Source organism: Rhodoblastus sp. (assembly GCF_019449565.1).
Lineage (GTDB): Bacteria > Pseudomonadota > Alphaproteobacteria > Rhizobiales > Beijerinckiaceae > Rhodoblastus.
In genome coordinates this window covers 1-44,391 of record NZ_JAGRPM010000049.1, presented here as the reverse complement: position 1 = coordinate 44,391, position 44,391 = coordinate 1, and the positions used below count along the sequence as shown (strand labels likewise).

Below are 44,391 nucleotides of genomic sequence, written 5' to 3'. Positions count from 1 at the left end.
GCCCCACCGTCTGGCCGGTACCGCCCGTGGTCTGCACGTCGTCGACCAGCTCAAGGTCCGAACTGGCGGCATAGATGGAGCCGGACGCCATCTGCTCCACATCGTCAAGCGACGCCGCAATCCTCGTCTCGAAAATGGTCGGGTCTGCCATGGCGATTCCTCTCATCAACTTCTGCTGATCGAAAGCGCGCGACAGAGATACTGTCATCGGACCGGGAGCCGCGCCCCGCATGCAAATCTTTGACGATGCATCCCAAACCGCGATCATCTCGCGTTAAGGCATGCCCTCGTGCCTGCCTGATGTTTGGCTTGAACGATCCGCTTGCGATGAGAGGATAATTTTGAATCGCGCCGGGCCGAAATACTCCAATGCGCCGCCGGCTACCGCTTTTGGTTAACGCCAACGACCATCAGGACGAATGCCGCGACCTTCCAGCAGAAGGCCGCTCGGTCTCAATTTCGGAAAATGCAAAGCGCCTTGCTCAAATAAGTCCGCGCCGCGCCGGGCGGGAAGTTCGCGATTTGGCCTGCGACGACAAAGCCATTGGCGCGATAGAAGTCCAGCGCACGCGGGCTGAACGTGTCGAGATAGATCCCGACGCAACCATTTTCGCGCGCAAGGCTTTCCGCCTCCGCGAGCAGGGCGCGGCCCAGACCCTTTCCGCGCCAGTCCGATGCGACGACAAACTGGGCGACATAGAGCCAGCGCCAATGGATCAAGCCATTGATCCCGCCAATCCAGCCGCCCGACGCATCGCGCGCCGCCAGAACGAAGGCGCTTTCCTCGCGCGGGCCGAATTCCGAAGCGACCTCCGCCGCCAGAGCCTCCCGCGTCATTTGGCCGGAATCGGGCGCGGCCTCGCGTCGAATGGAAAAATTCTTGGGTTGCGGCGAATTTTCGGTCATTTGTCTCGGATATGAGAAAAGTTCTCGCTCTGGCTCTCGCACTCTGGCCCCTGACTTTCGCAGGCGCAAGCGCCGCCGATTGCGCCGCACCCTTCGTTGTGGCGGCCCCGCTCGACGGATCGCTGCAGCCGATGAGCCGGGTCGAAAATCTCCAAATCATCTTGCAGAGCTGCCGCCGCGATGGAGGCGAAGAGGTTCTGGCCGCGCGAAGCCTGCGCTTCGGCGGCGAAGAGCTTTTCCTTGCGGTCGATCCCGAAAAGCTCACGACGAGGCTGGAGCGGGCGGCCTGCTGGACCTGCAAGCCGACGACCGCCGAAGCCCAGGCGCACACGCGCTTTATCGCGTCGGTCGACCGCTTCGCGCGGGAGCCCGGCAAGCCGCTCGCTCCCGGCGCGACCTGGCTGGACAACGCCGGTCTCAAGAGCGGACGCGGCGGCGGCGCCTTTCTGACCGGGGATCTCTGCCCCTCGCATCGGCCGCTGGACCGCGCCTTCCTGAAATCGCTGGAGCAGGATGGCCCGGCCACGCCCATCGCGCTCTCCATCACGGGCCGGTGGATGGAGCAGCATGTCGCGGATTTTCTCTGGCTGCGGCGCGAAAAGGCGGAAGGGCGACTGGCGATCAGTTTCGTCAACCATTCCTTCCATCACCCCTATCGTCCCGGCGTTGCGGATGCGCAGAACTTCCTGCTCGTTCCCGGCGTGGACATGACCAGCGAAATTCTGGACGTCGAGCGGCTTCTGATCGCCAATGGCGAGGTCCCGAGCGTCTTTTTCCGCTTTCCGGGCCTGATTTCAGACCGCGCCCTGATGGAGAAGGTCCGTGAGGCGCATTTGGTCCCGCTGGGCGCCGACGCCTGGCTGGCGCTTGGGGCCGCCGCCCGTCCCGGAAGCGTCATCCTCGTCCATCCCAATGGCAATGAGCCGTTCGGGCTCAGCGCCTTTGCGCGCTTGCGTGGAGCTGGCGCGCTGCCGCACCCCTTCCGGCCGCTCCCTGAGGCACCTTAGGGACGGAGCAAAAAAAAGACCCGCTGTTCGCGGGTCTTTAGCAGCGCATTCCCCGGCCAGGCCTTGCCCCCTCCCCGAAGGACATCAGCCGCACACGACGACCTTCCGCTTTTTGCCATTCTTGTCCGTGCTGCGGTCGTCGCGATAGTCACGCGGGTTCAGCGAACATTGGTCGACGCGCGCTCCCGATTCGATCGCGATCGGCGGCGTGCTTTCATATGCCGCCACGATCATTACCGGAGCAGGCTTTTCCCGTGCAACGACCTTCGGCTTCTGCGGCTGCGCGGCTACCGCCGCCAAGCCGGCGCCGAGCGCCAGAACGAGAACGAAACGAAACAGCTGCCGATCCAAACCCCGCATGGCCAAACCCTCCGCACTGGCCTCCTGACTTCGCTTGAACGCGGGGGCGCGGAAAAAGTTCAAAAAAAATTTTGACGTATCTAAAATGCAACGCTTTCTTAATCCTATCCCGGCAAAGCGAATCACGGCCGGCCGCGCGAGACTGCGCGCGAAGGAGCTTTTCATGGCAAATAGCGGCAGTGAGGATTCGCAGGCGACGACGCCAAAGGCCGGGGCGATCCAGCCGCGCGGCTGGGCGATCGTCTGCGACGCCCAGGCGGCGCGTATGGTCGGACATTCCGCCAATCTCGCCGGTCTGCTTCCGCCAGCGAAAGGCGTCTTCATTGGCGCGGCTCTGCGCGACCTCGTCGGTTCGGAAACCTCACACGCCCTGCGCAACGCCCTTTCGCGCGCAAGCGCCGCGCCACGCCCGTCGCTGCTGCCGTTCCGCCCCATCGCGGGCTGCGAGGGCGCCTTTGATTTCTCGGTTCATGGCGCCGGCGAGCAGACGATCATCGAGATCGAACGTTCGGCCCAGCCCGACCTGGACGCACTCGATCGCGCGCGCGCCCTGATCGACCGGCTGTCCCGCTCCGACAGCCTCGACAAGCTGGCTCTGATGGCGGCGCGGCTGGTCTTTTCAGTGTTGCAATGGGACTGCGTCACGATATTGCGCCTCACGCCGGAGGGAGCGGCCCACGCGCTCGCCCAGCACAAGCACCCGGACTGGCCCGACGCGGCGCAATTTGCGGCCCTTTCGGCGGATTTTTCCGCCGAGTCGCGCGATTTTTATCTGGGCGCGCGGCTGCGTTTTCTGTCCGATTGCGGGGCGGCGCCGGTTGATCTGATCGGCGCACCCGCGCCCGATCTCGCCCTGGCCCATTTGCGCGCCGCAACCGCCGACGAAGCCGGCCGCGCCGCAAAAGCGGGCTTCGCCGCGCTTTTGTCCATGCCGATCCGGGTCGAGGGCGCGCTTTGGGGGCTGCTGCTGGCGCATGATCGACAACCCCGCAGCCTGAACATGAACGAGCGCGCGGTGTTCGAATTATTCGGCGATTTCCTGTCGCTATCCGTGCAGTCCGCGCTCTGGCGGCAGGAAGCGGCCCGGACGCGGAGCCCGAGCGCGCTTTAACGGCAAGCCCTCAGGCGGCCGCCCCACAGCACTTCTTGTATTTCTTGCCAGATCCGCAGGGACAGGGATCGTTGCGGCCGGGCTGCGCCCCGAGCACAACCGTCTCGCCCTTCATGGGCAGTTCCTGAGCGAAGCGCCACCGCCCCTCGCCGTCGCGGCGAAACAGCGAGCGCTCCTTATGGGTCAGCTTCTTGCCGTCGCGATTGAAATGGGCGGCGAAGCTCACCACGCCGGTCTGGTCGCTTTCCTGGCCCTGTTCCGTGGCGAGGATGTCGAGGCCCAGCCATTCCGATTTCTTCGCCCAGTCGCTCGTCGCGGCGCGGTCGAAATCCGTGCGCTGGTCGTCCGCAAGCGTATCGAACAGATAATCGACATCGCCTTGGGCGAAGGCGCTGTAGCGCGAACGCATCAGGGCTTCCGCCGTCGGCGGGAATTTCGTCCGGGCGAGATAGGGGCCGCAGCAATCGGCGAAGGCTTGCTTGTCTTGCGACAGGGCGCGGCAGGGGCAGGTTTGTTCGGTCATGGCGCGGGTTTTAGCCGATTTCGCGAGTCATGCAACGACAACGATTATTTCTGCCAAACTCATTTCGCTTTGGCGAATTCCTCGAGCACCAATTCGCCATAAGGCGACGGCTTCGGCGCCGAATCGGCGGCGGCAGGCTGGACAGTGGCGGGCTCCGGTTCGGAAGGCGCCGCAGCGGCGTCGGCCGGACTTTCCTCGGCGGGCGTCTCAGGCTCCGCCTTGTCCGCCGGCTTGTTCTGGGCAGGAATTGGGCCGTGATAGAACCCGAGCTTGGCGGCTTCCGCCTTGTCCACGCAGCTCTTTTTCGACTTCCAGAAAATCTGGCCGCGCGGGCATTGCTCCGCCCCCGCCGGCGAAGCGGCGAGGCCAATGGCGAAGCAGGCGCCCGCCAGCGTCAGGCCGGCGGCGCGTAGCGATAAATGGAAGGCGAAAACCTTTTTCATTCCGTCCTGTCTGCGTGAAACGGCTTTTTCGCAACCTCCCGTGACGGAAATATGGCCAGCGCGCAAGGCCTTATGCACGGCCCGTCCGCACAAGTTGGGCTTGCCTTTTCGCCACGCGGGCCGCATACGGCGCGACAATTCCTCAATTCCAACCGGCGAGCGTTCCCATGGGTTTCAAATGCGGCATTGTCGGCTTGCCCAATGTCGGCAAATCGACCCTTTTCAACGCGCTGACGCAGACGGCGGCGGCCCAGGCGGCCAATTATCCGTTCTGCACCATCGAGCCAAACGTCGGCGACGTCGCCGTGCCGGACCCGCGTCTTGAGATGCTGACCAAGATCGCGGGCTCGAAGGAAATCATCCCTACCCGACTGACCTTTGTGGACATTGCCGGCCTGGTGCGCGGCGCCTCGAAAGGCGAGGGCCTCGGCAACCAGTTCCTGGCCAATATCCGCGAATGCGACGCCATCGCCCATGTCGTGCGCTGCTTCGTCGATGGCGACATCACCCATGTCGACGGCGAGGTCGATCCCATCCGCGACATCGAGACCATTGAGACCGAGCTGATGCTGGCCGATCTCGAATCGCTCGAAAAGCGCATCGTCGCGCTCGAAAAAAAGGCCAAGGGCGGCGACAAGGACGCCAAGGAAATCGTCGATCTGATGAACCGCAGCCTCGTGCTGCTGCGCGAGGGCCAGCCCGCGCGCCTGGCGAAGATCGAGCCGGAAGAGCGCAAGCTGTTCGCCCAGCTCGGGCTGCTGTCGTCCAAGCCGGTGCTTTACGTCTGCAATGTCGAGGAAGCCTCCGCCGACAAGGGCAATGAATTTTCTGAACGGGTGCTGGCCCGCGCCGCCGAGGAAGGCGCCGTGGCCGTGGTGGTCTCGGCGCAGATCGAGAGCGAGATCGCCGTCATGCCCGCCGCTGAGCAAAAGGACTTTCTCGAAGCCGTCGGGTTGGAGGAGCCGGGCCTCAACCGCGTGATTCGCGCGGGCTATGGCCTGTTGCATCTCATCACCTATTTCACCGTCGGCCCCAAGGAGGCCCGCGCCTGGACCATCGAAAAGGGCGTCAAGGCCCCGGCGGCGGCGGGTGTGATCCATACCGATTTCGAAAAGGGCTTCATCCGCGCCGAAACCATCGCCTATGACGATTATGTCGCCTGCAAGGGCGAGGCGGGCGCGCGCGAAGCCGGCAAGTTCCGCCTCGAAGGCAAGGAATATGTCGTCGCCGACGGCGATGTCCTGCATTTCCGCTTCGCCAATTGATCGGCTAAAATCGGGTTCATAACGCCGGACGGTTTATTTCGCCCTTGATCCATCCGGCGCGGCGCGGTCTATCCTTGTCGCGGCAAAGGCGGGAGCGATGAACGGCGAAACAGGCGGCCAAGATCACGTAGATCACGATCACAAGCATCACGGGCATGATCATAAGGATCACGCCCAACATGATCACGCGCCTCACGATCACGGCTCTCACGACCATTCCGGCGGGTGTTCGGGCCATAGCCATAGCCACAGCCACGGCCATGTTCACGCGCCGGCCAGTTTTGGCCTCGCCTTCGCCATCGGCATCGGGCTGAACGTCGCCTTCGTCGTGATCGAAGCCGTCTATGGCTTTCTCAGCAATTCCATGGCCCTGCTCGCCGACGCCGGACACAATCTCTCCGACGTGCTCGGCCTCGCAGTCGCCTGGCTCGCCAGCGAATTGGTGAAACGCACGCCGACGCCGCGCTTCTCCTATGGCCTGCGCAGCTCCTCGATCCTCGCCGCTCTTTTCAACGCGGTGTTCCTGCTCATCACCGTCGGCGCGATTTCGCTGGAGGCGATCCAGCGCCTCGGCGCGCCCGAACCGGTCGCCGGGCGGACGGTGATGATCGTCGCGGCCATTGGCATCGCGATCAACGGCTTCACCGCGTGGCTGTTCGCCTCAGGCGGCAAGACCGACATTAATTTGCGCGGCGCCTTCCTGCACATGGCGGCCGATGCGCTGGTCTCGGCGGGCGTGGTGCTGGTCGGCCTTTTGATCCTGCTCACCGGCTGGCTCTGGCTCGACCCCGTCGTCAGCCTGGCCATCAACGCCGTGATCGTCTGGGGCACATGGGGCCTGCTGCGCGAATCCCTGTCCATGTCCATGGCGGCGGCGCCAACCCATATAGACCCGGACAAGGTTCGCGCCTTTCTCGGCAAGCGCGCAGGCGTCTCCGCCCTGCACGATCTGCACATCTGGCCGATCAGCACCACCGAGATCGCATTAACCTGCCATCTGGTGATGCCCGGCGGCCATCCCGGCGATTCCTTCCTGCACGATCTCGCGGCGGATCTGGCGCGGACATTCAAGATCAATCACGCCACGTTCCAGATCGAGATCCATCCAGAACTCGCCTGCGCGCTCGCGCCGGAAGACGTGGTCTGAGCTTTATTTCCTGTCGCAGCTGTTGAAGCCCAGCAGCGTATAGGCCGGGCAGAAACGCAGGAGTCCGGTGAGCAGCGGGATCAGTCCTACCCAGCCCCACGGGGTCCGCGGGCCGACGAAGACGCAGGCGATGAGGACGAGGCCGACGGCGATGCGCAACATGCGATCGAGGCTTCCAACATTTGGGGTCATGGGGTTCTCCTTTTTTCGAGCCTCCTGAGGCTTAGGAGATCCGGGCCGAAAAGTCGGTGATTTATGTCACCAAGCCAGATCGGCCGAAGCGAGGTCAGCCAGCGCCTTGCGGTCGGCCAGGCCGATCCGCCCGCGCCCGAGCCGCAACAGTCCGGCGCGCTGGAACTCGGCGAGCTGGCGGCTCACCACTTCGCGCGCCGCGCCAATGTCCTCGGCAAGGTCTTGATGGGTCGCGCTCAACTCGCCTTCCCCGTCGGCGCGGGCAAGCAAAGCCGCGGCGAGGCGGGCGTCCACCCGCAGAAAAGCGATGGTCTCGATCAGCCGGGTCATTTCCGCAAGCCGCGCCCCGAAGCGCTCGAAGACAAAACGCGCGAAATCCGGCGATTCGCGCAACAACCGCTCGAACAAGGCCGGCGGGACCCAAACCAATCGCAAATCCGTCTCGGCCGCCCCTTCGGCGGAATAGTCCAGTCCGCCCATCAGGCAGAGCGTGGTCTGGACGCAGGTTTCGCCCCGCGCGACGCGATAGAGCAGCAGGCGGCGGCCATTCGCCGCCGCGACGCTGACTCGGGCGACGCCTTCGAGCAGCAGTACGAAGCCCTGGCATGACGAGCCGGGCGCGAACAGAGTTTTGCCGCGCGGAATGGTCAGCACCGGCAGATGCGCCAACGCTTCTCGCGCCGGCGCCGCGAGGCGGCCGAAGGGCGCGAAGGCGTCAAGCCAGGGGGCTTCGCGTTCGGGCGTCAGTCGCTCGCCTCCTTGTCGATTACGCCTTTGGCCTCGATAGCTGCGCTAAAGCAGCCGTCTGACGAACCGCCCGCCTGGACAGGCGGACAGGGCGTGTCGCCATAGGAACAGAAGACGCAGCAGTCGCCGGGCTTCGGCTTCAGGACGACGCCGCAGGACTTGCACTCGTAAAAAAACTGGCAAGCATCTGTAGGCATGGTTTCGCGCGAGCGGTGGCCGCAGTTTGGGCAGGTCAGTATTGAGGTTGGAATCATGGAGCCTCCGTCGCCGCTCAGTGCCGCCCCTCAGTGCCGCCACATGGGCGCATTGGCGACGAGGAAATCGCGGAAGGCCTGGACGCGCGCCACCGTCTTCATTTCCTCGGGATATGCGAGCCAGCAATCGAAGGTCGGCATTTCCGCGCCGAGATCGAGCCGCGTCAGGGGCGAATTTTCATTCACGACATAATCAGGCAGCACGCCGACGCCCGCACCCTGCTCGATGGCCCCCATCATCGCGAACAGATTATTGATCGAAAGCACCGAATCGCGCGGGTTCTTGGCGTCGCGTCCCAGCGTCAGCAAGAGGTTGAGGTTGCGCAGATAGGGCGCGCCGGTCACGCCGAAGGCGACGATGCGATGGGCGTCGAGGTCGTTCGCGTCGCGCGGAGAGCCGAAGCGTTGTAAATAGGACCGCGAGGCATAGGCCGAATAATGCACCGTGAACAGGCGGCGGCGGATCAGGTCGCCCTGGGTCGGCTCCCACAGCCGCAGTGCAACGTCGGCCTCGCGCATCGAAAGATCCAGCTCGTCGTCGGTGAGAATCACCACGACTTCGATGTCGGGATAAAGCTCGCGGAAATCGGCCAGGCGCGGCGCGAGCCAGGCGGCGCCGATGCCGGTATTGGCTGTGACCTTGAGCAGGCCGTGCGGCTTGTCGCGCGCATCCGACAAGCGCACCCGCGCGCTTTCCAGCTTGCTCAGCACCTCCTGAACGGTGCGAAACAGGATTTCGCCCTGTTCGGTCAGCAACAGCCCGCGCGCATGGCGATGAAACAGCGGCGTCTTGAGATCATATTCCAGCGCAGCGACCTGCCGGCTGACGGCCGACTGGCTCAGGCGCAACGCTTCGCCGGCATGTGTGAATGAGCCAGCCGAGGCGACGGCGTGAAACACCCGCAACTTGTCCCAGTCCATGCCGTCCCCGTTCTCTTGCCCGTTTTCTTGCCACGTTTTTTGCGGCGCATTTTATTGCGGCGCTTATAGCGTTAAAAATTGCGGGAGGCCTCGTCAATTCGCACCTGCATCCCCAAATCTGGAAAAACCCGAATTCTGGCAAAACCTGAGGGCGTCATGTTCTTCACGCGCAAGAAACTGCAACTCCCCACAGCCGCCGAAGCCCTGCCGGGCCGGGCGGAGCCGATCCCGACCGCGGAGAAACATTGCGTCAATGGCCGCGATCTCGCCCCGCCTTTTCCAGAAGGAACGGAGTGCATCCTGTTCGGCATGGGCTGCTTCTGGGGCGCCGAGCGCCGGTTCTGGCAGGCGGGCGAGGGCGTCTATGTCACCGCCGTCGGCTATAGCGGCGGCGCGACGCCCAATCCGACTTATGAGGAGACCTGCTCGGGCCTGACCGGGCATGCGGAAGTGGTTCTGGTCGTCTATGACCCGAAAAAGATCGAACTCTCACGCCTGCTCGCGCTGTTTTGGGAATCGCATGATCCGACCCAGGGCATGCGCCAAGGCAATGATGTCGGCACGCAATATCGATCCGCGATCTATACGACCAGTGAAGAGCAACTGAAGGCGGTGGAAAAATCGAAAGAGCTTTATCAACAGGCTCTTTCCGCTCATGGCCTCGGCGCGATCACCACGGAAATACGCCCGGCAGGCGAATTTTACTTTGCTGAATCCTATCATCAGCAATATCTTGCCAAGAATCCGGCGGGCTATTGCGGCCTCTCCGGCAGCGGCGTCGCATGCCCCGTCGGCGTAGGCCTGTGATCCCTGACAACGGGGCGCGAGAGTTCGCGCATGGGTTTTGGCAAGAGAATTGAACTGATCATCCAGACCGTGCTGTTCGCCAGCCGCTGGCTGCTGGCGCCTTTCTACGTCGCCCTCGCCTTCAGCATGGTCATCCTGATGATCAAGGCCGGGCAGCATGTCGTCCATCTCGCCCATGATTCATTTTCGGCCGACGAATCGACCGTCGTGCTCGACACGCTCGGTCTGATCGATCTGACGCTCACCTGCTCGCTGGTCGTGCTGGTGATTTTTTCCGGCTTCGAAAATTTCGTCTCCCACGTCGCGCCCGATGGCGAGACCAGCCGCCCGGCCTGGCTGACAAAGATCGATTTTGGCGGCCTCAAGCTGAAATTAATGTCCTCGATCGTCGCCATTTCGGCGATCCAGACCTTGCGCGTCTTCATGGACCTGTCCAACACCAGCGACCGGACCTTGGCCTGGAATGTCGGGATCCATCTCTCCTTCGTGCTTTCGGCTGTGTTACTGGCGCTCAGCGACCGCATTTCCGGGCATGGCGCCGCCACTCCCGAGGATAGCGGACACTAGCGCGCGCGTGTATTGAGACGCATCGCAAGAAAGAACGGCGAAAGGACCGATAATGCCTTCTCTGAAAAGACTGAAGCCCGGCAAGCGCATGAGCCAGGCCGTGATCCGCGGCAACGCCGTCTATCTGGCGGGCCAGGTGGCGGAAACAGCGGCCGGCGCCTCGGTCGCCGCACAGACCGCCGAAGTGCTCGCCCAGATCGACGCCCTGCTCGCCGAAGCCGGCACAGACAAGACCAAAATCATGATGGCGACGATCTATCTCGCCGACATTTCGACCTTCGGCGAGATGAACTCGGTCTGGGACACCTGGGTCGTCGAAGGCGCAACGCCGGCCCGCGCCACGGTCGAAGCCAAGCTGGTCGCGCCGGAATATAAGGTTGAAATCGCCGTTGTGGCGACGATTTGACGACAGGCCCGCGTCTCCCTTCTCCCCCATAGGGCGTTCGATAGAACGCCCGTCTATCGACGGGCTATGGCGGGAGAAGGTGGATCGCGGCTTAGCCGCGAGACGGATGAGGGGCGTTGCGGCCGTTAAGCGGATTGTCCTCGTCCCAGCCATAGGACAGCGTTTCGAAGCGCATGGCGGCGAGGTCGAACAGGGCCAGCCGCCCGACCATGGATTGGCCGAAACCGACGATTTCCCGCACCACTTCCAGCGCCATCAGCGCGCCAACCATGCCAGTCAGAGCGCCGAGCACGCCGGCCTCCGCGCAGGTTGGCAGGCTGCCGGGCGGCGGCTTGTGCGGAAACAAGCAGCGATAGGTCGGGTTGGGCACACCGTCCGGCCCGGTTTCGAAGGGCCGCAAGGTGGTCAGCGAGCCGTCGAATTGCCCGACCGCCGCCGTGACCAGCGGCTTCTTCGCGTAAAAACAGGCGTCGGAGACCATATAGCGCGTGTCGAAATTATCCGAACCGTCAGCGACGATATCGCAGCCCTCGATCAGGCCTCGAACGTTGCTCTCCGTCAGCCGCGCCTGGTGGCCGATGACCCGCACATGCGGGTTGAGCCGCCGCAGGGCGTCCGCCGCCGCCTCGACCTTGGGCCGGCCCAGGTCCGCCTCTCCGAAAAGAACCTGACGCTGGAGATTGGAGGCGGAGACGATGTCGTCGTCGACGACATGAATTTCGCCCACGCCGGCCGCTGCGAGATAGAGCAGCAGCGGCGCGCCAAGGCCGCCCGCGCCCACGACGCAGACTTTCGCCGCCTTCAGCTTGCGCTGTCCCGCGCCGCCAATGTCGCGCAGCACGATGTGACGGGCGTAGCGCTCGATCTCCGCGCTCGTCAGCTCCGGCAGAATTGTCATGATCAACCCTTGTGGCGCGCCCAGTCGAGCGCCTGTTCGAACCGGTCGTCGCCCCAGAACAATTCGCCGTCCCGGGCGACGAAGGCGGGCGCGCCGAAAATTCCCGCGCGTTTCGCGGCTTCGGAATTTTCGCGCAAGGCCGTCTTCACGTCCTCCGATCTCGCGCGCGCGAAAATCTCGTCTGCGGGCAGATCCAGAGCGGCGAGACTATCGCGCAGAACCTGTTCGTCGGCAATGTCGCGGCCTTCCTCGAATTCAGCGCGGAAAATGGCGCGGCTGAATGCGGCGCGACTTTGCTCCGGGAGGGCAAGAGCGAGCCGGGCGGCGCGCAGGCTGTTCTGTGGGAACGGGTCGGGCTGGCGCAGGGCCAGGCCGCGAAGAATGCAGAGGCGCTCAATGTCGCGCCACATATAACGCCCCTTGGCCGGATAGAGATTGAACGGCGAAGTCGTCCAGCCCTGCGCCGCAAAGATCGGCCCGAGCAGAAAGGGGCGCCAGTTTAGCCGCACGCCCGCGGCGCCCGCCAGAGCCTCGGCGCGCATCGCCGCGAGATAGGAATAGGTGCTGGCGAATTCGTACCAGAAATCGAGTTCGGGCATGGCCGCCTTCCGTTGCCGCATGGCCCCGAAAAGTGGAAACCGGGTTTTCGGACAAGGCCATGCTCATTCCAAACGTCCGGCGCACTTGAGCCGAGGAAAGGATTCAGTCTAGAGCAGGGGCGGTTGAAAGCTCAAGGACCACCGTGACGCGCAACATCCTGATCGCACTCCTCATCGGCACGGTCTATTGCTTCGCGATCTTCGCGCTCTGGCCCGGGCTTGATCTCGGAGTCGCGTCGCTTTTTTACAAGTCGGGCCAATTCATCGGACGCGGCGAGGCGGGCGAGCATTTTCGTCGCATCTTCTATGACGCGCCTTTTTTCCTGCTCGGCGCGCTGCTGCTCGCGGCGATCGCCAAATGGACCGGCCGGGCCGAGCGCGGGCCGAGCGGGCGCGCCATCGCCTTTCTGCTGGTCACGCTGGCGCTCGGCCCCGGCCTGCTGGTCAATGGCGTGCTGAAGGAAGTTTCGCATCGCCCCCGTCCGGAGCAAACGCAGGATTTCGGCGGCCCGTGGCGCTTCCAGCCCTATGACAGCTTCGCCGGCCAATGCCGCCGCAACTGCTCCTTCGTCTCCGGCGAGGCGGCGACCGCCGCCTGGACGCTCGCCCCCGCCCTGCTGGTTCCGCCGCAGGGGCGGCCCCTCGCCGTCGTGGCGGCGCTGCTGTTCACACTGGCCACCGGCGGGCTGCGGATGGCCTTCGGCGGCCATTATTTCTCCGACGTGACCTTCGCCGCGCTTTTCACCTTTATCATCGTGCTGGGCTTTTATTGCTGGTATCGTCGAGGCGAAAAATTGAAGGATTAGAGGCGCATGGACTTTTTCGCCGTCGCTGTGGACGATGCCGCTTTCCTCCTGCGCTGGGCGCATGTCCTCGCCGCCGTTCTCATGGTCGGCTCCGCCTTCGCCCTCCTGAAGCTCGATTTCGCCATGAAGCCGCGCGCGGAGGATCCGACGCCGCAAAGCCTCCTGCTTCACGCCGGCGCCGGTTTCCGCTTTTTACGCGCGCGCGACGCAGATGCGGCGGAGCGGGCGCTCAGCTTCAAATGGGAGTTTTACGCCACCTGGGCGAGCGGCTTCGCTTTGCTCTGCCTGGTGTTCTGCGCCGCGCCGCGACTCTATCTGATCGATCCGCAGCTCTGGAACGCCTCGCCCTGGGCGGCGGTCGCGGCCGCGCTGATCCCGCTGGCGCTGACCTGGCTGGCCTATGATTGGCTGTGCAAGAAGGGCGGCCTGAGCGGCGACGCCCTGCTCGTCGCGCTCTTTCTGTTTGCCGCCCTGCTCGCCCTCGCGTTGACGCAGGTTTTCTCCGGGCGCGCGGCCTATGTCCTGATCGGCGCCCATCTCGGCACGCTGATGGTCGCCAATATCGCCCATGTCGTCGCGCCCGTGCAGAAAAGGCGGCTCGCCAGCCTGCGCGCCGGACTGCCCGCTGACGAAGCCGACGCCAAGGCCGCAGGCGCCCGCGCTCTGCACAACCAATATCTCGCGCTGCCGACCTTGTTTTTCATGCTGTCAGGCCATGCGCCGCTGCTCTTCGCCGGTCCTCGCAATGGGTTGGCGGCTGTCCTTTTCATCGCCGGGCTCTTCCTGACCCGCCGCCTCTGGCTGAAATTTTCGCGCGGGCTGGGCGTGGACCGGCGCCTCGGCGGCGCCGCGGCGGCCTGTCTCACGCTCGGCTTCTGCCTTTCGGCGCCGGGCGGTCCCAAGGCGGGCGGCGAGGCGCTCAACGCCAGCCAGGCCATTGCGCTGGCGGTACGGCCCGACGCGTCCGAGGCGCAGAAGATCATCGACGGCCATTGCGTCGCCTGCCACGCCGCTCGGCCCCAGGTGGAAGGCCTCGTGACTGCGGCGGGCGGTCTGGACTTCTCGACGCCGGGCTCGATCGCCCTGCATCGCGGCGCCATTTTACGCGCGGCGGTCTATTCGCGCGCCATGCCGCCGCCCGGCATGGCGCCCGCGCTTGGCGATCATGAAAAAAATCTGCTGATCCGCTGGGCGCAAATCGAACACTGAAACGAAAACGACCGCCCGGAGGCGGTCGTTCTCAAAATTGCTGCCGGCTTTCGCCACGCCGACGTCGTCAGAAGGCGGTCCAGGCGTAGACCAGGAAGGTGTTGTTGTCGCTGGCGTTACGGCAGTTCCAGCAACCCATCGGATCGATATTGCTCGCGCCGCCGTCGAATTTGGTGAACATCGTGTAAGACATGCCAAGACGCGTGTTGAACCACGGCCAGATCTGAGGCCCGCCCTTCGAGAAGGGCAGATAGGCGATGTCGAAAATAAAACCAGCCGAGTTGGGCGAGGTGTTCACATTGGAGCCGAAGATGATCGCGTCCGGGCTACCACTGATGTTGAAATAGGTCCCGGTAACAGCATAGGTGTGATCATAGACATATTCGGCCGATAGCTTCAGAGTTTTCAGATAATTATTGGGGTTGGCGCTGTTGCCCTGCGCATAGGTCGAATTCAGGCCCTGGTTTTCATAAATGAAATTGCCGCGCAGAGTGACGGCGTTCTGGTCGCTGATCCATTGATATTGCGCATCAATGCCGGTGTCATAGAAATGATCGACGCCAAAACCCCAAATATTGTTTGGGATAATGCTGGCGCTCATGCCATAGGCGCCGACCATGAGCGAATGATCGCCCCAGTTACGTTCCATTGCGACCCGGTAATAGGGCGCGACGCCGTCGATGGTGAAGCCAAGTTGCGGCGGCGAAACGCCAAGAGAATTCTGGATGCGCGACGACAGCGAGCCATAGCCGCTGATTTCGGCGTAAAACATGTCGTTGACGAAGACATAGCCGCCGGCGCCCAGAACCTGGCTCGGAGTCCAGCTTTCGATCATCGTCGCGGCGACCGGCGAAAGCGCGAAGCTCGACTGGATGAAGGGGTTGCCCCAGACCGGGGTCGTGTTCCAGGGATCCTGAACCGTGGGATTATTGTTGACGGTCAGGCCGTAGAGCACCTCGACGCCGTTCATTTTCACCGTGTCGGCGTAACGGATGTCGGTGTTGTCCAGCGCGAAGGCGCGGCCGTAATCATTGCTATAGGTCGCCTGGACGAAGGCGCCGAGATTGCCCCACACCTTGCCGCCATAGAACACGCTCGATTGCTGGGCGAGATCTGTGAAATTATTGGAGTTGGGGAAGCCGCCGTCGGGATCCGGAACCGCATAGGTCGTGCCGGGCGGCCCATTGAGACCCATGTTGTAATGGGTGAAGGTCGACTGGATCATGAAGGAGACGGCCGGCAAATTCCTGGTGTCGCCGCCTTCGAGCGTGTATCCGCCCAGTTTGAAGCGGCGGCCAAAGGGCGTCAGCTGCGGAAAGGCCGTGTGACAGGCCGAACAGGTCTGGCCGGTCTGGCGCGCGAAGCTCGGCAGCGCGGAGGCCGGATCAATGGCGGCGCCATAGAGGGCGGCGGAAAGCGCGAAGGCGACGCTCGCGGCGCGCCCGAAAAAGGCGCGCGCAAGTAACGCATGGCCACTGGCTTTGCTTCTTCTTGCTTTGAAATAGCTGAATAATTCGGTCATTCTCTCCCCCATCGCCGCACCGCGACATCACACAAGTCGTTGAAAATTTTCTTGCTTCTGCCACGACTCACGTTATTCCTAATTATCACGATATCGTCATGAGATGAGCCGTGCGGATTTGATTCGGATCAATGGCGGCGCATATTTGGCGGCGATGTTGCAAAAATGGCGCAAAATCATAGTAAGAATAGAACGATTCCAAGTATAATGCACCGCATATATTGTTTTGCGGCGCAGCATTGCGCTGATGTTTGAACGATGATTTCTTATTTTCCTCAGAAATTGTTTAGTATTTAACTGCGTCACGATTGACGTGGATCATGACCGCCCGGTCGCGGACCCGCTGCTATGGGCCGTGGGCGGCTGGGATCAGGGCGCGGCCCATTCTGGCCACAATGGAGAAACGACAATGAAAAAAGAAGCCAGCAAGCCCGAAATCCAAATGTCCCGCCGGACCCTGCTTCAGAACGCGGCGCTCGCGGGAGCTGCCGCCGTTCCCGTGATCCTTGCGGGCGCGCGTTCGGCCGGCGCGAAAATGTCGCCGTCCGCCGTCGCCTATCAGGACAGCCCCAAGGGCTCGCAGAAATGCAGCAATTGCAAGCTGTTCGAACCGCCGTCGGCCTGCAAGTCCGTCTCCGGGGTCATTTCCCCCAATGGCTGGTGCAAGATCTGGGTGAAGGCCTGAAGTCAGGGCGGCGACGTCCGCCACCTCCAGACGCGACAAAAGAAAAGAGCGATTTTCCGGGAGGACGGAAAATCGCTCTTTTCATTTACACGACCCGCGAGTGCGGAGCGAACTCTCAGAACTCGACGTCGAGCTCTTCCATTTCATCCGGCTCGACCTTCGCGCCCTCCGCCCATTCGACCATCGGCTCCCAGTTCAGGATATGGTCGCGGTAGGCGGCGCATTCGGAATCGAGCGGCACGTCATAGGTCGAGAAGCGCGAGCAGACCGGGGCGAACATGGCGTCGGCCACGGTCGGGCGTTCGCCGAAGAGGAAGGGGCCGCCATAGCTGGCGAGGCAGTCGCGCCAGATCGTGGTGACGCGCTCGATATCGGGCTTGGCGCCGGACCACACCCGGAAATTCGGGAAATGCGCCTTCATGTTCATCGGCAGGGCCGAGCGCAGATTGCTGAAGCCGGAATGCATCTCGCCGGAGACGGAGCGATTATGCGTGCGCGCCGCGCGGTCGGCCGGCAGGATTTGCGCCTTGGGACAGACTTCCGCGAGATATTCGGCGATCGCCAGCGTGTCCCAGACATTCAGGCCCTTGTGCTCCAGCGCCGGCGTGAGAAACGAGGGGGAAAGCAAAAGAAGTTCCGCGCGGGCGCCGGGATCGTCGATCGACTGACGTTTCTCTTCGAAATCTATTCCCGCAATCTTGCAAAGAAGCCAGCCGCGCAATGACCAGGACGAGTAGTTTTTACTGCTGATCGTCAATACCGCCTTGGCCATTTTTTTCGCTCCCGGTCCGTAGCAAACTAGCCCATTCGCCGGGCTGTTCGCAACGCGCAAATAATAGACATTGTGCCTTGCTTTTGAGCGCAAGTTGCCGAATCACAACCGTTAATTGGCAAATGCGCCGTTTTCTCTTTTGCACTTAGACCTTTAGCAAATTGTATGCGAGCATTGCAAAGGCGTAACAGTTTATGCTTGAAATGAGGGTGGCCTGAGAACGGCCTTTCGAAACGGTGGGTGCGCGCGTAATGCTCTATGAAGCCTATCAAGCCCATTCAGACCTGATGGCGCCTGTAAAGGCATTCGCGAGGTTGGCCCTGGAAGCACTCAACGGCCCGTTCCCGGCCCTTAACGAGAATGCTCTGGTCCGCAATTTTTCCGCCGCCTATGAAATGATCGACCGTGCGGGCCTCACCCATGTGCGCCCGCCCTATGGCTTCAAGACGGCCCTGGTCGGCAATGAGATCGCCAATGTGACCGAAGAGGCGGCGCTGAAAACCCCCTTCGCCACCCTGCTTCATTTCAAGAAAGACATTTCCGCGCAGCAGCCCCGCATTCTGGTGGTCGCGCCCTTGTCCGGCCATTTCGCGACCCTTCTTCGCTCCACCGTGCAGACTTTGCTGCAAGACCATGACGTCTATATCACCGACTGGCACAACGCGCGCGACGTGAGTCTCGCGGACGGCCCGTTCGGGTTTGACGATTACGTCGCCCATGTGATCCAGTTCCTGGAGCATATGGGCCCGGGCTCCCATGTCGTCGCCGTCTGCCAGCCCTGCGTACAGGTGCTCGCCGCCGCCGCGATCATGGGCGAGGATGACAATCCCGCCGCCCCGGCCTCCATGACCCTGATGGCCGGCCCCATCGACACGCGCATCAGCCCGACCAAGGTCAATGAACTGGCCAAGGAAAAGCCGATGTCCTGGTTCGAGAAGAACCTCATCGCGCGCGTTCCGCTGCGCTACAAGGGCGCGGGCCGCCGGGTCTATCCGGGCTTCGTCCAGCTCTCGGCCTTCATGGCGATGAACATGGACCGCCACATGAAGGCGCATGTCGACCTGTTCCACAATCTCGCCGGCGGCGACAAGGAGAAGGCCACCCATACCAAGGCCTTCTACGACGAATATTTCGCCGTGCTGGACCTTTCCGCCGAATTCTATCTCGAAACGGTGCAATGGGTCTTTCAGGAGCACCATCTTCCGCTCGGCACGATGAAGTTCCGCGGCCGCAAGGTCGATCCCAAGGCGATCCGCCATACCGCTTTGCTCACCGTCGAAGGCGAGCGCGACGATATTTGCGCGGTCGGCCAGACCATGGCGGCGCATGATCTCGCCGCCAATCTCAAGCCCTTCCGCAAGAAGCACCATCTGCAGGCGGGCGTCGGCCACTATGGCGTCTTCAGCGGCAAGCGTTGGGAAGGTCAAGTCTATCCCATCCTTCGCAACATGGTCTTGCAGAACGACTGAGTTTTACGCAGACCGGCGGCGCGCTCTCACTTCCACGCGTCGGCCTGGACCACGCTGTCTTCCTTCCAGGCGTCGCGCGCTTCGCGATTGGCCTGCCAGTTGGGCAGGAAGGTGAAAGCCTCGTCGAGAATATGCGGCGTATGCTGGCCCGGCGAATATTTCAGCGCCCGCTCCAGATATTCGTCCAGCGCCGGCTTGAAAGTCGGGTGCGCGCAATTGTCGATCACGAGGCGGGCGCGCTTCTTCGGCGACAGGCCGCGCAGATCGGCCAGCCCCCGTTCCGTCACGATCACCTGAACATCATGTTCGGTATGATCGACATGGGTGACCATGGGCACGATACAGGAAATCGCGCCATTCTTGGCGCTTGACGGCGTCATGAAGATCGACAGCCAGGCGTTGCGGGCGAAATCGCCCGAGCCGCCTATGCCGTTCATGATGCTCGATCCGCGAATATGGGTCGAGTTGACGTTGCCATAGATGTCGGCCTCGATCAGGCCGTTCATGGCGATCAGGCCGAGGCGGCGGATCACTTCCGGATGGTTCGAGATTTCCTGCGGCCGCAGCACGATCTTGTCGCGATAGAGGCCAGCGTCGCGGTTGAATTCCTCCGCCGCGTCGGGGCTGAGCGACAAAGCAGTGGCCGAGGCGAAAGCCATCTTGCCGGAGCGGATGAGATTGAACATGCCGTCCTGCAGCACCTCGGTATATGCCGTGAGATTTTCATACGGCGCGGCCTGCAATTCCTCCATCACGGCATTGGCGACATTGCCCACGCCCGATTGCAGCGGCAGCAGATCCTTTGGCAGGCGCCCCATCTTCACCTCATGGGCGAAGAATTCCAGAATGTGATGGGCGATCGCGCGTGAATTGGCGTCAGGCGGCGTGAAGGCCGAATTGCGGTCCGGCTTGTCAGTCTCGACAATGGCGATGATCTTTTCGGGGTCGCAATGAAGATAAGTCTCTCCGATCCGGTCCGACGGTTTGACGATCGGGATCGGCTTGCGATGCGGCGGCAGTTGCGTGCCGTAATAGACGTCGTGCATCCCCTCGAGCGCGCTGTTCTGCCAGGAATTGACCTCCAGGATCACCTTTTCGGCGCGGTCGAGCCAGGTCTTGTTGTTGCCGACTGAGGAGGACGGGATCAGCATGCCGTCCTCGCGAATGCCTGCGACCTCGACAATGGCGACGTCGAGCTTGCCGAGGAAGCCGCCCCACACGAATTGCGCGACATGGGAAAGATGGATGTCGATATATTCCATCTCGCCGGCGTTGATGCGCTTGCGGCAGGTCGGATCGGACTGATAGGGCAGCCGCAGCTCCATGCCGTCGACCTTGGCCAGGGCGCCGTCGAGTTCAGGCGCGGTCGAGGCGCCGGTCCAGACGCCAATGCGGAAGTTTTCGCCGCGCGCATGGGCCTCGTTCATCCGCTCGGCCAGCGCCAGCGGGACTTCCTTGGGATAGCCGGCGCCGGTGAAGCCGGACATGCCGACATTGCAGCCCTTGGGGATCAGGGCGGCCGCTTCGCGGGCGCTCATCACCCTTGAGCGAAGGGCGGTATTTCGGATGCGATCGGAAATGGGCTCGGAAACGGACATGGCGGTCTCGCACAAAGTTTGGGCAGCGGCTCAGAGAGCTTTGCTCCTGCCTAAGACGTCCAGGGCCCGTTTAGCTATGCGACAATGGAATGATATTTGGATGGAATATGCCTATTTACGCCTCATCAGGCCGGACAAGCCGCCGTAGGCGAAACAGGGATCGTCATTTAATTTACTGTTTTAATTTATTTATTTTTGTAATCGGCGGATCTGTTCGCACTTGACGACGCGCTGATCTGATATTCCATTTTTGCATGGCTTAAAACGCGCAGCGATGGCCCCTTCTGGCCTTTTCGCATGAAGAGCATTACCTCCTGCCCAAAGAGGCCGATTTGGAGCAGCAGGAATGGGAAAGGTCGTCAGCGTCGATGTGAAGCACAGCCTCGGGGCGACGGAGGCGAAGAGGCGCGTTCAGGAGGGCGTCGAAGGCCTGCGGCAGAAATATGCCTCCCACCTTTCAGCCCTGCAGATCGACTGGGCCGAAACGACCGCCGACGTCACCATCACCGCTATGGGCCAGACCTTCAAGGGCGCGCTGGAATTCCTGCCTGACGTCGTACGCGTCTCGCTGGAGCTGCCCTGGGTGCTGGCCATGATCGCGGAAAAGGCCAAGGGCCTGATGGTCCGGCATACCGGCGAGATGCTCCAGCTGCCGCCGCCCAAAGCCTGAATCACGATGGGCCGCGCCCCAATGGATCGCTCCGGCGTCATGCGCGCGGTCAAGGGGCGCGACACGAGCCCGGAACTTGCGGTGCGCAAGGTTCTGCGCGGGATCGCCCCCGGCTATCGCCTGTGCCGGCGCGATCTGCCCGGCGCCCCCGACATCGCCTATATCGGGACGAGAAAGGCGATCTTCGTCCACGGCTGTTTCTGGCACGGCCATGACTGCAAGCGCGGCGCGCGCCTGCCGAAAACCAACGCCGATTACTGGATTCAGAAGATAGCCAGCAACCGCGCGCGCGACGAAAAGCACCTGGCCGCTTACGCCGCGCTGGGCTGGCGGGTCCTCACGATCTGGGAATGCGAGACGCGCGACGAAGCAGCGCTAGCGGAGAGATTGCAAGCCTTTGTAGGAAATCCAACTTAGCCCTTCGCCGGTCTTGGATTGCAGCGCACAAAGGCGTATGGGAGCGGCATCTTTCGAAACCATCGGGACCGCCGCGATGACTGCTGCTTACGCTCCGCTTTTCCCCCTCGGCAAGGACGAAACGCCCTATCGCAAGATCTCCGACAAGGGCGTGCGCGTCGAGAAATTCGACGGCGAGGACATTCTCGTCGTCGAGCCTGAGGCCTTGCGCCTGCTCGCCGAAGCGGCGATGAGCGACATCAACCATCTGCTGCGCCCCGGTCATCTCGCCCAGCTGCGCAAGATCCTCGACGATCCGGAAGCGACCGGAAACGACAAGTTCGTCGCCTTCGATCTCCTCAAGAACGCCAATATCGCCGCGGGCGGCGTGCTGCCCATGTGCCAGGACACCGGCACGGCCATCATCCTTGGCAAGAAGGGCCGCCGCGTCTTCACCAAGGGCGGCGACGAGGCCGCTCTCTCCGAGGGCGTCAAGGACGCCTATGAGAAGAAGAACCTGCGCTATTCGCAGCTCGCGCCAATCTCGATGTTCGAGGAGAAGAACACCAAGACCAATCTCCCCGCCCAAATCGACATCTATGAAGAGGGCGAGGACTATTACAAATTCCTGTTCATGGCCAAGGGCGGCGGCTCGGCCAACAAGACCTATCTGGTGCAGGGCACGCCTTCCATGCTGACCCATGACCGTCTGCTGGAGGTGCTCAAGAAGCAGATTCTGGCGCTCGGCACCGCCGCTTGTCCGCCCTATCACCTCGCCATCGTCATCGGCGGCCTTTCCGCCGAGCTGAACCTCAAGACGGTGAAGCTGGCCTCGGCGCGCTATCTCGACAGCCTGCCGACCGAAGGCGGCGACGACGGCCACGCCTTCCGCGACCTGAAACTCGAAGCTGAAATCCACAAGCTGACGCAGGACCTCGGCGTCGGCGCGCAGTTCGGCGGCAAATATTTCTGCCATGACGTGCGCGTGATCCGCCTGCCCCGCCACGGCGCCTCGCTGCCTATCGGCATCGGCGTGTCCTGCTCGGCCGACCGCCAGGCGCTCGGCAAGATCACCAAGGACGGCGTGTTCGTCGAGGATCTGGAGCACGATCCGGCGAAATATCTGCCTCATGTCGAAGGCGAACTCGGCGGCGCTGTGGTCAAGATCGACCTCAACCAGCCGATGACGGACATTCTGGCGACCCTGACGCAATATCCGGTCAAGACCCGCCTGTCGCTCACCGGCACGATCATCGTCGCCCGCGACCTCGCCCACGCCAAGATCCGCGAGCGGCTGGAAGCGGGCGCGCCGATGCCGGATTACCTGAAGAACCATCCGGTCTATTACGCCGGCCCGGCCAAGACGCCTGCCGGCTACGCCTCGGGCTCGTTCGGCCCCACCACGGCCGGCCGCATGGACGCCTATGTCGACGCCTTCCAGGCCGCCGGCGGCTCAATGGTCATGCTGGCCAAGGGCAACCGCTCGGCGCAGGTGACGGAAGCCTGCAAAAAGCACGGCGGCTTCTATCTCGGCTCCATCGGCGGCCCCGCCGCACGCCTCGCGCAAGATTGCATCAGGAAAGTGGAGATCGTGGAATATCCCGAGCTCGGCATGGAGGCGATCTGGAAGATCGAGGTCGAGGATTTCCCCGCCTTTATCGTCGTGGACGACAAGGGCAATGATTTCTTCAAGGAACTGAACCTCTCCTGATCGGAAACCTTCGATGCAAAGCGACGAAACCCTGCGCAAACTCAGCGCGCTCGATCGGGAGTTGATCGAGCGCCGCGTCCGCGCCATGCTCGAAATGCGCGCGGCCGGCAATTTGCGTGGAATGCTCGATTATGCCGCGGAGGATATTGTCTATAACCTGAAGGGAAGCTGGGCGTCTTTCCCTTACGCTTCGCCCGTATGCGGCAAGAAAATGGTGGCCCAGGCGCTGGCGATCATCGCCATGCAATTTGAAAACATGGGATCCGTCATTCATGAACTCGTCATCGACGGCAACCGGATCGCCTTGCGGCGCAGCGTGAAGCTCCGGCATCGCGGCACGGGCAAGGTCGGGAACGTCGACATCGCGGATTTTCTCCGTTTCCGCGACGGCTTGGTGGTGGAATTCACCGAAGTCGCGGATTCCATGGCGCTAACGCAGCTGGAAGAGAGCTAAGAGGGCGACGCGAAGGCGCGCCTCACCGCCCCGGAAAGATTTCGATCCGCACCCGGCCATTGGCCTGTCGCTTCGGGCCATGTGCGGCCTCCGCCACGGGCTTGCTCGCCCGGCTCTTGCTCGCCCGAATTTTGCCCGCGCCAGCCTTGTGCTCGCCCCGGCGCAGCGGCTCTGCTTCGTTTTCCGCCGCCGGCGCCCGCGTGAATCTATGTTCGCCGACCGCCGGACCATAGGAGGCGAGGCAGGAATTATAGGCGTCGGCGTCCTTGATCTTCTCGCAGGACTCGATCCCCGCCGTCCAGCCGCGCGGCGCTGATACAAGCGCGCAAGCCAATGCGACCGCAACGCGCAGGGAGCTGGCTTTCCCGATGATGTGAAAAGGTCGACGCAACACCAAATTCGCCTTCCAGAAGGTCCGCGCGATCCGAACCGCCTCGCGCCCGAACTGAACTTAACCGCCCGGCAAGACGTTATCTTTTCGACGCGCAGCCGCAGGTCTGGCCGCCGCGCGTCTGCAAGAAAAACATTTTAAGCCAGGCGGGGAGGATCAACCCATGACAACTTTCGTCACGCTTTACAATTTCACCGGACAGGGACGGCGCACGATCAAGGATACCGTCAAGCGCGCGGAGGCGGCTAAGGCCGCCGCCTTGCAAAGCGGGGTCAAGATCAAGGAAATTCTCTGGCTGCAGGGCCAATATGACATCATGGTCATCACGGAATCTCCGGATGACGCCGCCGCCAACGCCTTCTCGATCGCCCTACTCCAGATGGGCAACCTTCGCGGCCAGACCCTGCGCGCCTTCACCGCGACGGAAATGACGGAAATCCTTGCGAAGGTTCCCTGATCGACCAATACCCATTCAGCGCTTGGCGGCGAACAGCGAGAAAAACGCCCCCTGCGGGTCGAAACATTGCGCGATCCAGCCGCCGCCAGGCACTTCCATCGGGCCATTGGCGATCTTGCCGCCGGCCTTCTCGACCTTGGCCAGAGTGGCGTCGAGCGTTGGCACTGTGAAATAATAATTCCAGAAGCTTTGCGGGACCTCCGGCGGCCGGCGCATCATGCCGCCAACCGGATGCTCACCCGTGGAGAACAGCTGATAGGAGCCCATGGGGCCCATATCCAGCGCCTCGCCCCGAAGCCACCCGAATTTTTCCGCATAAAAGCCGAAGGCTGCTTCGACATCGTCGGTATAAAGCTCGTGCCAGCCGACATGGCCGACCGACATAGGCGGCAGTTCGGGCGCCTTGACGCCGCTAAGATCCTTCCAAAGCGCGAAAGCCGCGCCCTGCGGATCGGCCACGACGGCGAAACGGCCGATTTTCGGCAAGGTCTCGGTCGGCCGGACAAGCTGCCCGCCAGCCTTGACGATGGCGGCGACATCGGCGTCGACATCGCGCGACGAGATATAGCCGAACCAGGACGGCTTCGCGCCCTGCGCCTTTGCCTCCTCTGGCAACAGCATCAGCCCGGCGGCGGCGTTGCCCTCCTGAAAGAACAGGCGGTAGTCGCGCTCGGAATGGCCGGGCGCCGCGCTCGTCCAGCCGATGACTTCACTATAAAAGTCCTGGGCGGCGTCGATATCGCTGGTCAACAGTTCGACCCAGCAGAATTTTTCCGTCATCTTTCCCCCCGATCAACCGCGAAGGACCGCGCCGGTCTTCTTGCCCGCCTCGGCGACGATCCTTGCCGCGACCGCCTCGATTTCCGAATCGGTCAGAGTCTTTTCGCGCGGCTGCAGCGTCACGTTGAGGGCGATGGATTTCTTGCCCTCCGGCACGCCCGGCCCCGCATAGAGATCGAATACGCCGACATTGACAATCAGATTGCGGTCTGCGCTCTGCGCGGCCTTGATAAGATCGGCCGCTTTCACAGTCTTGTCCACGATGAAGGCGAAATCGCGCTCCACAGGCTGGAAATCCGACAGTTCCAGCTTCGGCCGCGCCTTGGTCGGCCGGGCCTTGGGCGCCGGCAAGGCGTCCAGGACGATCTCGAAGGCGACGACCGGACCGGCGGCGTCAAAAGCCTCCAGCACGCTCGGATGCAGCTCGCCGAACCAGCCGACGACATTCTTGGGACCGAATTGCAGGGTCGCGGAACGGCCGGGATGCAGGAAGTCCGGCCCGCCGGGGACGATCTGCACGGCGCTGGCGGACACGCCGAGAACGGCGAGCACGGCCAGCACATCGGATTTGGCGTCGAAGACATCGACCGGCGCCGCCTTGTCGGACCAGTCGCGGCCGGCGCCATTGGGCTTGGCCGTTCCCCGGCGCAGGCCGGCGGCCGCGACGAACTGACCGTCCTCGGCGTCGGATTTGAACACCTGCCCGACCTCGAACAAGGCGACATCGCCGAAGCCCCGGGCGACATTGGCCTGGGCGCCGGCGATCAGGCCGGGAACAAGGCTCGGCCGCATGTCGGAGAGTTCCGCCGCGATCGGGTTGGCCAGCGCCAGGTCCGGCGCGCCGCCGCCGAAGATTTCCGCGCGGGCTTTCGAAATGAAGGACCAGGTCACAGCCTCGGCCATGCCGCGCGCGGCGAGCGCCCGGCGTGAGGAGCGCACGCGCTTTTGCAGCAGGGTCAGGACAGGGCCGGAAATGGCGGATTCGCGCTCCAGCGGAACCGGCGTGATGCGGTCGAGGCCGGCGAGGCGGATGATTTCCTCGACCAGATCGGCCTTGCCCTCGATATCCGGGCGCCAGCTCGGCGCACGGACATGGATGTGATCGGCGTTGGAGACCTGGCCCGCGACGGCAAAGCCGAGTTTTTCCAGCGTCCCGCCCATTTCGCCGGGATCGAGATGAACCCCCGTCAGGCGCTCCACCTCGCTCAAGGGGAAGTCGATTCCGGCGGCGGGAGCCGGCACATGGCCGGCGACGACATTGTCCGACGCCTCGCCGCCGCACAGCTGCAACACGAGTTCGGTCGCAAGCTCCAGCCCCGGCAAAGCGAAGGCGGGATCGACGCCGCGTTCGAAGCGATAGCGCGCGTCCGACACGATGCCGAGCTTGCGGCCCGTCCGGGCGATGTTGTTCGGGTCCCACAGCGCCGATTCGATCAGCACGTCGGTGGTGTTTTCATCGCAGCCGGAGGATTCGCCGCCCATCACGCCCGCAAGCGATTCCACGCCATGATCGTCGGCGATGACCACAATGCTTTCATCCAACTCGTAAGTGCGGCCATCAAGCGCCAGCAGGCTTTCGCCGGCTTTTGCGCGGCGCACGACGAGCTGGCCGGCGACCTTGCCGGCGTCGAACACATGCAGCGGGCGGCCGCGATCGAAGGTCATGAAATTGGTGATGTCCACCAGAGCGTTGATCGGGCGCAGGCCGATGCTCTTGAGGCGCTTTTGCAGCCACTCCGGGCTCGGGCCGTTCTTGACGCCGCGCACGAGACGCAGGGCGAAGAGAGGCGCGAGATGGGCGTCCTCATGGCTGAAATCGAGCGTCACGCTGACGGGACAGGGAAACTTGCCCGCGACCGGCGCGCCGGCCTCGCCCTTGAGCTTGCCGAGACCGGCGGCGGCGAGGTCGCGCGCCACGCCATAGACGCTGGCGGCGTCGGAGCGGTTGGGCGTGAGGTTGATCTCGATCAGCGGATCGTCGAGCCCCGCCCAGGCGGCGTAGCTGGCGCCCACCGGGGCGTCGGCGGCCAGTTCGAAAATGCCCGAGGAATCGCCCTCAAGGCCCAGTTCCTCCGGCGAACACATCATGCCGGCGGATTCGACGCCGCGAATGACGCCCTTGGCGATGGTGAAATTCTTGGCCGGAATGAAGGCGCCCGGCGCGGCGAACACGGTCTTCAGGCCCGCCCGCGCATTTGGCGCGCCGCAGACGACCTGAAGGGGCCCGCCCTCGCCTGCATTGACCTGACAGACCTGCAAGCGGTCGGCATTGGGATGCGGCGCGGCGGAAATGATTTCCGCGATCCGGAAGACGCCCAGCGTCTCAGCCGGGTTTTCTACGCCTTCGACCTCAAGCCCGATCTTGGTCAGGGTCTCGACGATGGTTCCGAGCGAGGCCTCGGTGTCCAGATGCTCTTTCAGCCAGGAGAGGGTGAATTTCATTTTTCTGTCTCAAGTCGCGCGCCGTCGTCGCGGACGCGGCGCAGCCATGACGCATTTTGCGAAAATTCAGCTCGAAAGCCCGCCAGCGAGCGACGGCAGGTCGAGCGGCCTAAAACCGTAATGCGACAGCCAGCGCACATCGGCCTCGAAGAAGGGGCGAAGGTCCGGCATGCCATATTTCAGCATGGCGATGCGGTCGATGCCCATGCCCCAGGCGAAGCCCTGGAACTCGTCGGGGTCGAGGCCGCAATTGCGCAGCACGTTCGGATGGACCATGCCGCAGCCCAGAATCTCGAGCCAGTCGTCCCCCTCGCCGAAGCGCATTTCGCCGCCCTTGCGCGAGCATTGAATGTCCACTTCGGCGGACGGCTCGGTGAAGGGGAAGAAGCTCGGCCGGAAGCGCATCTTCACATTGGGCACTTCGAAGAAGGTCTTGCAGAATTCCTCAAGGATCCATTTGAGATGGCCCATATGGGCCTTCCGGTCGATCACCAGCCCCTCGACCTGATGGAACATCGGCGTATGGGTCTGGTCGGAATCGCAGCGATAGGTGCGGCCCGGGCAGATCACGCGGATCGGCGGCGGGTTCTTCAGCATGGTGCGCACCTGCACCGGCGAGGTGTGGGTGCGCAGCAGCTTGCGCGTCCCATCTTCCTTGCGATTGAAGAAGAAGGTGTCGTGCATTTCCCGCGCGGGATGACCGGGCGGGAAGTTCAGCTTGGTGAAGTTGAGGTCGTCGCTCTCGACATCCGGTCCTTCGGCGATGGAAAAGCCCATGTCGGCGAAGATCGCGGTGAGTTCGTCCATCACCTGGCTAATCGGATGGATGCGGCCGGTCTCCAGCCCCGAGGCGCGAGCCGGCAGCGTCACGTCGAGCGTCTCGCTCGCGAGGCGGGCGGCCAGCGCGGCTTCCTTGAGGGTCGCCTTGCGGGCGGAAAGCGCCTCGCCGACCTTGTCCTTCAGGGCGTTGATCTTCGCGCCTGCGCTTTTGCGCTCGTCTGGCGACATTTTGCCCAGAGTGGCGAGCAGAGCGGAAATGGAGCCTTTCTTGCCGAGGGCGGCGACGCGCACATTTTCGAGCGCGGCTTCGTCGCTCGCGGCCTCAATGGCGGCGAGGGTCTCGTTTTCGAGTTGGCTGAGGTCAGACATGAAAATTTCCGGCGAATTCGTGCACGGGTAATGCCACGCGGGAGCGGCAAGGCAAAGCAAAAAAGCCCGCCATCGCTGGCGGGCTTTGAAAGGAAGACGCTTGGCGCCTCAGGCGGCGGCCGGCAGCGCGGCCTTGGCCTTTTCGACGATCGCCTTGAAGGCGGCCGGCTCGGAAATGGCCAGTTCCGACAGAACCTTGCGGTCAACTTCGACGCCCGACTTGGCGAGACCGTCGATGAAGCGGCTGTAGGTCAGGCCGAATTCACGCACGGCGGCGTTGAGGCGCTGGATCCACAGGGCGCGCATTGTGCGCTTCTTGGCGCGGCGGTCGCGGGTCGCATATTGCATCGACTTGTCGACGGCGGCCTTGGCGGCGCGGATGGTGTTCTTGCGGCGGCCATAGAAGCCCTTGGCGGCCTTGAAAACTTTCTTGTGCTTGGCGTGCGAAGTGACGCCGCGTTTGACGCGAGCCATGGATGATCTCCGAAAACGTTGAAATGAGCAGAAAGGCTGGGAAGGCTCAGCCGTTGGGCAGGAAATACTTCTTCACGTTGTCGCCATCCGTCTTGAACATGACGTTGGTGCCGCGAAGGTTCCGGATCTGCTTGTTCGTGCGTTTGATCATGCCGTGGCGCTTGCCGCGCTGGGCGTAAACCACCTTGCCGGTGCCGGTGATCTTGAAGCGCTTTTTCGCGCCGGACTTGGTCTTCAACTTGGGCATTTTGCTCTCTCTTAGTCTGGCGGCGTAAGATCTTTCGACCTGCCGCGCTGCGGCCTTGCGGCCCTTCGTCTCTTGAACGAGCGAAACAACCCGCCACGGCAGCCCTAACTGGCCGGGCGGATCGAAGCGGCGCTTATAAGGGCAAAAGGGCGGTTTTGGCAAGGGGCATGACGGTCCCAATAAAGCGCGGCGCTTCATCGAGACGGCCCGCGCCACATTGACGAAGCCAAGGCGATGGCCATGATGGACCGACCGCCGGGGTCAAGTTGAGGAAGCCGCCATGTTCACGCTCGCCAATCTCGTCACCTGGATCGTCGTCGGCCTGATCGGCGGCACTTTGGCCGGCCGCCTCATCACCTGGCAAAGGGCCGGCTTCGGCCTGTTCTCCAATCTGGCGCTGGGCTGCGCCGGCGCCATTGTCGGCGGCGCATTTTTCGAATTGCTGAACCTCCTGCCCAACCTGGACAAGGTGTCCATTTCGGCGCGCGACCTCCTCGCCGCCTTTCTGGGCTCAATCCTCGTCCTGGGCTTGCGCTGGGCGTGGATGCGCTGGACCGAGGAAACCGGCGGCGGTCTTGGCTGAGGTCTTTGGCTGACGCCCCCTCCGCCTATTCCAGCACCTCCATCGCCTCACGGTCGAGCACGGAGGTCTTCTTCGTATCGGGCAGGAAGAAATAGACCAGCAGCGAGCAAAAAATGACGCCGCTGGCGTAATAATAGAAGCCGCTCTCCATGCCCTGCTGCTTGAACCAGAGCGCGATATATTCCGCCGTGCCGCCGAAGAAGGACACCGCCAAAGCATAGGGCAGGCCGACGCCGGTCGCGCGCAGGGCGGCCGGAAAAAGTTCGGCCTTCACCACCGCGTTGATCGACGTATAGGGCGCGGTCATGATCCAACCGATGGCGACAAAGAAAAAGGCCTCCCAGGGCCCCTTCGCATGCGACAAGGCCGTCATCAGCGGAACCGTGCCGAACGTGCCCAGAATGCCGAAGGCGAGGAGGACCGGGCGGCGGCCGACGCGGTCCGAGAGTGCGCCATAGATCGGCTGCAGGCACAGCGCGAAGATCAGCGAAGCGGCGCTGACCCAGGTGCTTTGCGCATCCGTCAGCCCCACGGTCAGCTTCAGGAATTTCTGCATGTAGATTGTATAGACATAGAAGGCGAGCGTGCCGCCCATGGTGAGGCCGATGACGATCAGCACTTCGCGGCGATGCGACCAGAGCGCCCGCAGCCCCGTCTCGTGGCCCTTCGCCTTGGCGTTCTGGAAGGCCTGGGTTTCTTCGAGATCGCGCCGCATCCACAGCGCGAATAGCGCGAGGGCCGCCCCGATGAAGAAGGGAATGCGCCAGCCGAAGGCGCGCAATTGCTCCGGCGTCAGCACGAGATTTTGCAGGATCAGCAAGACAGCGAGCGCGCCGAGCTGGCCGCCGATCAGCGTTACATAGAGAAAGCTTGAGTAGAAGCCGCGCCGGCCGGAATCGCCCATTTCCGCGACATAGGTTGCGCTGGCGCCATATTCGCCGCCAAGACTCAGGCCCTGAACGAGGCGGGCCATCACGAGCATTACCGGCGCCCAGACCCCGATCTGGGCATAGACGGGGGTCAGCGCGATCACCAGCGAGCCGCCGCACATCATCAGGACCGATAGCATCAGCGAGATGCGCCGGCCATATTGGTCGCCGATATAGCCGAACAGCCAGCCACCAACCGGGCGCATGAAGAAGCCGAGCGCGAAAACGCCCGCCGAGGCCAGCATCTGCGCGATCGGGTCCGTGCCGGGAAAGAAGGAGGGCGCGAAATAGAGCGAGAAGGCGGCGTAGACGTAAAAGTCGTAATATTCGACGAGATTGCCGAGCGAGCCGACGACGATGGCCTTGAGCCGCGCCGGATCGATTTTTTCTTGCGCAATTGTCTGCGTCATGGTTTCCCCCGTCCGGCGGCCCGAAGCAGCCGGACGGACAGGATGAACCAACGGCGCAGCTCACGCAAGCACCTGAGCGGAAAGGGCTTTCAGGCGTTTATTTTGGCGCCAGGATCATGATCATCTGGCGGCCTTCCATCGAAGGCTCCAGCTCGATCTTGGCAAGGCCGAGGGTTTCCGCCTTGACGCGCTCCAGAACCTTGAAGCCGAGTTCCTGATGGGCCATTTCGCGGCCACGGAAGCGCAGGACGAACTTGACCTTGTCGCCTTCTTCGAAGAAGCGACGGACGGCCTTCATCTTGGTGTCGTAGTCATGGTCGTCAATGCCCGGACGGAGCTTGATTTCCTTGATCTCGACGATCTTCTGCCGCTTGCGGGCCTCGGCGGCCTTCTTCTGCTCGGTGAAACGATATTTGCCGTAATCGAGGATCTTGCAGACCGGCGGTTCGGCGTTGGGCACGATCTCGACCAGGTCGAGGCCCTGCTCCTCGGACAGGCTCAAGGCTTCGGCAATATCGACGACGCCGCGATTCTGGCCTTCCGAATCGATCAGCTGAACCTCGCGGACTCGAATCTCCCGGTTGGTGCGAGGTCCCTCCTTCTGCGGAACCGGGGGGGCTTTCATGGGACGGCGAATGGCGTGTTCTCCTTGGAAAGGGTCAGAAGACCGGGAAATGAGGTCAAGACCGGAAACTGAGCAAGCGGCCGCGCGTTTGGCGCGGTCGGCGTTCCTCTCGGAACTTGGGAAAATGACAGCTACGGCAAAAACCCCCGCGACCGAGATCGCGGGGACCAACCATAGCCTAAATTGTGATAAAGCGCAGTAAAGTCAATTGCACAATTGCTGTTGTCGCGCGAATCAGGCGTAAATCCCCCTCAAAATCACGCTCTTGCCGCCCCGCCTACTCGCCCGCGCCGAAGTGTCGGGCGTAGATGGCGAGCGTCAAGGCGTTCATGCGCTCCGACGAGAAGTTCCGGGCGTGGGCGCGGGCGTGATGGACGAGGTTTTCCCGCGCCGTCGCGCCAAGCCGCGTGGCGTCCTCGACCGCGCGGATGAGGCCCGCAGGCGGTCCCGGCGGAATCAGCCAGCCCGTTCGCTGCGCCGGCTCAACCTGCGGCGGCGCGCAAATTTCTTCGACCACGCCCGCCCCGCCGGACGTCTGCAAGACCGCGAGAGGGGCGCCAAGCGCCTGGGCCTCGATGCACAGCGTCGGCGCGCCCGCAGGCGCGACCACGAGGGCCGCCGCAAGGCAGGCGGCGGCGCGGTCCGGCCAGTCGCTTTGCAACACATAGCCGCCAAGGCCAAGTCGCGCGACCTCGGCGTCGAAGGCGTCGGAGGCCTCTTCGCCCTCGCCCCGCAGCCAGATGAAACGGGCGTCCTGCGTCTCATTGCCGAAAAAGCCCTTGGCCTTGAGCTGGGCCGCCGCGGCGAGAAACATCTGGCGGCGTTCCGGTGGCAGGCCGACGGCGATGACCAGCCTGACATGCGGCTTCACGCCCAGCGCATCGCGCAAGCGGCGAACGCGCGCGCAATCGACCGCCTCGGACGAAAACTGGCGCAGGTCCACTCCGCGCAAGCCGCGAAAGGCCCTCGCGGCCAGGTTCGGCTGGCGCGCGACCGCCTCTTCCATTTCGGCGCGCGAGTAGAAAATCAGCGAATTGGCGTCGAGCGCGGCGGAATCCTGCCCCGGCTCGTAATCGGCCACCAGAGGGACACGCGCCTGTTTCGCCGCATGGAGCGCGGCGCGCGCGCTGGCGCCGGCATGAACATGGATCAGCTCGACGCCTTCGCGCAGCGCCAGACGCGCCAGCTTCCTCCGGTTGAGCCAGGAGCGCCAGGGATTGAGCGTCGCCGCCGCGATGGGAACGAAAATGCCGCCGCGCGCCTGCAACTCGCTCGCCAGCCGCCCGGGCGCGCCGGCAACCAGGGCGCGCGCGCCGGCCTCCGCTAGGCTCGCCGCGACCTCGACGCAGGCGAGCGCGCTGGCGTCGAGCGCCGGAACGATCTGGAGTATCGTGCGGCCGAACAGGGCCTGGCTGTCAACCTCGCCTTCCACGCCCCATGGCGTCATGCCGGCTCCCGCATTACAAACGACGAATCATTATCGGCACTCTATATCATCGGGCTTTGAAAAATGACCGAATGATCTCCGCGCCGACCGGCGCGGAGACATGAACCTGACGCGGACCCTTCGCGAAATGACGCATATCGCCCCACAAGAAGCCGCCGCCCCGCAAAAAACCGGCTTTTTCTCCACCGGCCCCGACGCGCCGCGCCTCGCCTGGCTCGCCCGCCCGCCACGCCGGGAAAACGCCGCGCCTGGATTGGTCTGGCTTGGCGGCTTTCGCTCGGACATGCGCGGAACCAAGGCCCAATTCCTCGATTCGCTGGCCGAGACTCAGGGCCGCGCCTGCCTGCGCTTCGATTATTCCGGCCATGGCGAATCGGAAGGCGACTTCGCCGACGCCACCATCGGCCTATGGGCGGAACAGGCGCTCGCCATCTTTCGCGCCCTCACGAAAGGACCGCAGATCGTGGTCGGCTCCTCAATGGGGGGCTGGATCGCGCTCCTGCTCGCCCGCGCGCTGGCGCAGGCCGGCGAAGCCGACCGCCTCGCCGGCATGGTCCTGATCGCGCCGGCGGTGGACTTCACCGAGGCGCTGATCTGGCCGCAATTGCCGGCAGCCGTGCGCCGGACCATTGAAAGCGAGGGCGTCTGGATGCGCCCGGCCAACGACTATGGCGAGGGCTATCCCCTGACCCGCTCCCTGTTCGAGGACGGAAAGGCCAATAGTCTGCTCGGCGGCAAAATCCGCACTTATTGCCCGGTGTCGATCCTGCAGGGCATGGCGGACCCGGATGTTCCCTGGCGCCACGCCATGCGTCTCGTCGAGAGCCTCGCCTCGGACCCGGCGACCATCACCCTCGTCAAGGACGGCGACCATCGCCTCTCCCGTCCGCAGGATCTTCAGGCGCTGCAAAAGGCGATCGAATATCTCGACGGCGCGGCGGCGGCAAAGCCTTGAAGCCGGCCGGGGCAGTGGCGCGCGGCCTCGCGCGTTTGAAGGAGATCCCCTCCGGCATTTGGGCGCTCGGCTTCGTCTCGCTGCTGATGGATGTTTCATCGGAAATGATTCACGCGCTGCTGCCGGTCTATCTCGTGACGGCCATGGGCGCGTCGATGGCGGCTGTGGGACTCATCGAGGGGATCGCCGAAGCCACGGCCTCGATCGTCAAGATTTTCTCTGGCGCGATCTCCGACTGGCTCGGCAAGCGCAAGTTGCTCGCCGTGATTGGCTATGGTCTCGCCGCGATCACCAAGCCGGTCTTTCCGCTGGCCGGAACCATCGGATGGGTGGTCGCGGCGCGTTTCGTCGACCGCATCGGCAAGGGAATTCGCGGCGCGCCGCGCGACGCGCTGGTCGCGGACATCGCGCCCGCCCATCTGCGCGGCGCGAGTTTCGGCCTGCGTCAGTCGCTGGACACCGTCGGCGCCTTTCTCGGGCCAGCTCTCGCCATCGCGCTGATGGCGATCACCGGCGGCAGCTTCACGGCGGTGTTCTGGATGGCGGTCATTCCGGCCTTCCTATCGGTCGGCCTGCTGATGCTCGCCGTGCATGAGCCGGAGCGCCCTGCCGGCCAACGCAAGATTCGCTTTCCGCTCGGCTTGCACGAGCTGCGAAAGCTCGGACCGAGCTATTGGCTGGTGGTGGCGGTGGCGACGCTGTTCGCCCTGGCGCGGTTCAGCGAGGCGTTTCTCGTGCTGCGGGCGAAGATGGTTGGCCTGCCCCTCGCCCTGATCCCGATGGTGCTCGTGGTCATGAATGTGGTTTACGCCCTCGCGGCTTTTCCGGCGGGCGTGTTGTCCGACCGGACCAACCGCATCAACGTGCTGCTGATCGGCTTCGCCCTGCTGATCGCGGCGGATGTCTGGCTGGCGTTTTCGGACGGGCTTTTGGGCGTGACGATCGGCATTATCCTGTGGGGGCTGCATATGGGCCTGACGCAGGGGTTGCTCGCCACGCTTGTCGCAGACACCGCCCCGGCTGAACTGCGCGGCGCAGCGTTTGGCCTTTTCAACTTGCTCGGCGGACTGGCCCTGTTGGCGGCCAGTGTGCTGGCCGGGGCGCTATGGGACGCGGCCGGGGCGCAGGCGACCTTTCTCGCAGGCGCGGGCTTCACCGCCCTCGCGCTGCTGGGGCTGGGCGTGGTGCGCTGGCGCGCGCCCGCCTTGGGTGCGTCGCATCGAAGCTAGCGCTGAATGTAGTGCAGCAATTGCTCGATGGTGAATTCCTGATGGCCGATGATGGCGTTGACGAGATCGCCCATCGAAATGAGCCCGATCAATTCGCCACGCTCGAAGACGGGCAGATGGCGGAAGCGCGTGCGCGTCATCACCGCCATGCTTTCCTCGACCGATTGCTCTGGCCGGGCGTAGGGCACATCGCTCGCCATCACCTCGCGAACCAGCGTGGTCGGCGAGGTCCGGCCCTTCAGCACGACCTCGCGCGCGTAAATCCGCTCCGTGATGAGCCCGACCATCCGGCCGCCCTCCACAACGACCAGTGCGCCGATATTGCGGTCGGCCATGGCCTTGATGGCGTCGAATACCTTTGCGTCCGGGCCGATGGTGACCAGATCGCCGCCTTTTTCGTCTAGCAATTGCCGGATCGTCGTCATTTTGCCCCCCTCGTCGCGACTTCTATCGCTCCTTGCGCATCAGCGGGCGGTCAAAACCTTGCGGCGGTTAGTTGTCGTTTTCCGCGCTCAGGTCTTCCAGCGAGATGATCGCGTCCGATGCGGGCGCCCTCAGCCGCACCCCTGCCCCGCCGCCATTGGCGTCGATGAATTCCATGCCCGCTTGTTCGAGCGCCGTGCGGATCGCCGCGATCGTGCGCGGCATCGGCGAACGTTTGCCCAGTTCGAAATCGGAAAGAGTCACTTTGGAGACATGGGCGCGCTCGGCCAAAGCCCCCGCCGTGAGTCCAAGACCGGCCCGCGCCATGCGGCATTGTACGGGAGAAAGGAGTTTGTCGCTCAAGGTCCAACCTCCGCGATCAAAATTCAGCCCAATATTGAATGATACGCACAAACTTGAGCCGCAAATATGGCGCACAGCGCTCAAAAACCGTTTTGAACGGGGCAGAGCGGCCTTAAATCAAGATTTACACCTCGCGCTTAAGAATATTGCGGGGTCACAGGCCCAGATATCGCCTCGGCGGATCGGGGACGAGAACCTGCCCGTGCGCGCCTGTCACATCGGACAGGCGAACAAGACGCCCGAGCCGCGCCCGGCAAACGGAAGCCGCCCGAGGCTGACGGTCGCGCGAATGAGTCAGAAGCGATCTTCGCAGCGGGGGCCGAATTGAACACCCAGATTGAACGGCGCATTGTCGGGCTCGATGGCTTCCGGGGCGTCCTGACGCTCATGGTGATCCTTTCGCACTATTTTGGCGAGGTCCCGCTCGGACTTCCCGCCGCCATGTATGGATGGGTGGCTGTCGGAGGCTTCTTCGTCCTGAGCGGCTTCCTGATCGGGAGGCTTATTCTCGACCGCAAGGACCGAGCGAATTTCTTCTGGGTCTTCTATGCCAGACGCGCCTGCCGGATCTTGCCCCCCTATTTTCTCACCGTCATCGTCGTTTCGGCGATCCTGCTGACGGTGCAGGCGCCGTGGCGGGACGCCAACGTCGAATTGCCTCTGTGGTCCTATCTTCTCTTCGTCCAGAATTTCGCCATGGCCGCAAAGGACAGCATGGGAGCGCATTGGCTGGCGCCCACATGGACCCTGGCGGTCGAAGAGCATTTCTATCTGGCGGCCCCGGCGATTCTCGTCTTCACGCCCCGCCGCTGGCTGGTCCCGGCGCTGTTAGCGTCTTGCGCCCTCGCGCTGGGCATGAGGATAGGCGTGTTCTATTTCGGGTGGCTGACCCGCACCGCAGGCCACACTCTGATTTTCGCTCTTTCGGACACTTTGGCGCTCGGGATATTGACCTCCATCGCGGTTCGGGAAAACTGGATCAAATGGGACGCCTGGGGCAAATATATTCCCCTGATCCCAACCGTGGGCCTTCTGGCGATCGTCGCATTAAAGCTGTGGGATCAACGGTTGTTCGAAGTCGCGCGGCCGACATTTCTTGCGCTTGCCGCGTCTGGCGTCATTTTATGCGTCATCGGCAATTTGCCGATCGGCAATCGCATGACGTCGAAAACGCTGCAATTCTTCGGCAACAACGGCTATTGCCTCTATCTCACCCACCTTCCCGTGCTGGGGCTGATGCATGGCCTGATCCTCGGGACCAATCCCGATCTGGCGACCCCGGCGCAATGGGCGGTCACCTTCGCCGCCCTGCCCGTTTGCGTTCTCGTGGGATGGGGCATGACCCGCTTGATCGAGGAACCCTTGACCCGATATGGCCGGTCCTTTCAGTGGAGCCGCGAAACGCGCGGACAACCCGTCATCGCCCAGACCGTCGAGACCTGATCAAATTGACCTTGGGAGACCGCATCGCCGCGTTCTCGGCTTGTCGCCCCGAGGCGCTATCCTAGATCTTGCCCGCCTTGCGCAGGACGCCATAGACCTCTTCCAGCAGCGCGCCGTTCTTGTTCTGCTTGTCGTCGGGCTGGCTGTTGAGGCCCACCACGATGACCGCGCCATTGGCGGGGAAAAAAGCGTAGAGCACGCGATAGCCCAGCGTCATTCCCTGATAATACCAATAGGCGCCAAGCGCCGGGCGGTAGCCCGCGCCGACGCCAAGACCGAACGCGCCCGGATTTTCTTCTGAAGGGGCGGCGATCGGCTCGCCGGTCTTGTCGGAGACGAGTGTCATGAGTTCGCGGCGCTGCTTGTCGGCCAGCAGCGGTCCTTCATAGAGCGCGCGCGCCCAGCGCGAGACGTCTTCCATCGACGCGACGATGCCGCCGGCGCCCTGCATCCAGGAGACGCTGTCGTTTTTGACGTCGCGCCCGAGCAGCGGCGCGAGCCATTTGTCGTCGGGATCGTGGTTGAAAAAATAGCCCGAGACCATGCGGTCCGTGATCGCCGCCGGATAGAGATTTTGTTCGTAATAGGTGTTTTTTAGCCCGAGCTGTTCGGCCAGGTCGCGCACGACCTCGGCATAGGGCCTGCCGCCGGCCTTTTCGACGATCATCTGGGCCAGGAGGTAATTGGTGTTCGAATAGGTCCAGCCGCTGACCGGCTTCGGCTCGCCATTGCGCGGGTAAACCGAGGCGACCAGTTCCTGCGGCGTGAACCTGCGCCCGGGATCTTCGCCCATGATCCTGGCGACGGAGGGCTGATTGTCATAGCCGGGAATGGGGCTCGTCATGTCGAGCAAGCGGTGGATCGTAACGTCCTTCCATTCGGGATATTGCGGCAGCCACTGGCCAAGCTTGTCCTCGATCGTCAGTTTCCCCGCGGCTTCGAGCTGCAGGATGGCAACCGAGGTGAAGGATTTCGTGATGCTGCCGATCTCGAACAGATCGGCCGGCGTGACCTTCGCGCCCGCGTCGGGATATTTCACCGTTCCGGCCGCAAGGTTGATCGCTTCATCGGCGCCCTTCAGACTGACGCTCAGAGAGGCGGCGGAAATGTGCTCCGGATCTCCCCGCGCCGTCACATAGGCGTCGAGCGCCTTTTGCAGGGCGGATTTCAGGGCCTCGTCGCTCGATTGCCCGGCGGCGGGCGCGCAAAGGCTCAGCGCGATCAGGGTGAAGACGGCCAATCGGCGCATGAGCTGTCCTGCAAGACTTGCGGGCTTCGGACCAGCCCGACGCCCCGCGCTATCCTGCGGACAAAGCTAGATCAGGACAACAGGCTGGACGAGAATAACCTGCGTAATTTGGGTGAATTGGTGGAGCTGAGGTCCACCACACCACTGGATCAGCATCTCTCAATCGGAATATTTCCGACGCATTAATAACTGATATTCCTTATATATTTTTCTCACACCGTCTTTTCATGCCTCGCGCAGTCGCATACAATCGCACGCAGTTAGTGGGGCCAATAGTGGGGCCTAAACTCGGATGCGGCGATGGCGAGGGCGCGAAATAAATTGACAGCGAAGCAGGCTGTGACCCTGACAGCCCCCGGTCGTCATTCGGACGGCGGGTCGCTCTATCTCGTCATTGACGGCCAGGGCGAGGCTTTGCGTCGCCGCTGGCTTTTCCTATTCCAGTGGAACGGCAAGCGCCGTGAAATGGGCTTGGGGAGCGCAGCGGTCGTTTCTCGATCAGAAAACAAACTGGTGACCCCCCTCGCGAAAGCGCGCGAGGCGCGCGACGAAGCGGAGCGCATGATTCGCGAGGGCAAAGACCCTATCGCCGCGCGCGATCTGGCGCGCGATGAACTGGCCACAAAGCCGACCTTCGGCTCTATCGCCGACGAGCTGATTGCCGCGAAGGAAAGCCAATGGCGGAATGAAAAGCACCGCTGGCAGTGGCGTCACACGCTAGAAGTCTATGCGGCGACACTCCGCACGCGGCCGGTCGATGAAGTGGATACGGCCGCCGTTCTCGAAGTGCTCAAACCGCTATGGTCCGAAAAACCGGAGACAGCCTCCCGGCTGCGCGGCCGGATCGAGGCCGTTCTCGACGCGGCCAAGGCGCAGGGATTCCGATCTGGCGAAAATCCGGCCACTTGGCGTGGCCATCTTTCGCACCTTTTACCGAAGCGCAAGAAGCTCTATCGCGGCCATCATGCGGCAATGCCTTATGCTGACCTACCAAAATTCGTGGCGAAGCTGCGCGAACGAGAAGCAGGGGCGGCTTTAGCCCTTGAGCTTTGCATTCTGACGGCCGCTCGCTCCGGCGAAATTCTCGGGGCGCGATGGTCCGAAATTGATCTGAAAGAAAAGGTCTGGGCTGTGCCGGCGGACAGAATGAAGGCTGGCAAAGAGCATCGAGTTCCGCTTTCGCCTCGCGCCGTGACGATTCTGGAGCATCTGGCCGAAGCCAAGCAGGGCGATCTCGTCTTTGCTGGCCAGAAGGACAAATCCCCACTGTCCAATATGGCGATGGTCATGGTCTTGCGGCGCATGGGGATCAAAGGCGTCACTGTCCACGGATTCCGCAGCGCGTTCCGCGACTGGGCCGGCAACGAAACGGCGTTTCCCCGCGAGGTCGCGGAAGCGGCGCTGGCGCACCTCATCGGCAACGACGTTGAGCGCGCCTACCGCCGATCTGACGCGCTCGAAAAGCGTCGGGCGCTCATGGATGCCTGGGCCGCATGGTGCGAGCCAGCGGCGGGCGGCAATGTGGTGAAATTCAAGAAATCTAGCGGCAATCCAGCCGCCTGATAGTCGGCCGGGCGAGGCGTTGCACCGCCTCGTTCCGGCCTACACGTGAGAAGAAACGGTTCCCAGCATGCCTAAAAATAATAACGTCGGAAACTTTCCGATGAAAGATCGCCTTATTACGATTCGTGTGCGATCCGGCGAATATGATTTTGGGGCCGACCGCGCGACTTTCACCGTCGTGGAGGGCGGCGAGACGCTTAGCGTTCCTATCGACGCCATTGAAGACATCAAAAGTGTAGAGCCTCGCGACGAGACGGCCCAATGAAAACGGCATTCATGCTACTCGCCAGATATGATGGGATGCCGGTCATCCCGCTCGATCGCGTGTGCGCCGATTATTTCACGCGCCTGACGCCGCAGAAGCTCGCCACCAAGATTGACGGCGGCGAGGTCAAAATGCCCCTCGTCCGCATCGAAGCCAGCCAGCGGGCGGCGCGTGGCGTCCACATCAACGATTTGGCGGCATGGATCGACGGCCGGCGCGAGGCGGCTGCGCGAGAGCTTCAGCAAATGACTGGCGGAGCCTGACCTCGCCCTCCATCCAATTAATTCACGCGGGACTCAGCATTCGCCGCCCCGCGTGTCACGTTTCATAGGTGACGATGATGAAATTTCCTGACGACATGCTCTTCGAGCAGTTCAATCGGCGCGACGAGGACGACTTCGACGGCCTGGCAAAAATGATCGCCGAGCGTCTGCGCGACGGCATCGACGAGGCTGGCGCAAAATGGCTCGCTGACCTTTTCAATCCCACCGAAAGCAAATTGCCTTACAGGGCCACGTTATCGCGGCGTCAGGGATATAAGAAGGAGAATGATAATAAACCATATGACGATTTTATAACATTTTACGACGCATATTATAGTGAATGGCAAGATGTTAATCGAGCGAGAGAAAAGGTTCAACTGCAAGAATGGCAGGGCGGCCTAGGTTGGGACCGCACGAAGGCCTATAAAATTGCAAAAGAGTTTCGTGAATATTTAGAGGCGATCAGAGACTAATCTGTCCGCGCAAACCAAGCATGTTTGCGGATGACTACACGCCTGAGTTAGTGTGCTTATTAGAGAGCTGTCCTGAGTTGGACGGCGAATCAGCCGTCCTCAACGAACGAGAGACGGCCATGTACGACAAAATTCAAACCGACACCAATCCCACGCCGCCGCAAGTTCGCGCGGCATATCCCCTTCGCGAAGCCAGCCAAATGCTCGGCGGCATTTCCCTGGCGACGATTTATCGCCTCGCCGCGAAGGGCAAAATCAACATCACAAAAATTGGTGGCCGGAGCTTTCTGAGCGCCGCCGAAATCGCGCGCCTTGCCGCCTGAAACGAGAAACGCCGCTCGGCTGGAACCGAGCGGCGTTATCTCTGATTGCCAACCCCGCCAAGGAATCGACACATGTGCTCTCGCCCGAATCCCCCCAAAAATCAAGACCTAGCGCCGACGCCGGACGAGCTTTTCGAGGCTGCGATCGTCGCTGTAAAACACATCCGCACCACTCGCTTTCGCAAGATCGTGAGGCACATCGTCGCCGACGCGATGGAGCGCGAAGGTGCGGACCTCCGCAAGCTGTGGCTCCAGGCGATGGCGATCTTCGAGCCCGCCAAGCCGCATGACTGTGATGGCTCCAAGGTGCCGTTGCACTTCGACGACGCGGCCGACATCTGCATCGCCCTCGTCGAGTCCGGCCTGTCTCTCGACGAAGGCGCGGGGATCGTCGCGAGCGTTATCGGCCAGCTCTTCCTCGTCGACGTCATTGACAACGCTTCGCCCGAAGTCGTTGCGGAAGAAATGCGCGGCGAAATGGGTGATTGCCATGCGTGACCCCGCCCCCGCCATCCCGCCGCTCCCGCTGGCCGCGCTCGAGGCTGTCATGGCCGAATTACGGGCCGCGCTCGCCGAACTCCGCGTCGCCGTCACGGAAATCCGCGCCGTCGCCATGCGCCAGAGGAAGATCAGCGAAAATGTCTGACCTCTCGCTCACCATCATCGCGTCTCTGCAACCGCGCGTCTTGTCGAAGTCGTTCTCGCTGGCGGCCGATGGCTCGCTCGCAAGGAAAAACGGCGGCAATCTCAGCGAGGGCTTCTCGGAAACCAGGCGCATCGCCGATATGTCCGAGTTTGCCGCGCTGCTTTCAGGACTGAAGCCGAATCATGCGCTCATGTTCGGCCTGTTCGAGCACGACAACGCCACCGTTCTGAGCAAAGAAAAGGCCGAATGCCACAAAGGCCCCGGTCCCATAGTGACGCGCACGCGCGATTGCGTGTCTTGGCCTGCCGGGCCAGCGTTTCTGATGTGCGACTATGACCCTACCGCGACCAGCGAACCGCTGACCGGCGGCGAATTGCTTGAACGCCTGTTCGAGGCTGCCCCGCCGCTGCGCGACGCGCCGCATGTCACCCGCCCTTCAGCGTCGTCATGTGTCTATCGCAAGAGTGACGGCGCGGAACTGCGCGGAGCGCGCGGCCGGCGCATCTATGTCGCAGTGAAAGACGGCCGCGACATTGAACGTGCCTCCAAGGTGCTTCAGGCGCGGCTTTGGCTGGACGGACATGGCTACTACGCCGTCTCCAAAAGCGGCGCGCTGCTCGACCGCACACTGATCGACGGCGCGGTGTACCAGCCTGAGCGGCTTGATTTCGCAGGCGGCGCGGCGTGCGGCGAAGGCCTGGAGCAGCGCCTTCCCGCGCCTGAAGTTTTCAATCCTTACGCAGAATTTCTCGACACCGTGGCGGCGCTTCCGAACTTGAGCGGCGAAGAGCACAAACGCCTTGAGGAAATCAAGGCCGAGGCCCGCAAGGAAATGGAGGGCGCGGCCGGCGCGGCCCGCGAGGACTGGATCGCCAAACGCGTCGGCGAGTTTGGCGCCACGCTCGACGAGCCGGATGAGGCCAAGCGCGACCAGCGCATTGCTAGCTACGAGGAAACGTGTCGCGCGGCGATCGAGGAAGGGCGACTCTTTGGCGACTACGAGATCGTGCTCGATGACGGCAGGCGTGTCACCGTGGGCGAGATTCTCGACGCGCCGACCAAGTATCACAACCGCAAAACGCTGGACCCGTTGGAGCCGGACTATGACGGCGGGCGCGCCGTCGGCTGGCTCAATCTGCGCGCGAAAGCCCGCCCGTACCTCAAATCCTACGCCCACGGCGATCACCGTTTCACGCTCGTTCGCGCTCGCCGCACGATTGCGTTGATTGCCGACGAGGAAGCGTCGACGTTTGAGAAAGCGACCGAGCTGCTTCGTCTCGATGGCGCGCTTTATGAGCGCGGCGGCCTTGTTCGTGTCCTCGGCAACAAAATCATTCCGGTCTGCGCCGACTGGATGAAGCTCAACTTGGCCCGCAATGCCCGCTTTGTAAGCTACAAGATGAAAAAAAGCGGCGAAATCGTCGAAGCCCCGCGGGGCGTTCCCATGTGGCTTGCGCAGATGATCGTTCGCTCCGAGGGCGAGCGCGGCCTCCCGAATTTGCGCGCTGTTATCGATGCGCCGACCATCGACCCGAAGACGGGGCACATACTCGCCGATGACGGTTTCGACGAGCAGAGCGGCTTGCTGCTGAATATGGTCAACAGCGACGCCGCGCCTAAATCCGGTGCCGGCCACGACGACGCCCGAAAAGCGGTTGAAACGCTTTGGATGCCGTTTGCGGATTCCGACGAAGCCGGCCACGCATTCCAATAGGAAGCCGGCCACCTATTCCGATCTGAAGCCGGCCAGCGTTCCGATTTGAAGCCGGCCACTTGCAGTTTGCCGCCGCAGGTCAGGATTGATGATGTTTCGCCGT

Annotated in this window: 53 protein-coding genes; 28 read left to right on the top strand and 25 right to left on the bottom strand. The window is 62.9% G+C overall.

The annotated features are described in order from the left end of the window. Positions 1–453 precede the first annotated feature (453 nt). Positions 454–906, bottom strand: coding sequence for a GNAT family N-acetyltransferase (locus QZ409_RS12300; RefSeq protein ID WP_296711487.1), 453 nt, complete (start codon positions 904–906; stop codon positions 454–456). Positions 907–917: 11 nt separating this feature from the next. Between QZ409_RS12300 and QZ409_RS12295 the strand changes: the two genes are divergently transcribed. After that, positions 918–1,913, top strand: coding sequence for a polysaccharide deacetylase (locus tag QZ409_RS12295; RefSeq protein ID WP_296711482.1), 996 nt, complete (start codon positions 918–920; stop codon positions 1,911–1,913). A gap of 84 nt (positions 1,914–1,997) precedes the next feature. Here the strand turns inward: QZ409_RS12295 and QZ409_RS12290 are convergent, their stop codons facing one another. After that, the gene (locus QZ409_RS12290; protein ID WP_296711478.1) at positions 1,998–2,438 is read right to left on the bottom strand and encodes a hypothetical protein; all 441 of its coding nucleotides are present in this window, start codon (positions 2,436–2,438) and stop codon (positions 1,998–2,000) included. Between QZ409_RS12290 and QZ409_RS12285 the strand changes: the two genes are divergently transcribed. Beyond that, complete coding sequence (locus QZ409_RS12285) at positions 2,437–3,384, top strand: GAF domain-containing protein (RefSeq protein WP_296711473.1); 948 nt, start codon at positions 2,437–2,439, stop codon at positions 3,382–3,384. The genes QZ409_RS12290 and QZ409_RS12285 overlap by 2 nt on opposite strands. Before the next feature lie 10 nt (positions 3,385–3,394). On the opposite strand, the gene QZ409_RS12280 is transcribed toward QZ409_RS12285, so the two are convergent. Beyond that, positions 3,395–3,907, bottom strand: coding sequence for a YchJ family protein (locus QZ409_RS12280; RefSeq protein WP_296711470.1), 513 nt, complete (start codon positions 3,905–3,907; stop codon positions 3,395–3,397). 59 nt (positions 3,908–3,966) lie between these two features. Then, positions 3,967–4,350 (bottom strand): hypothetical protein, encoded by a 384-nt coding sequence (locus QZ409_RS12275; protein WP_296711469.1) that lies wholly within the window; start codon positions 4,348–4,350, stop codon positions 3,967–3,969. A 167-nt stretch (positions 4,351–4,517) separates the two neighbouring features. On the opposite strand from QZ409_RS12275, the gene ychF reads away from it, so the two are divergent. Together ychF and QZ409_RS12265 are read left to right on the top strand one after the other, a co-directional pair. Next, positions 4,518–5,615 carry a redox-regulated ATPase YchF gene (gene ychF, locus QZ409_RS12270; protein WP_296711466.1) on the top strand — a complete coding sequence of 366 codons (1,098 nt, stop codon included), beginning with the start codon at positions 4,518–4,520 and terminating at the stop codon, positions 5,613–5,615. A 97-nt stretch (positions 5,616–5,712) separates the two neighbouring features. Then, entirely contained in the window at positions 5,713–6,762 is a 1,050-nt protein-coding gene (locus QZ409_RS12265) for a cation diffusion facilitator family transporter (protein WP_296711463.1), read from the top strand. A gap of 3 nt (positions 6,763–6,765) precedes the next feature. On the opposite strand, the gene QZ409_RS12260 is transcribed toward QZ409_RS12265, so the two are convergent. From QZ409_RS12260 to QZ409_RS12245, 4 genes are all read right to left on the bottom strand, one after another. Then, the gene (locus QZ409_RS12260; protein ID WP_296711461.1) at positions 6,766–6,954 is read right to left on the bottom strand and encodes a DUF2892 domain-containing protein; all 189 of its coding nucleotides are present in this window, start codon (positions 6,952–6,954) and stop codon (positions 6,766–6,768) included. A gap of 66 nt (positions 6,955–7,020) precedes the next feature. After that, complete coding sequence (locus tag QZ409_RS12255; RefSeq protein WP_296711458.1) at positions 7,021–7,623, bottom strand: Crp/Fnr family transcriptional regulator; 603 nt, start codon at positions 7,621–7,623, stop codon at positions 7,021–7,023. A gap of 74 nt (positions 7,624–7,697) precedes the next feature. Then, entirely contained in the window at positions 7,698–7,955 is a 258-nt protein-coding gene (locus QZ409_RS12250) for a GDCCVxC domain-containing (seleno)protein (protein WP_296711455.1), read from the bottom strand. A 30-nt stretch (positions 7,956–7,985) separates the two neighbouring features. After that, complete coding sequence (locus QZ409_RS12245; protein WP_296711452.1) at positions 7,986–8,876, bottom strand: LysR family transcriptional regulator; 891 nt, start codon at positions 8,874–8,876, stop codon at positions 7,986–7,988. 156 nt (positions 8,877–9,032) lie between these two features. Here QZ409_RS12245 and msrA point away from each other — a divergent pair, with 156 nt between their 5' ends. The 3 genes from msrA to QZ409_RS12230 are packed head-to-tail and all read left to right on the top strand — an operon-like array spanning position 9,033 to position 10,656. Continuing rightward, positions 9,033–9,683, top strand: a complete 651-nt coding sequence (gene msrA, locus QZ409_RS12240; protein WP_296711449.1) for a peptide-methionine (S)-S-oxide reductase MsrA — start codon at positions 9,033–9,035, stop codon at positions 9,681–9,683. A 30-nt stretch (positions 9,684–9,713) separates the two neighbouring features. Continuing rightward, on the top strand, positions 9,714–10,250 hold the full coding sequence (locus QZ409_RS12235; RefSeq protein ID WP_296711446.1) for a TIGR00645 family protein: 537 nt from the start codon (positions 9,714–9,716) through the stop codon (positions 10,248–10,250). A 52-nt stretch (positions 10,251–10,302) separates the two neighbouring features. Next, on the top strand, positions 10,303–10,656 hold the full coding sequence (locus QZ409_RS12230) for a RidA family protein (protein ID WP_296711441.1): 354 nt from the start codon (positions 10,303–10,305) through the stop codon (positions 10,654–10,656). Positions 10,657–10,747: 91 nt separating this feature from the next. Here QZ409_RS12230 and moeB read toward each other — a convergent pair whose 3' ends face one another. Both moeB and QZ409_RS12220 read right to left on the bottom strand, forming a co-directional pair. Continuing rightward, positions 10,748–11,554, bottom strand: a complete 807-nt coding sequence (moeB, locus tag QZ409_RS12225; RefSeq protein ID WP_296711438.1) for a molybdopterin-synthase adenylyltransferase MoeB — start codon at positions 11,552–11,554, stop codon at positions 10,748–10,750. 2 nt (positions 11,555–11,556) lie between these two features. Next, entirely contained in the window at positions 11,557–12,153 is a 597-nt protein-coding gene (locus QZ409_RS12220) for a 2-hydroxychromene-2-carboxylate isomerase (protein WP_296711436.1), read from the bottom strand. Between the two features lie 143 nt (positions 12,154–12,296). Here QZ409_RS12220 and QZ409_RS12215 point away from each other — a divergent pair, with 143 nt between their 5' ends. After that, entirely contained in the window at positions 12,297–12,959 is a 663-nt protein-coding gene (locus QZ409_RS12215) for a phosphatase PAP2 family protein (protein ID WP_296711433.1), read from the top strand. 6 nt (positions 12,960–12,965) lie between these two features. Next, a complete protein-coding gene (locus QZ409_RS12210; protein ID WP_296711430.1) occupies positions 12,966–14,168 on the top strand; it encodes a urate hydroxylase PuuD in 1,203 nt (400 codons plus the stop codon). A 67-nt stretch (positions 14,169–14,235) separates the two neighbouring features. Here the strand turns inward: QZ409_RS12210 and QZ409_RS12205 are convergent, their stop codons facing one another. Beyond that, the gene (locus QZ409_RS12205) at positions 14,236–15,690 is read right to left on the bottom strand and encodes a cytochrome C (RefSeq protein WP_296711426.1); all 1,455 of its coding nucleotides are present in this window, start codon (positions 15,688–15,690) and stop codon (positions 14,236–14,238) included. Positions 15,691–16,099: 409 nt separating this feature from the next. On the opposite strand from QZ409_RS12205, the gene QZ409_RS12200 reads away from it, so the two are divergent. Next, entirely contained in the window at positions 16,100–16,375 is a 276-nt protein-coding gene (locus tag QZ409_RS12200; protein WP_296711420.1) for a high-potential iron-sulfur protein, read from the top strand. A 115-nt stretch (positions 16,376–16,490) separates the two neighbouring features. Here QZ409_RS12200 and QZ409_RS12195 read toward each other — a convergent pair whose 3' ends face one another. Then, a complete protein-coding gene (locus QZ409_RS12195) occupies positions 16,491–17,147 on the bottom strand; it encodes a glutathione S-transferase family protein (protein ID WP_296711418.1) in 657 nt (218 codons plus the stop codon). A 251-nt stretch (positions 17,148–17,398) separates the two neighbouring features. On the opposite strand from QZ409_RS12195, the gene phaZ reads away from it, so the two are divergent. Continuing rightward, positions 17,399–18,616, top strand: coding sequence for a polyhydroxyalkanoate depolymerase (gene phaZ, locus QZ409_RS12190; RefSeq protein ID WP_296711498.1), 1,218 nt, complete (start codon positions 17,399–17,401; stop codon positions 18,614–18,616). Positions 18,617–18,642: 26 nt separating this feature from the next. Here phaZ and QZ409_RS12185 read toward each other — a convergent pair whose 3' ends face one another. Further along, a complete protein-coding gene (locus QZ409_RS12185) occupies positions 18,643–20,214 on the bottom strand; it encodes an acetyl-CoA hydrolase/transferase family protein (protein WP_296711415.1) in 1,572 nt (523 codons plus the stop codon). Between the two features lie 346 nt (positions 20,215–20,560). On the opposite strand from QZ409_RS12185, the gene QZ409_RS12180 reads away from it, so the two are divergent. From QZ409_RS12180 to QZ409_RS12165, 4 genes are all read left to right on the top strand, one after another. Next, the gene (locus QZ409_RS12180; RefSeq protein ID WP_296711410.1) at positions 20,561–20,884 is read left to right on the top strand and encodes a polyhydroxyalkanoic acid system family protein; all 324 of its coding nucleotides are present in this window, start codon (positions 20,561–20,563) and stop codon (positions 20,882–20,884) included. Between the two features lie 21 nt (positions 20,885–20,905). Beyond that, a complete protein-coding gene (locus tag QZ409_RS12175; protein WP_296711407.1) occupies positions 20,906–21,301 on the top strand; it encodes a very short patch repair endonuclease in 396 nt (131 codons plus the stop codon). Positions 21,302–21,377: 76 nt separating this feature from the next. Further along, positions 21,378–22,991 (top strand): fumarate hydratase, encoded by a 1,614-nt coding sequence (locus QZ409_RS12170; protein ID WP_296711404.1) that lies wholly within the window; start codon positions 21,378–21,380, stop codon positions 22,989–22,991. Between the two features lie 13 nt (positions 22,992–23,004). Continuing rightward, the gene (locus QZ409_RS12165) at positions 23,005–23,445 is read left to right on the top strand and encodes a nuclear transport factor 2 family protein (protein ID WP_296711402.1); all 441 of its coding nucleotides are present in this window, start codon (positions 23,005–23,007) and stop codon (positions 23,443–23,445) included. A gap of 22 nt (positions 23,446–23,467) precedes the next feature. Here the strand turns inward: QZ409_RS12165 and QZ409_RS12160 are convergent, their stop codons facing one another. Then, entirely contained in the window at positions 23,468–23,839 is a 372-nt protein-coding gene (locus QZ409_RS12160; protein ID WP_296711400.1) for a hypothetical protein, read from the bottom strand. A 160-nt stretch (positions 23,840–23,999) separates the two neighbouring features. Here QZ409_RS12160 and QZ409_RS12155 point away from each other — a divergent pair, with 160 nt between their 5' ends. Then, positions 24,000–24,293: a GYD domain-containing protein gene (locus QZ409_RS12155; RefSeq protein WP_296711397.1), complete on the top strand. Its 294-nt coding sequence runs from the start codon at positions 24,000–24,002 to the stop codon at positions 24,291–24,293. A gap of 15 nt (positions 24,294–24,308) precedes the next feature. Here the strand turns inward: QZ409_RS12155 and QZ409_RS12150 are convergent, their stop codons facing one another. From QZ409_RS12150 to rpmI, 5 genes are all read right to left on the bottom strand, one after another. Next, positions 24,309–25,073 (bottom strand): VOC family protein, encoded by a 765-nt coding sequence (locus QZ409_RS12150; RefSeq protein ID WP_296711395.1) that lies wholly within the window; start codon positions 25,071–25,073, stop codon positions 24,309–24,311. Positions 25,074–25,085: 12 nt separating this feature from the next. Then, the gene (pheT, locus tag QZ409_RS12145) at positions 25,086–27,515 is read right to left on the bottom strand and encodes a phenylalanine--tRNA ligase subunit beta (RefSeq protein ID WP_296711393.1); all 2,430 of its coding nucleotides are present in this window, start codon (positions 27,513–27,515) and stop codon (positions 25,086–25,088) included. Positions 27,516–27,581: 66 nt separating this feature from the next. Next, positions 27,582–28,664: a phenylalanine--tRNA ligase subunit alpha gene (gene pheS / locus QZ409_RS12140; protein ID WP_296711391.1), complete on the bottom strand. Its 1,083-nt coding sequence runs from the start codon at positions 28,662–28,664 to the stop codon at positions 27,582–27,584. A gap of 108 nt (positions 28,665–28,772) precedes the next feature. After that, on the bottom strand, positions 28,773–29,138 hold the full coding sequence (gene rplT / locus QZ409_RS12135; protein ID WP_296711388.1) for a 50S ribosomal protein L20: 366 nt from the start codon (positions 29,136–29,138) through the stop codon (positions 28,773–28,775). A 46-nt stretch (positions 29,139–29,184) separates the two neighbouring features. Then, complete coding sequence (rpmI, locus tag QZ409_RS12130) at positions 29,185–29,385, bottom strand: 50S ribosomal protein L35 (protein ID WP_283367086.1); 201 nt, start codon at positions 29,383–29,385, stop codon at positions 29,185–29,187. A gap of 280 nt (positions 29,386–29,665) precedes the next feature. Here rpmI and QZ409_RS12125 point away from each other — a divergent pair, with 280 nt between their 5' ends. After that, positions 29,666–29,968: a GlsB/YeaQ/YmgE family stress response membrane protein gene (locus tag QZ409_RS12125; RefSeq protein ID WP_296711381.1), complete on the top strand. Its 303-nt coding sequence runs from the start codon at positions 29,666–29,668 to the stop codon at positions 29,966–29,968. Positions 29,969–29,993: 25 nt separating this feature from the next. Here the strand turns inward: QZ409_RS12125 and QZ409_RS12120 are convergent, their stop codons facing one another. The 3 genes from QZ409_RS12120 to QZ409_RS12110 form a co-directional block, all read right to left on the bottom strand. Beyond that, complete coding sequence (locus QZ409_RS12120) at positions 29,994–31,307, bottom strand: MFS transporter (RefSeq protein WP_296711377.1); 1,314 nt, start codon at positions 31,305–31,307, stop codon at positions 29,994–29,996. A 97-nt stretch (positions 31,308–31,404) separates the two neighbouring features. Beyond that, on the bottom strand, positions 31,405–31,932 hold the full coding sequence (gene infC, locus QZ409_RS12115) for a translation initiation factor IF-3 (RefSeq protein WP_296711374.1): 528 nt from the start codon (positions 31,930–31,932) through the stop codon (positions 31,405–31,407). A 277-nt stretch (positions 31,933–32,209) separates the two neighbouring features. Beyond that, the gene (locus QZ409_RS12110) at positions 32,210–33,379 is read right to left on the bottom strand and encodes a glycosyltransferase (protein WP_296711373.1); all 1,170 of its coding nucleotides are present in this window, start codon (positions 33,377–33,379) and stop codon (positions 32,210–32,212) included. Positions 33,380–33,506: 127 nt separating this feature from the next. Here QZ409_RS12110 and QZ409_RS12105 point away from each other — a divergent pair, with 127 nt between their 5' ends. After that, positions 33,507–34,334 (top strand): alpha/beta hydrolase, encoded by an 828-nt coding sequence (locus tag QZ409_RS12105; protein WP_296711492.1) that lies wholly within the window; start codon positions 33,507–33,509, stop codon positions 34,332–34,334. Then, complete coding sequence (locus QZ409_RS12100) at positions 34,331–35,563, top strand: MFS transporter (RefSeq protein ID WP_296711371.1); 1,233 nt, start codon at positions 34,331–34,333, stop codon at positions 35,561–35,563. Before QZ409_RS12105 ends, QZ409_RS12100 begins: the two co-directional genes overlap by 4 nt. On the opposite strand, the gene QZ409_RS12095 is transcribed toward QZ409_RS12100, so the two are convergent. Beyond that, positions 35,560–35,988: a CBS domain-containing protein gene (locus QZ409_RS12095; RefSeq protein ID WP_296711369.1), complete on the bottom strand. Its 429-nt coding sequence runs from the start codon at positions 35,986–35,988 to the stop codon at positions 35,560–35,562. The two genes, QZ409_RS12100 and QZ409_RS12095, sit on opposite strands and share 4 nt — an antisense overlap. A 67-nt stretch (positions 35,989–36,055) precedes the next feature. Beyond that, the gene (locus QZ409_RS12090; RefSeq protein WP_296711366.1) at positions 36,056–36,349 is read right to left on the bottom strand and encodes a helix-turn-helix transcriptional regulator; all 294 of its coding nucleotides are present in this window, start codon (positions 36,347–36,349) and stop codon (positions 36,056–36,058) included. 324 nt (positions 36,350–36,673) lie between these two features. Between QZ409_RS12090 and QZ409_RS12085 the strand changes: the two genes are divergently transcribed. Next, positions 36,674–37,792, top strand: coding sequence for an acyltransferase (locus tag QZ409_RS12085; RefSeq protein WP_296711363.1), 1,119 nt, complete (start codon positions 36,674–36,676; stop codon positions 37,790–37,792). A 61-nt stretch (positions 37,793–37,853) separates the two neighbouring features. On the opposite strand, the gene QZ409_RS12080 is transcribed toward QZ409_RS12085, so the two are convergent. Then, on the bottom strand, positions 37,854–39,041 hold the full coding sequence (locus QZ409_RS12080) for a serine hydrolase domain-containing protein (protein WP_296711360.1): 1,188 nt from the start codon (positions 39,039–39,041) through the stop codon (positions 37,854–37,856). Between the two features lie 300 nt (positions 39,042–39,341). On the opposite strand from QZ409_RS12080, the gene QZ409_RS12075 reads away from it, so the two are divergent. The 8 genes from QZ409_RS12075 (at position 39,342) to QZ409_RS12040 (ending at position 44,288) form a co-directional block, all read left to right on the top strand. Further along, entirely contained in the window at positions 39,342–40,604 is a 1,263-nt protein-coding gene (locus QZ409_RS12075; protein WP_296711359.1) for a site-specific integrase, read from the top strand. Between the two features lie 100 nt (positions 40,605–40,704). Beyond that, positions 40,705–40,869, top strand: coding sequence for a hypothetical protein (locus tag QZ409_RS12070; RefSeq protein WP_296711356.1), 165 nt, complete (start codon positions 40,705–40,707; stop codon positions 40,867–40,869). Further along, complete coding sequence (locus QZ409_RS12065) at positions 40,866–41,132, top strand: pyocin activator PrtN family protein (protein ID WP_296711353.1); 267 nt, start codon at positions 40,866–40,868, stop codon at positions 41,130–41,132. The genes QZ409_RS12070 and QZ409_RS12065 overlap by 4 nt, the downstream gene beginning before the upstream one ends. Positions 41,133–41,209: 77 nt before the next feature. Continuing rightward, a complete protein-coding gene (locus tag QZ409_RS12060; RefSeq protein WP_296711350.1) occupies positions 41,210–41,605 on the top strand; it encodes a hypothetical protein in 396 nt (131 codons plus the stop codon). A 20-nt stretch (positions 41,606–41,625) separates the two neighbouring features. Next, positions 41,626–41,928, top strand: a complete 303-nt coding sequence (locus QZ409_RS12055; protein WP_296711347.1) for a hypothetical protein — start codon at positions 41,626–41,628, stop codon at positions 41,926–41,928. A 72-nt stretch (positions 41,929–42,000) separates the two neighbouring features. Beyond that, positions 42,001–42,426, top strand: coding sequence for a hypothetical protein (locus QZ409_RS12050; protein ID WP_296711343.1), 426 nt, complete (start codon positions 42,001–42,003; stop codon positions 42,424–42,426). Continuing rightward, positions 42,419–42,574, top strand: coding sequence for a hypothetical protein (locus tag QZ409_RS12045; RefSeq protein WP_296711340.1), 156 nt, complete (start codon positions 42,419–42,421; stop codon positions 42,572–42,574). Before QZ409_RS12050 ends, QZ409_RS12045 begins: the two co-directional genes overlap by 8 nt. 190 nt (positions 42,575–42,764) lie before the next feature. Further along, positions 42,765–44,288, top strand: coding sequence for a hypothetical protein (locus QZ409_RS12040; protein ID WP_296711336.1), 1,524 nt, complete (start codon positions 42,765–42,767; stop codon positions 44,286–44,288). Positions 44,289–44,391 lie beyond the last annotated feature (103 nt).

Coding starts and splice junctions, on each gene's coding strand:
- QZ409_RS12300 (WP_296711487.1), bottom strand. CDS start 906: ATGACCGAAAATTCGCCGCAACCCAAGAATTTTTCCATTCGACGCGAG.
- QZ409_RS12295 (WP_296711482.1), top strand. CDS start 918: ATGAGAAAAGTTCTCGCTCTGGCTCTCGCACTCTGGCCCCTGACTTTC.
- QZ409_RS12285 (WP_296711473.1), top strand. CDS start 2,437: ATGGCAAATAGCGGCAGTGAGGATTCGCAGGCGACGACGCCAAAGGCC.
- QZ409_RS12290 (WP_296711478.1), bottom strand. CDS start 2,438: ATGAAAAGCTCCTTCGCGCGCAGTCTCGCGCGGCCGGCCGTGATTCGC.
- QZ409_RS12280 (WP_296711470.1), bottom strand. CDS start 3,907: ATGACCGAACAAACCTGCCCCTGCCGCGCCCTGTCGCAAGACAAGCAA.
- QZ409_RS12275 (WP_296711469.1), bottom strand. CDS start 4,350: ATGAAAAAGGTTTTCGCCTTCCATTTATCGCTACGCGCCGCCGGCCTG.
- ychF (WP_296711466.1), top strand. CDS start 4,518: ATGGGTTTCAAATGCGGCATTGTCGGCTTGCCCAATGTCGGCAAATCG.
- QZ409_RS12265 (WP_296711463.1), top strand. CDS start 5,713: ATGAACGGCGAAACAGGCGGCCAAGATCACGTAGATCACGATCACAAG.
- QZ409_RS12260 (WP_296711461.1), bottom strand. CDS start 6,954: ATGACCCCAAATGTTGGAAGCCTCGATCGCATGTTGCGCATCGCCGTC.
- QZ409_RS12250 (WP_296711455.1), bottom strand. CDS start 7,955: ATGATTCCAACCTCAATACTGACCTGCCCAAACTGCGGCCACCGCTCG.
- QZ409_RS12245 (WP_296711452.1), bottom strand. CDS start 8,876: ATGGACTGGGACAAGTTGCGGGTGTTTCACGCCGTCGCCTCGGCTGGC.
- msrA (WP_296711449.1), top strand. CDS start 9,033: ATGTTCTTCACGCGCAAGAAACTGCAACTCCCCACAGCCGCCGAAGCC.
- QZ409_RS12235 (WP_296711446.1), top strand. CDS start 9,714: ATGGGTTTTGGCAAGAGAATTGAACTGATCATCCAGACCGTGCTGTTC.
- QZ409_RS12230 (WP_296711441.1), top strand. CDS start 10,303: ATGCCTTCTCTGAAAAGACTGAAGCCCGGCAAGCGCATGAGCCAGGCC.
- moeB (WP_296711438.1), bottom strand. CDS start 11,554: ATGACAATTCTGCCGGAGCTGACGAGCGCGGAGATCGAGCGCTACGCC.
- QZ409_RS12220 (WP_296711436.1), bottom strand. CDS start 12,153: ATGCCCGAACTCGATTTCTGGTACGAATTCGCCAGCACCTATTCCTAT.
- QZ409_RS12210 (WP_296711430.1), top strand. CDS start 12,966: ATGGACTTTTTCGCCGTCGCTGTGGACGATGCCGCTTTCCTCCTGCGC.
- QZ409_RS12205 (WP_296711426.1), bottom strand. CDS start 15,690: ATGACCGAATTATTCAGCTATTTCAAAGCAAGAAGAAGCAAAGCCAGT.
- QZ409_RS12200 (WP_296711420.1), top strand. CDS start 16,100: ATGAAAAAAGAAGCCAGCAAGCCCGAAATCCAAATGTCCCGCCGGACC.
- QZ409_RS12195 (WP_296711418.1), bottom strand. CDS start 17,147: ATGGCCAAGGCGGTATTGACGATCAGCAGTAAAAACTACTCGTCCTGG.
- phaZ (WP_296711498.1), top strand. CDS start 17,399: ATGCTCTATGAAGCCTATCAAGCCCATTCAGACCTGATGGCGCCTGTA.
- QZ409_RS12185 (WP_296711415.1), bottom strand. CDS start 20,214: ATGTCCGTTTCCGAGCCCATTTCCGATCGCATCCGAAATACCGCCCTT.
- QZ409_RS12180 (WP_296711410.1), top strand. CDS start 20,561: ATGGGAAAGGTCGTCAGCGTCGATGTGAAGCACAGCCTCGGGGCGACG.
- QZ409_RS12175 (WP_296711407.1), top strand. CDS start 20,906: ATGGATCGCTCCGGCGTCATGCGCGCGGTCAAGGGGCGCGACACGAGC.
- QZ409_RS12170 (WP_296711404.1), top strand. CDS start 21,378: ATGACTGCTGCTTACGCTCCGCTTTTCCCCCTCGGCAAGGACGAAACG.
- QZ409_RS12165 (WP_296711402.1), top strand. CDS start 23,005: ATGCAAAGCGACGAAACCCTGCGCAAACTCAGCGCGCTCGATCGGGAG.
- QZ409_RS12155 (WP_296711397.1), top strand. CDS start 24,000: ATGACAACTTTCGTCACGCTTTACAATTTCACCGGACAGGGACGGCGC.
- QZ409_RS12150 (WP_296711395.1), bottom strand. CDS start 25,073: ATGACGGAAAAATTCTGCTGGGTCGAACTGTTGACCAGCGATATCGAC.
- pheT (WP_296711393.1), bottom strand. CDS start 27,515: ATGAAATTCACCCTCTCCTGGCTGAAAGAGCATCTGGACACCGAGGCC.
- pheS (WP_296711391.1), bottom strand. CDS start 28,664: ATGTCTGACCTCAGCCAACTCGAAAACGAGACCCTCGCCGCCATTGAG.
- rplT (WP_296711388.1), bottom strand. CDS start 29,138: ATGGCTCGCGTCAAACGCGGCGTCACTTCGCACGCCAAGCACAAGAAA.
- rpmI (WP_283367086.1), bottom strand. CDS start 29,385: ATGCCCAAGTTGAAGACCAAGTCCGGCGCGAAAAAGCGCTTCAAGATC.
- QZ409_RS12125 (WP_296711381.1), top strand. CDS start 29,666: ATGTTCACGCTCGCCAATCTCGTCACCTGGATCGTCGTCGGCCTGATC.
- QZ409_RS12120 (WP_296711377.1), bottom strand. CDS start 31,307: ATGACGCAGACAATTGCGCAAGAAAAAATCGATCCGGCGCGGCTCAAG.
- infC (WP_296711374.1), bottom strand. CDS start 31,932: ATGAAAGCCCCCCCGGTTCCGCAGAAGGAGGGACCTCGCACCAACCGG.
- QZ409_RS12110 (WP_296711373.1), bottom strand. CDS start 33,379: ATGACGCCATGGGGCGTGGAAGGCGAGGTTGACAGCCAGGCCCTGTTC.
- QZ409_RS12105 (WP_296711492.1), top strand. CDS start 33,507: ATGACGCATATCGCCCCACAAGAAGCCGCCGCCCCGCAAAAAACCGGC.
- QZ409_RS12095 (WP_296711369.1), bottom strand. CDS start 35,988: ATGACGACGATCCGGCAATTGCTAGACGAAAAAGGCGGCGATCTGGTC.
- QZ409_RS12080 (WP_296711360.1), bottom strand. CDS start 39,041: ATGCGCCGATTGGCCGTCTTCACCCTGATCGCGCTGAGCCTTTGCGCG.
- QZ409_RS12075 (WP_296711359.1), top strand. CDS start 39,342: ATGGCGAGGGCGCGAAATAAATTGACAGCGAAGCAGGCTGTGACCCTG.
- QZ409_RS12070 (WP_296711356.1), top strand. CDS start 40,705: ATGAAAGATCGCCTTATTACGATTCGTGTGCGATCCGGCGAATATGAT.
- QZ409_RS12065 (WP_296711353.1), top strand. CDS start 40,866: ATGAAAACGGCATTCATGCTACTCGCCAGATATGATGGGATGCCGGTC.
- QZ409_RS12060 (WP_296711350.1), top strand. CDS start 41,210: ATGAAATTTCCTGACGACATGCTCTTCGAGCAGTTCAATCGGCGCGAC.
- QZ409_RS12055 (WP_296711347.1), top strand. CDS start 41,626: ATGTTTGCGGATGACTACACGCCTGAGTTAGTGTGCTTATTAGAGAGC.
- QZ409_RS12050 (WP_296711343.1), top strand. CDS start 42,001: ATGTGCTCTCGCCCGAATCCCCCCAAAAATCAAGACCTAGCGCCGACG.
- QZ409_RS12045 (WP_296711340.1), top strand. CDS start 42,419: ATGCGTGACCCCGCCCCCGCCATCCCGCCGCTCCCGCTGGCCGCGCTC.
- QZ409_RS12040 (WP_296711336.1), top strand. CDS start 42,765: ATGTTCGGCCTGTTCGAGCACGACAACGCCACCGTTCTGAGCAAAGAA.